This window comes from Streptomyces sp. XH2 (assembly GCF_049725035.1).
Taxonomy (GTDB): domain Bacteria; phylum Actinomycetota; class Actinomycetes; order Streptomycetales; family Streptomycetaceae; genus Streptomyces; species Streptomyces roseoverticillatus.
This window is the reverse complement of sequence record NZ_JBMMMZ010000002.1, coordinates 592,418-650,088: the sequence shown is the minus strand read 5'-3', so window position 1 is coordinate 650,088 and position 57,671 is coordinate 592,418. Positions and strand designations below refer to the sequence as shown.

Sequence of the window (57,671 nt, the reverse complement as noted above, 5' to 3'; positions counted from 1 at the left end):
CCCGCCGTCACGGTCGCCGGGCTGGCGGCGGCGTTCTTCGCCGTCGCCTACGCCCTCGCCGGCCGTGAGCGCGGCTACGGCCCGATCGCCGCGCTGCTCATCCCGCTGGAGCTGACGGCGGACACCGTCTTCACCACGGGCCAGCACGCGTGCTACGGCAAGGCCGGCGGGCCCGTCGCGGGCCCGCTGCACTCCCTGGGCCTCGACTTCGCCTGCCGCGGCGAGCTCGGCACCCCGCTGGCCCGCATGGCCGCCGACAGCACCTCGCCGCCGGCCGGCGGGCCCGCGCTGCCCTGGCTGCTGCTCGCCTGCCACGTCGCGGTGGGCCTGCTGGCCGCCGGCTGGCTGCGCCGCGGCGAGGCCGCCCTGGCCGGGCTGCTGCGCACGGCCGCGGCCCTCGCCCTCGGCCCGCTGCTGCTGGCCTTCGCGGCCCTGACGGTGCCCGCCGGCCCGGCCGCGCGCCCGCGCCCCGCCCGCCGCACCCTCCGCGCGCGCGGGCTCCCGCTCCTCGTCCACTCCGTCGTACGGCGCGGACCGCCCCTCGCTCCGGCTCCCGCCTGAGCAAGCGGTCCACCCCCACTCGTACACCAACCGGAGAAGACGCCATGAGCAACCGCAACAACCAGCAGAACAAGCAGGCCGCCCGCGAACGGCTGCGCGCCGAGCGCGAGCGCCAGGCCAAGCGGGACAAGACGCGCCGTCAGCTCTTCGTCGCCGGCGCCATCGTCGCCGTCCTCGCGATAGCCGGCGGCGTCGGCTACGCGGTGACCAACATGAACGACGACAAGGGCGGCGGCGGCTGGGCGGGCGACAAGGCGCTGGTCAAGCCCGCCAACACCACGGGCGAGAACGGCGACGAGATCGTCATCGGCGACGCGAAGGCCAAGGAGACCCTCACGGTCTACGAGGACCCGCGCTGCCCGTCCTGCGCCGCCTTCGAGAACGAGTCCGGCGGCCAGCTGCGCCAGGACGTCAAGGACGGCCGCTACAAGGTCCGGTTCGTCATGGTGAACTTCATCGACGACCTGTCCCAGGGCACCGGTTCGAAGAACGCCGTCAGCGCCCTCGGCGCCGCCCTCAACGTCAGTCCGGACGCCTTCGTCGCGTACAAGGAAGCGCTCTACTCGCCCAAGAACCACCCCGACGAGCGCGACGACGCCTTCGCCAAGGACGCGCGGCTGATCGAGATCGCGCAGCAGGTCCCGGCCCTGAAGGGCAACAAGGACTTCGAGAAGGCCGTCAACGAGGGCACCTACGACAAGTGGGCCGTCGAGATGGGGAAGCTGTTCGAGAAGAACAAGATCGGCGGTACGCCGTCGCTGCTCCACGGCGACAAGAAGCTGACGGGCCCCGACGGCAAGAACCCGCCGATGGCCAAGCCGAGCTTCATCGCCGCGATCGACAAGGAGTTCGGCCCCAAGAAGTAGCCGGGGAAAAGTGAAGGCCAGGTGAGGGGCGGACAAACTGTCAGAGTTCGTCCGCCCCTCCTGCTTACTGGGAAGTAAGGTGATGGCCCGTGACCTCTGAATCCTCCATAGCGCACATATCGCGCCGAACCGCCGTCGCGGCAGCCGCCGGCGCCGCGACCGTCGCCCTCCTCCCCCTCGCCGGGGCCGCCCCGGCGTACGCGGCGGACCCGCCCGCCTTCCTGCACGGCGTCGCCTCGGGCGACCCGCTGCCCGACGGCATCCTGCTGTGGACGCGCGTGACGCCCTCGCCCGACGCGGTCCCCGGCTCGGGGCGCGGAGCGGCCGTCGACGTCGACTGGGAGGTCGCCGAGGACGAGGCGTTCGGGAAGGTCGTCGCCAAGGGCACGGTCACCGCGACGGCCGCCGCCGACCACACCGTCAAGGCCGACGTCCGCGGCCTGCGCCCGGCCACCGCCTACTGGTACCGCTTCACGGCCGGCGGCGCGCACTCCCCCGCCGCCCGCACCCGTACGGCACCGGCCGCCGGTGCGGCCGTCCCCGGCATCCGCTTCGGCGTCGTCTCCTGCGCCAACTGGGAGTCCGGTCACTTCGCGGCCTACCGCCACCTCGCGGACCGCCGCGACCTCGACGCCGTGCTGCACCTCGGCGACTACATCTACGAGTACGGGACCGGCGTCTACCCGCCGGCGAAGCAGGTCGTCCGCCCGCACTCCCCCGCCCACGAGATCGTCACCCTCGCCGACTACCGCACCCGCCACGGCCGTTACAAGACCGACCCCGATCTGCAGAACCTGCACCGGGCCCACCCCTTCGTCGCCATCTGGGACGACCACGAGTTCGCCAACGACGCCTGGACGGGCGGCGCCGAGAACCACACGCCGGGCGCCGAGGGCGAGTGGACCGCGCGCATGGCCGCGGCCAAGCAGGCCTACTTCGAGTGGATGCCGGTGCGGCCCTCGACCGCCGGCACCACCTACCGCCGGCTGCGCTTCGGCAACCTCGCCGACCTGCACCTGCTCGACCTCAGATCCTTCAGATCGCAGCAGGTCGGCCCCGGCAGCGGCAAGGTCGACGACCCCGAGCGCACGATCACCGGGCGCGCCCAGCTCGACTGGCTGAAGGCCGGGCTCGCCTCCTCCGACACCACCTGGCGCCTCGTCGGCAACCCCGTGATGATCTCCCCCTTCGCCTTCGGCGCCCTCCCCGCCCACCTGCTGGAGCCGCTCGCCAAGCTGCTGGGCCTGCCCGCCGGCGGCATCGCCGCCAACACCGACCAGTGGGACGGCTACACCGACGACCGGCGCGAGCTGCTCGGCCACCTCGACGAGCGCGGGATCCGCAACACCGTCTTCCTGACCGGCGACATCCACATGGCCTGGGCCAACGACGTGCCCAAGAAGGCCGCCACGTACCCGCTGTCGCCGTCCCTCGCCACCGAGTTCGTCGTCACGTCGGTGAGCTCCGACAACCTGGACGACCTCCTGGGCGTGGCCCCGCACACCGTCTCGCTCGCCGCGGTCGCCGCGATCAAGGCCGCCAACCGGCACGCGAAGTGGGTGGACATGGACTCCCACGGCTACGGCGTCCTCGACGTCACCCCCGAGCAGGCGCAGATGGACTACTACGTCCTCTCCGACAAGCGGGACCCGAAGGCGACGACGGAGTGGGCCCGCTCGTACCGGACGCGTTCGGGCACGCAGCGGGTGGAGCGGGCCGACTCGCCGGTGAGGTGACACCGGCTCAGTGCCCGCCCGGCACGCCCGGTCCGTGGCCACGTGGCCGCCCGCCGTCGCGGCGGACGGCCCTTCGCCGGACCGGCGGACCGGCGCTAGCCGGCGATCTCGTCCAGGAAGGACAGGGCCACGCGCCACGTCGTCTCCGCGGCCTCCGCGTCGTAGTCCGCGAGCTCCGGGTCCGTGAACAGGTGCCCCGCACCGGGGTACCTGTGGACCTCCACGTCCGCCCCGGCCCGGCCCATCCGCAGGTACCACGCGTTGAGCCAGTCGTGCGGCTCGAACGGGTCCGGGTCGGCGACGTGCAGCTGCACGGGCAGCTCGTCCACGGACGCGTCCTCGGCCAGGTCCGACGTGCCGTGCAGGAGCAGCAGGCCGCGCGCCTTCTCGTCGCCCAGCGCCAGGTTCTGCGCGATCGCCGCGCCGAGCGAGAAGCCGGCGTAGACCAGGCCGCGGTCCGACAGCGGGGCGACCGCGGTGACCGCGCGGCGCAGCAGCTCCTCGTGGCCGATCTCGTCCTTGACGACCATGCCGTCCTCGACCGTCTCCGCCGTCCGGCCCTCGTAGAGGTCCGGCACGTGCACCTCGTGCCCGGCGGCGCGCAGGCGCTCGGCGGCGGCGTGCACGGCCGGCCTCAGGCCGTAGGCCGAATGAAAAAGGACAATCGTGGTAGAGGACGCCACTGGAGTCACTTCCTAACAGGTGGATCGCGTGCTCCCCATCGTGCCAGTTACGGTCGAAGGGAGCGCCACCCGGTGAGCAGCGGCCGGCCGGAAGGAGCTGAGGTGTCCATGGAGGGCGTACTGCGTCCCCTGTCCGTCGTCGGCGGAGCGTTGATCGTCACCCTGGTCGTGGGGTGGCTCGCCGACCACGTGCTGCGCAGAGTCGACGCTCGGCACCCCGAGACACCGCTGTGGGACCTGCTCCACCGCTGCCGCCTGCCGCTCCAGGTCGTGCTGTGCACGGCCCTGCTGCGCGGCGGCTTCCGCTCGGCCGGCGCCTGGGCGACGGAGCACGAGGACGCGATCGGCCAGGTGCTGACGCTCGTGCTGATCGGCGCCTGCGCCTGGCTGCTGGTACGGGTCGCCGTCGCCATAGTCGAGGCCTCCTACGCGCGCTACGCCGCCCGCGCCGCGGACCCCGCCAGGGTACGGCGCGTACGGACCCAGGTGACGCTGATCCAGCGGGTCGTCACGGCGGCCGTCTGCGTGGTGGCCGTGGCGTCGATGCTGCTGACGTTCCCGGCCATGCGGACCGCCGGGGTGTCCGTGCTGGCCTCCGCCGGTCTCATCGGCATCGTCGCCGGTGTCGCGGCCCAGTCCACCCTCGCGAACCTCTTCGCCGGGCTGCAGATCGCCTTCGGCGACATCGTCCGGATCGGGGACACCGTCGTCGTCGACGGCGAGTGGGGGCGCGTGGAGGAGATCACGCTCACCTACCTGGTCGTCACCACGTGGGACGAGCGGCGCATCACGATGCCGGTCTCGTACTTCACCAGCCGGCCGTTCGAGAACTGGTCCCGCAGCAACCCGCGGATGACCGGGACGGTCTTCCTCCACCTGGACCACTCGACGCCGATAGACCTCATGCGGGAGCGGCTCCACGAGATCCTCCAAAGCCTGCCCGAGTGGGACGGCCGCTCCTGGAGCCTGGTGATCACCGATACGACGCCGTCGACGATCCAGGTGCGGGCGCTGGTGACGGCCAAGGACGCGGACGACATCTGGGCGCTGCGGTGCGTGGTGCGGGAGCGGCTGATCGAGTGGCTGCGGCGGGAGCATCCGTACGCGCTCCCGCGCATCAACACGGCGCCGGCGCCGGGCCTGGAGCAGGCGCCCGACCGGCGCCAGGCGCCGCCGACGTCGGAGGACATCGGGCCGGGCCCCGGCACGACGTAGGCTCCGCCCGGGTTCCTTCACGGTGCGGGGTGCGGCCGGTCCGGCACCGCCGGGCTGCGCCGCGTCGGTTGCTCGCCGTTGCGGCGGGTCTTTCTCGCCTGGCGGCAAGGGGACTCCGCCACGGCGGCAAGGCGCCTCCTGCCCGCCATCGGCCTTCTTGCCGCAGGCAAGTCGATTCCGCCGCAACGGCGCTCAGCCGACGCGGCGCAGCCCGGCGGTGCCGAACCGTGCGCATCCCGTACGGACAACCGGGCGAACCCCGTAGGGACAACCGCGTCAGCCGCGCAGGCTGCGGACGTCCAAGTGGCGCAGGACCCGGTCCACGACCTCCGGGTCCGAGCCCGGCTCGCTGCGTGCCGCCAGCACCTCGCGCCGCGCCGCCGACATCAGCTCCCCCTGCACCCGCTGGATCGTCCGCAGCCGGTCGATGCGTTGCGCGTGCGCCTCGCGGCGCTCCTCGTCGACCATCTCGGGGCTGATGCGGGCGCCCATGTCGAAGGCGCGCCGGCCCAGCATCTCCATCACGTCCTCGGGGAGGTCCTCCTCCTCCACGATCTCCCAGAGGCGGTGCCGGGCCGCCTTCGCCGCGCGGACGGCCAGCTGCCGCTCCAGTTCCCGGCCGGCCTCGGAGTCGGCGCGCACCCCGAGCCACCTGACCAGCCGGGGCAGGGTCAGGCCCTGGACGACGAGGGTGGAGACGATGACGGCGAAGGCGATGAAGAGGATCTCGTCCCGGGCGGGGAAGCGGTGCTTGTCGTCCGTGGTGAGGGGGATGGCCAGGGCGAGGGCCACGGACGCCACGCCGCGCATCCCGGCCCACCACATCACGACGGTCTCGCGCCAGCTCATCGGGACGTCCTCGTGGACGTCACGGCCCTTGTGCAGCTTCTTGGCCAGCCAGGCGGCGGGCAGCAGCCACAGCAGCCGGACGCCCACGACGACCGCGACGACGACGGCGCCGATGCCCAGCATCTCGCCCCAGCGGCCGGCCGCGGTGGCGAGGGCGTTGTGGAGCTCCAGGCCGACGAGGCCGAAGGCGACGCCGGTGACGAGCGTGTCGATGATCTCCCAGAAGGTGTGCCCGGCCAGCCGTCCGAGGACGTCGTCGGCGTCGGTCGCGTACTCGGCCAGGAAGAGCGCGGTGGTCAGCACCGCGAGCACGCCCGAGCCCTTGAACTCCTCGGCGAGGACGTAGGCGACGAACGGCACCAGCAGGGTGAGCCCGATCTGGAGCGTGGCGTCGCCGAGGACGTCCATCAGCCGCTTGGCGGCCCAGCCGAGGGCCAGGCCGACCGCGACGGCCACCACGGCGGACAGCACCAGCTCGCCGGCCGCCTTCGGCAGCGAGAAGCCGCCGCTGACGGCGGCCGCGACGGCCACGTGGTAGAGCACGATGGCGGTGACGTCGTTGAAGAGGCCCTCGCCCTCCAGGATGGAGACCAGGCGGCGCGGCAGCCCCAGGGAACCCGCGACGGCGGTCGCGGCGACCGGATCGGGCGGGGCGACGAGCGCGCCGAGGGCGACGGCCGCGGCGAGGGAGATGCCGGGCACGATCGCGTTCGCGACGGCGGCCACGGCCGCGGTGGTGACGAAGACCAGGGCCACCGCCAGCAGGAAGATCGGCCGCCGGTTGGCCGCGAACTGCCGCCACGAGGTGCGCTGGGCGGAGGCGTAGAGCAGGGGCGGCAGCACCAGCGGGAGGATGAACTCCGGCGGGACGGCCACGTTGGGCACGAACGGCAGCAGGGCGAGGACGATCCCGCCGAGCGTCATCAGCACCGGGGGCGGCAGCCCCAGCCGGTCCCCCACCGGGACCGTCACCAGCGCGCCGAACAACAGGACGAACAGCAGCGCGAGCTGGTCCACGGAGGCCCTCCGGGCGGGTCGGTGCGGTCGAGCAGGCCTCCAGCCTGCCTCACTCGCTCCCGGCCCGCCTCACGGGCCCCGGCCGGCCTACGCGCTCTCGGCGCGCACCGTGTCCAGCGCGCGCTGCAGGTCCTCGGGGTAGTCGCTGGCGAACTCGACCCAGCGGCCGTCCTCGGGGTGCTCGAAGCCGAGCCGCACCGCGTGCAGCCACTGGCGGGTGAGCTTGAGGCGCTTGGCGAGGGTCGGGTCGGCGCCGTAGGTGAGGTCGCCGACGCAGGGGTGGCGGTGGGCGGCCATGTGCACGCGGATCTGGTGCGTGCGGCCGGTCTCCAGCTTCACGTCCAGCAGGCTGGCGGCGCGGAAGGCCTCGATCAGGTCGTAGTGGGTGACCGAGGGCTTGCCGTCGGCGGTGACGGCCCACTTGTAGTCGTGGTTGGGGTGGCGGCCGATGGGGGCGTCGATGGTGCCGCTCATCGGATCCGGGTGGCCCTGGACCAGCGTGTGGTAGCGCTTGTCGACCGTGCGCTCGCGGAACTGCTGCTTGAGCAGGGTGTAGGCGCGCTCGGACTTGGCGACGACCATCAGGCCCGACGTGCCGACGTCCAGGCGGTGGACGATGCCCTGGCGCTCGGCGGCGCCGGAGGTGGAGATGCGGTAGCCCGCGGCGGCCAGGCCGCCGATGACGGTCGGGCCCGTCCAGCCGGGGCTGGGGTGCGCGGCCACGCCGACCGGCTTGACGATCACGACGATGTCGTCGTCGTCGTGGACGATCTCCATGCCCTCGACGGGCTCGGCGACGATCTGCACCGGCGCGGGCGCGGCGGGCATCTCGACCTCCAGCCAGGCCCCGCCGGTCACCCGGTCGGACTTCCCGGCCTCCGCACCGTCGAGCTGGACCTTGCCCGCGGCCGCCAGCTCGGCCGCCTTGGTGCGGGAAAAGCCGAACATACGGGCGATTGCGGCGTCGACGCGCTCGCCCTCCAGGCCGTCGGGTACGGGCAGGGCGCGGATCTCGGGAATGGTGCTCACCCGTCGAGTATGACGGACGGGTGCGACACCCCCGCCCCGGGCTCAGTCCTGGTGGACCGTGCCGTCCGGGTCCAGACCGCGGAAGGACAGGATCACGATCAGGAAACCGCCGCACACGATCGCGGAGTCGGCGAGGTTGAAGACCGCGAAGCCGGACGGCGCGATGAAGTCGACCACACCGCCCTGGAAACCGCCCGGCGAGCGGAACAGGCGGTCGGTGAGGTTGCCCAGCGCGCCGCCGAGCAGCAGGCCCAGCGCGATCGCCCACGGCAGGCTGTAGAGCTTCCGGGCGATCCGGGCGATCACCACGATCACGGCGGAGGCGATCACCGTGAAGACGATCGTCATCGCCTCGCCGATGCCGAAGGCGGCGCCGCGGTTGCGGATGACCTCCAGCTGCAGCCACGTGCCGATCACCTCGATCGGGTCGTGGTGCTCCAGCTTGGCGACCACGAGCAGCTTGCTGCCCAGGTCCAGGAGGTACGCGAAGGCGGCCACGGCCAGGAGCACCCCGATGCGCCGCCTGCCTTTGGCCGTGGCGTCCGCCGCGGCCGCCGGTGTGCCGGTGGTGGTCTGTTCCGCCTCTGTCACGTGAGTCCTTCGACGTCGTCCCGGTGGGCCAGGGCCTGCCTGACTGAGGACGAGGGTACGGCACACGCGCACGGGCGGGTCAGCGGCGTTCCTGGCGCTGTTTGCACTCCACGCACAGCGTGGCCCGCGGGAAGGCCTGCATGCGGGCCTTCCCGATGGGCTTCCCGCAGTTCTCGCAGAGCCCGTAGGTGCCCGCGTCCAGGCGCTCCAGCGCGCGCTCGGTCTGGTCCAGCATCTCGCGGGCGTTCGCCGCCAGCGCCAGCTCGTGCTCCCGGGTGATGTTCTTGGTGCCGGTGTCGGCCTGGTCGTCGCCCGCGCCGTCGCCCGAATCGCGCATCAGGCCGCTGATCGCCTCCTGGGAGTGGGCGATCTCCGCGCGCAGCCGCAGCACCTCGCTCTGCAGCTCCGTACGGGCCTCGGCCACCTCCGCGGGAGACCAGGGCTCCTCCCCCGGCCGCACGGCCAGCTCACCGGGCTCCGCGGGCCCCGTCCGGGCTCCCGGCACCTTCCGGGCGGCCTGTGTCCCGTCCATGGTCTTCTTCGCAGCCACCGTCCTGGCTCCCGTCTTCTCAGGGGGCACCGCCTTCTGGGCAGGTGCGGCTTCTTGTGCGGGGTCGGCCTTGTTGCCGGAAGCCGGCCCCTTGGCAGGACCTGCGTTGCCGCGGGGCGCGGCCTTCTCGGTGGCCCTCTTGACAGAGGACCCTGCCTCGGGCCCGGTCGCCCGGACAGCGCTCTTCTTGGCGGCGGCCGCCTTTTTGGTGGCGGCCTTCTTCCCGGAGGGCGCGGCCGCGGCCTTCTTCGACGCCGCGGAACCCGCCCCGGACGCCCGGGCAGCGCTCTCCTTGGCAGATGCCGCCTTCTTAGCGACGGCCTTCTTCGCGGAAGGCGCGGACGCCGCCTTCTTGGACGAGGCCGCGACCGCCCCGGAGGCCCGGGCAGCGGCCTCCTCGGCGGGCGCCGCCGCCTTCTCAGCGGCGGCCCTCTTCCCAGACGGTGCGGGCGCAGTCTTCTTCCCCGCGGCCTTCTTGGACGAGGCCGTGCCCGTCCCCGATGCCACGGCAGCGCTCTCCTTGGCGGGTGCCGCCTTCTTGGTGACGGCCTTCTTCGCGGAGGGCGCGGCCGCCGCCTTCTTGGCAGCGGCCTTCTTGGCGGGCGCCGCCGCCTTCTCAGCGGCGGCCCTCTTCGCGGAAGGCGCGGCCGCCGCCTTCTTCCCCGCGGCCTTCTTCGGCGGGGCGGACCCCGCCCCGGATGCCCGGGCGGCCGCCTTCGCGGCGGGTGCCGCCTTCTTTCCGGCGGCAGTCTTCTTCGCGGGGACAGCCTTCTTCGCCGGGGCCGCCTTCTTCGCGGCGGACACCTTCTTGGCCGCGGCAGCCTTCTCCGCAGCCTTCCCCCCGCCCCCGGCGGCCTTCGGCGTTCCCTTCTTGGCCGCCCCGGCCGCACCCCCGGCGGGGGCCTTCTTCGCCGGCGCGGCGGCCTTCGCTGTCTTCCCGCCGCCCCGGGCGGCCTTCGCGGAAGCGGCGTCCGCGGCGGACGCCGCCTCCGCTGCCGCTCTCTTCGCCACCATGACCGCGGCCCCTTCACATTTTATGATCTTGCGCGCGAATCGTGCCGGAACGATAAAACTCCACCGGGCACGCGGCAACGGGGCACGCCGGTCTCATCGGTTGTGCCCCGCCCCCGGCCCTGTAATCGGACTGCGCCGGTCCCCCGCCCGGCCCCGGCCGAAACCGGTGGGCCGCGTCCGGTCCCGCCCCGTACACTGGGCGCAGCGAAAGGCGTGGATGGGACGAGTAGCGCCGCACGCAGCCATGAGCGATCCGGGGACGGTGCGAGCCCGGAGGTGTGCGCGGGGTGAAGATCAGCCCGGAGCCGCCGGAAGAACGCCCCCGGGGTCGCCCCAGGGGTCAGTAGAGCCGGCGTCGCGACCCTAATGAGGGGGCCGGGGGCCATCGGGCCGGCGGCCAAGGAGGGTGGTACCGCGGGAGCGCGCAGGCGCGTCTCGTCCCTCCGACGGACAGCGCACCAAACGTCCCGCCGGAGGAAGCCGATGACGCAGTACCGCCAGGTACCCGCTCAGGTCGACCTGCCCGCCCTGGAGCACGCCGTGCTCGAGTTCTGGCGCGAGCAGAAGATCTTCGCCCGTACGCTCGAACAGTCCGAGGGCCGCCCCGAGTGGGTGTTCTACGAGGGCCCGCCCACCGCCAACGGCATGCCGGGCGCGCACCACATCGAGGCCCGCGTCTTCAAGGACGTCTTCCCCCGCTTCCGCACGATGCAGGGCTACCACGTCGGCCGGAAGGCCGGCTGGGACTGCCACGGCCTGCCGGTCGAGCTCGCGGTGGAGAAGGAGCTGGGCTTCTCGGGCAAGCAGGACATCGAGGCGTACGGCATCGCGGCCTTCAACGACAAGTGCCGCGAGTCCGTCACCCGCCACACGGACGCCTTCGCCGAGCTCACCACCCGCATGGGCTACTGGGTCGACCTGGACGACGCGTACCGCACGATGGACCCGGAGTACGTCCAGTCCGTGTGGTGGTCGCTCAAGGAGATCTTCAACAAGGGCCTCCTCGTCCAGGACCACCGCGTCGCCCCCTGGTGCCCCCGCTGCGGCACCGGCCTGTCCGACCACGAGCTGGCCCAGGGCTACGAGACGGTCGTCGACCCGTCCGTCTTCGTCCGTTTCCCGCTGACGTCCGGCCCGCTCGCGGGCGAGGCCTCGCTGCTGGTGTGGACGACCACCCCCTGGACGCTGGTCTCCAACACCGCCGCCGCCGCGCACCCCGACGTCACCTACGTCGTCGCCACCGACGGCAACGAGAAGCTCGTCGTCGCCGAGCCGCTGCTGGAGAAGGCCCTGGGCGAGGGCTGGACGGCCACCGGGCAGTCCTTCACCGGCCGCGAGATGGAGCGCTGGGCCTACCGCCGCCCGTTCGACCTGGTCGAGCTGGAGGGCGCCAACTTCGTCGTCAACGCCGAGTACGTGACGACCGAGGACGGCACGGGTCTGGTCCACCAGGCGCCCGCCTTCGGCGAGGACGACCTCAGGACCTGCCGTGCCTACGGCCTGCCGGTCGTCAACCCGGTCCGCCCGGACGGCACCTTCGAGGAGGGCCTCGGCCTCGTCGGCGGCCAGTTCTTCAAGAAGGCCGACGAGAAGCTCGTCGCGGACCTCTCCGAGCGCGGCCTGCTCTTCAAGCACATCGCCTACGAGCACAGCTACCCGCACTGCTGGCGCTGCCACACCGCGCTCCTCTACTACGCGCAGCCGTCCTGGTACATCCGCACCACCGCGATCAAGGACCGGCTGCTCGAGGAGAACGAGAAGACCAACTGGTTCCCCGAGTCGGTCAAGCACGGCCGCTTCGGCGACTGGCTGAACAACAACATCGACTGGGCGCTCTCCCGCAACCGCTACTGGGGCACCCCGCTGCCCATCTGGCGCTGCGAGGAGAACCACCTCACCTGCGTCGGCTCGCTGGCGGAGCTCTCCGAGCTCACCGGCGCCGACCAGAGCGGCCTGGACCCGCACCGCCCCCACATCGACGACGTCACCTTCACCTGCACCGCCGAGGGCTGCGCCCACACGGCCGTGCGCGTGCCGGAGGTCATCGACGCCTGGTACGACTCGGGCTCGATGCCGTTCGCGCAGTGGGGCTACCCGTACAAGAACAAGGAGCTCTTCGAGCAGCGCTACCCGGCGCAGTTCATCTCGGAGGCCATCGACCAGACCCGCGGCTGGTTCTACACGCTGATGGCCGTCGGCACCCTCGTCTTCGACAAGTCGTCGTACGAGAACGTCGTCTGCCTGGGCCACATCCTCGCCGAGGACGGCCGGAAGATGTCCAAGCACCTGGGCAACATCCTCCAGCCGATCCCGCTCATGGACCAGCACGGCGCCGACGCCGTCCGCTGGTTCATGGCCGCCGGCGGCTCCCCGTGGGCCGCGCGCCGCGTGGGCCACGGCACCATCCAGGAGGTCGTCCGCAAGACGCTCCTCACCTACTGGAACACGGTCGCCTTCCAGGCCCTCTACGCCCGCACGTCCGGCTGGGCGCCCAGCGCCGCGGACCCGGCCCCGGCCGACCGCCCGCTGCTGGACCGCTGGCTGCTCGGCGAGCTCAACGCCCTCGTCGGCCAGGTCACCGAGGCCATGGAGGCCTACGACACCCAGCGCGCCGGCAAGCTGCTGTCCGCCTTCGTCGACGACCTGTCCAACTGGTACGTGCGCCGCTCGCGCCGCCGGTTCTGGCAGGGCGACGCGGCCGCGCTGCGCACCCTCCACGAGGTCGTCGAGACCGTGACGCGGCTGATGGCCCCGCTGGTGCCGTTCATCACCGAGCGCGTCTGGCAGGACCTGGTCGTCCCCGTCGACCCGCAGGCCCCGGAGTCGGTCCACCTGGCCGGCTGGCCGGTGGCGGACGCCGCCCTCGTCGACCCGAAGCTGTCGCAGCAGATGCTGCTCGTCCGCCGCCTGGTGGAGCTGGGCCGCGCCACGCGCGCCGAGTCCGGCGTCAAGACCCGCCAGCCGCTCTCCCGCGCGCTGGTGGCCTCGGCCGGCTTCGAGGAGCTGGGCGCCGAGCTGCGCGCGCAGATCACCGAGGAGCTCAACGTCTCCTCCCTCGCCTCCCTCTCCGAGGTGGGCGGTTCCCTGGTCGACACCACCGCCAAGGCCAACTTCCGTGCCCTGGGCAAGCGGTTCGGCAAGGGCGTCCAGGCGGTCGCCAAGGCCGTCGCCGCGGCCGACGCCGCGGCGCTGTCGCTGGCGCTGCGCGAGGGCACGGCCTCGGTCGAGGTCGACGGCGAGCAGGTCGCCCTCTCCCCCGACGAGGTCATCATCACCGAAACCCCGCGCGAGGGCTGGTCGGTGGCCTCGGACTCGGGTGCGACGGTGGCGCTCGACCTGGAGATCACCCCGGAGCTGCGCATCGCGGGTCTGGCCCGCGACGCGGTCCGGCTCATCCAGGAGGCCCGCAAGAACAGCGGCCTCGACGTCGCCGACCGGATCGCCTTGCGCTGGCAGTCGGCGGACGAGGAAGTCCGTACGGCCCTTTCGGACCACGCGGCGCTCATTGCCGACGAGGTCCTGGCGACGGACTTCGCCGAGGGCGAGGCCGACGGCTCCTACGGTGAGGCCTTCACCGACGAAGCCCTTTCCCTGACGTTCCGCCTCCGTAAGAACAACGAGACCAAGGCCTGATAAAACCGACAATTGCCGGGCGAGGGTTTCCCTCGCCCGGCAATTGTCATATGTCGTATTGCCCGACATCCCATGGCCGGGCAGCCGAAAGAAGCGCACAAAAGGGCCGGGCCCCTGGGATTTCCCAGGGGCCCGGCCCTTTATGACTGCCGACCGACCGACTGCCGACTAGCGGCCGGAGGCGGCCGTCAGTTGTCGTCCTCGTCGATGAGGAAGCCCCGCATCGGGGACGGCGCCTGCTGCATCGGCTGCTGGCCCTGCGGCCGTACCGGTGCCATCGGCTGGGTCATCGCCGGGGACATCTGCTGCTGACCGCCGTAGGACGGGCCGCCCATGGAGGTGTTGCCGCCCATCGAGGTGTTGCCACCCATGGACGGGTTTCCGCCCATGCTGTGGCCGCCCATGCCCGCACCTGCCGGAGCCATCGACCCGCTCATCGAGGGGGCCGCGGGCAGCGACGGGGTGTTGGGGTTGCGGGGCGGGGCCAGCGAGTCGTCCGCCTGGTTCTCCAGCTGGCGCAGCTGGCTCTCCAGGTAGGACTTCAGACGCGTGCGGTACTCGCGCTCGAAGCCGCGCAGGTCCTCGACCTTGCGCTCCAGCGTGGCGCGGGCGGACTCCAGGGAGCCCATCGCGACGCGGTGCTTCTCCTGCGCGTCCCGCTCCAGGGCGTCGGCCTTGGCGCGGGCGTCCCGCTCCAGGCCCTCGGCGCGGCTGCGCGCCTCGCCGACGATCTTGTTGGCCTCGGAACGGGCCTCCGCGATCGCCTGGTCAGCGGTCTGCTGGGCGAGCGAGAGCACGCGGGCAGCGCTGTCGCCGCCCGGGCCCTGACCCGGCTGCGGCAGCTGCGGGCCGCCCATGGGACCGTTCTGGCCCATGGGGTTCTGACCCATAGGACCGTTCTGCCCCATTCCGTTCTGACCCATCGGACCGTTCTGACCCATGGGACCGCCCATCGGGCCGCCCATCGGACCGTTCTGACCCATCGGGCCGGGACCGTTCTGACCCATCGGACCGGGACCGTTCTGCCCCATCGGGCCGGGACCGTGCGGACCCTGGGGACCGTGGCCGTGACCGCTCGGGCCGGCCGGAAGCTGCGGGGCACCGCCCGGCAGCTGCGGCGGGCCGCCCATCGGCTGCTGCTGCGGCGGCACCGGCTGCGGTCCCGATATGGCGGCGGGCACCGGAGCCCCGCCGGGTCGCTGGTCCTGCGGCTCGGGCTTGCGCATGCCCTGCTGCTGATTCTGCGCGGCGGCACGCGTGGCGGCGGCCAGCTTGGCGCGAAGGTCCTCGTTCTCGCGGAGCAGACGGGTCAGTTCGGCCTCGACCTCGTCCAGGAAGGCATCGACCTCGTCCTCGTCATAGCCTTCTCGGAGACGGACGGTCGTGAACTGCTTGTTCCGCACGTCCTCGGGGGTCAACGGCATCTCTTCTTCACCTCAACGTAGTCGTCGGCAATCGGCAAGACCGTATCGTTCACACCTGCTCCACGACGCGGATCAGGATGAAGACGATAATCATCAATACGAAGAAGGACAGGTCGAGCGCCACGCCCCCGAGACGCAGCGGCGGAATGAACCGCCGCAGAAGCTTGAGTGGCGGATCGGTGACAGTGTAGGTGGCCTCAAGGATGACCACCATCGCCTTACCGGGTTGCCATGAGCGAGCGAACTGGAAGACGTAATCCATCACCAGTCGGAAGATCAGTACAAACAGGAAGCAATACAGCGCGATGTAGATCACCTGTAGTGCGATGCTCATCTCGCGCTTCCCTCTCCCCTTGCTCGTACCCGGCCTGTTCGGCCGTCATTCTCCCGGTGTCGCCAGGTATTGCGTCTCAGCTCTGATTGAAGAACCCACCCTCTGCGATGCGGGCCTTGTCCTCCGCCGTGACATCGACGTTAGCAGGAGACAGCAGGAACACCTTCTGCGTCACCCGCTCGATGCTGCCGTGGAGACCGAAGACGAGGCCGGCGGCGAAGTCGACAAGTCGCTTCGCGTCCGTGTCGTCCATCTCCGTCAGATTCATGATCACCGGGGTGCCCTCGCGGAAGTGTTCCCCGATGGTACGGGCTTCGTTGTAGGTCCGGGGGTGCAATGTCGTGATGCGGTACGGCTCCCGCTCGGACACAACCTTGGGCATGATCACCGGTGCGTTCTTCTCCAGAGAGTGGCGTTCGGGTGTGATGGACGCCACGGGGGCGATTCGGGCGGGTCGTCCCGTTTCCGCTGTGAGCGGAGCGGGTTCGCGCTGTGCAGGCGGCTGGGCGACTCGAACCGGTTCGTCCGATTGCGTCTGTTGTGCGAGGTGTTGCTGCTGATGCTGCTGCCTGCGTCGGTCGGGCTCCGGCTCGGGTTCGAACTCGTCGTCGGGGTCGAACCCCGGGCCGTCGTACCCATCGTCCTCCACGAGGCCGAGGTAGACCGCCATCTTGCGCATCGCGCCGGCCATTCTCTGCGTCCTCCGCTCTGTGGTGGATCGGCTCCGTCAACGGCGCCTTGGATCCACGCGGTCTGCCCGCCTTCTGACGGGAATGACCATATTTTTTGCTGTGGTCCGACTTCTTGGCGACGTTACCCGAGCCTGGGTCGGACTCCGAGTACCGCCGATCCGACACGTACATGTGTCGCTCCGGCGGCCACGGCGTCATCCAGATCCGCGCTCATCCCTGCTGACACCATGTTCGCAGCAGGATGGGCCGCGCGCAGGCCCGTTGAGATTTCCATGAGCCGCTCGAAGGCGGCCCGCGGTCGCCCGGCATATGTTCCGACGAGCGGAGCCACCGTCATCAGGCCCGCGGGGCGCACCCCTTCGGCCGCGGCGAGGACGTCGGCGAGTTCCGTCACACCGTCAGGAGCGACCCCTCCCCTTTCGCCCCTTTCACCCGACTCTGCGTCAAGTGCCACCTGAATCAGGCAGTCCAGGGTCCGGCCGGCCTTCACGGCCGCGGCCGAGAGTGCGGTGACGAGCCGGGCCCGGTCGACCGAATGCACAAAGTCGGCATAACTCGCCACCGAACGAACCTTGTTCGTCTGCAATTGTCCGACGAAGTGCCAGGTGAGTGGCAGGTCCGCGCACTCGGCCGCCTTCGGCGCGGCCTCCTGGTCCCGGTTCTCCGCGACGTGCCGCACCCCGAGCCCGGCGAGCAGCCGCACGTCGGAGGCGGGGTAGGTCTTGGTGACCACGATCAGGGTCACCTCCTCGCGCGGGCGGCCCGCCTTGGCGCAGGCCATGGAGATACGTTCCTCCACGCGGGCCAGGTTGTCAGCGAGTTCCGTTCTGCGGTCCGTCACAGCCCTCAGTCCAACCAGACATAGCTAGCAAGTCGCCCCGTCGTGCGCTCGCGCCGGTACGAGAAGTGATCAGCCGACTCCAGCGTGCAGATGTGAGATTGTCCGCTCATCATCACGCCGAGCCGGGCGAGTTGGGCCCGGACTCCCGCGGTCACGTCCACAGCGGGGGTTCCCTGCCGGGTGGTGGCCCAGGCCTCGGGCACGACCGCGGCGACCTCGGCCCGCATCTCCTCCGGCACCTCGTAGCACCGGCCGCAGACCGCGGGGCCGGTGCGGGCGACGATCCGGGCGGGGTCCGCGCCGAGAGTGATCATCTTCTCGACGGTCGCGGGAACCACCCCGGCGACCAGGCCCGGGCGGCCGGCGTGGGCCGCGCCCACGACTCCGGCGACCGGGTCGGCCAGGAGCACCGGGGTGCAGTCGGCGGTCAGGACCGCGAGGGCCAGACCCCGGCGGGCCGTCACCACTCCGTCGACCGCGGGGACCTCACCGCTTTGCCACGGACCGTCGACCACGGCCACGTCCCGGCCGTGCACCTGGTTCATCCAGACGACGTCCGCCGGGTCGAGGCCGAGCGAGACCGCCGCGCGCTCCCGGTTGGCCCGGACGGCGGCGGGGTCGTCGCCGACCGCGCCGCCGAGGTTGAGCTCGTCAAACGGAGCGGCGCTCACCCCGCCCCACCTGTCGGTGAAGGCGAAGTGCGCGCCGCTCGCGTGCTTTTCAGCCGGCACAGCTTCCGGTGTCACTGCGTGCTGTTGTCCTATGCCGCTCACTCGCTCGTGGTCCTACTTGAGGAAGTCCGGAACGTCCAGTTCCTCGGCGGTCGAGTCCTGGTACGGGCGGGCCGGCGGGACCTGCGGGGAGGAGACCGGCGGCGGGGGGAGCTCGTTGACCGGCACCGGGTCGGAGGCGGGCTCCTCGGTGCGCGGGGTGACGTTGCCGAGGCCGCCGAAGGACGGGCGGACCGGCTCGGCCGGGCCGGCCGGGCGGGGTGCCGCCGCGGCCGGCGTGCTCTCCTCGCGACCGGAGCCGTAGGAGGAGCCGAGCACCTTGTCGCGGCTGCCCTTGGCCGGCGGCTGGCCGCCGTCGAAGCCGGCGGCGATGACGGTGACCCGGACCTCGTCGCCCAGGGCGTCGTCGATGACGGCGCCGAAGATGATGTTGGCCTCGGGGTGCGCGGCCTCGCTGACCAGCTGGGCGGCCTCGTTGATCTCGAAGAGACCGAGGTCGGAGCCGCCGGAGATGGAGAGCAGGACGCCGCGGGCGCCGTCGATGGACGCCTCCAGCAGCGGCGAGGAGATCGCCATCTCGGCCGCGGCCACCGCGCGGTCGTCGCCGCGCGCCGAGCCGATGCCCATGAGCGCCGAGCCCGCCTCGGACATCACGGACTTGACGTCCGCGAAGTCGAGGTTGATCAGGCCCGGGGTGGTGATCAGGTCGGTGATGCCCTGGACGCCCGACAGCAGCACCTGGTCCGCGGACTTGAACGCGTCGAGCACGCTCACCTGGCGGTCCGAGATGGACAGCAGCCGGTCGTTCGGGATCACGATGAGGGTGTCGACCTCGTCGCGCAGACCCGCGATGCCGTCCTCCGCCTGGTTCGCGCGGCGGCGGCCCTCGAAGGTGAACGGGCGGGTGACCACACCGATCGTCAGGGCACCCAGCGAACGGGCGATGTTGGCGACGACCGGGGCGCCGCCCGTGCCGGTGCCGCCGCCCTCGCCCGCGGTCACGAAGACCATGTCGGCCCCCTTGAGGACCTCCTCGATCTCCTCGCGGTGGTCCTCGGCGGCCTTGCGGCCGACGTCGGGGTTGGCGCCGGCGCCGAGGCCGCGGGTGAGCTCACGGCCGACATCGAGTTTCACATCGGCGTCGCTCATCAGCAGGGCCTGTGCATCGGTGTTGATCGCGATGAACTCGACGCCCTTGAGACCGACCTCGATCATCCGGTTGATGGCGTTCACGCCACCGCCGCCGATGCCGACGACCTTGATGACTGCGAGGTAGTTCTGCGGTGCTGCCACGTCGAAGGCCTCTCGCCTCGAGTTACGTATGCCTGGGGGACGGTTCAGTGCCGACCCGAACCCTCAACGTGAAGTTTAGGGTTACCGGTGCCGCTGTTCGCTGGGGTTCTCCGAACAGGACAGTAAGTCGACAAGCCGCGCGCGTTCAACGAACACGCCGAACCTCCCGTTTTTCTTTTCACCCTATGTGATCACCCATAGCCGTAGCCAGTCAGGGTGCTGCCCGGCCACCCCGGCCGTCAACTCCCGGACGCCGCGGGAGCGCTGGGGGCGCTCACGTCGAAGTGGTCCGCCCCCCGCGCGGCCTTCAGCAGAGCGGTCAGCGCGCGCGCCTTCGCCTCACCCCGTTCGCCGCTCCCCCACACGACCGTCCGGTCGCCCGTCAGCTCCAGGGTGATGGAGTCGTACGAGCGTACGCGGATGGCCCGGGTGTCCGCCCTGACCTCCGCCGGCAGGGCCTCGGCGACCCGGACGCCCTCGCGCTCCAGCCGCTCCGGGCCGAACCGGCGCAGGCTGGCCTCGGCGGTCGCCGAGGGCTCCACGGTCAGCCTGGGGACGCCCCGCGGAGCTTGATCGACTGTGGCGAACCGCACGCCCGCGCCGTCGATTTCGATGAACTTCCCGCGCTTCGCGGAGTCCGAAGTGTCCTGGACGATCGCTTTCGGCTGCCGCTCGACCACTTTCAGGCCGACCGCATGCGGCCAGGAGCGCTCGACATTGACCGATTCGATCCGCGGCAGGGCGGCGAGCAGCCGCTCCTCGATGGCGTCGGTGTCCACGGAGACCAGCGGGCCGCCGAGCTTCACGTCGGCGGCGGCCCGCACCTCATCGGGCGTCAGCACCCGGGTGCCGGAGACCTCCACCCGGGTGGCGCGCAGCCAGGTGGAGCCGTAGAGGGCCCATCCGGCGGCACCGCCGGCGAGCACGGCGGCCACCGCCCAGAGGATCAGCCGGCGGCCGCGCGGCAGTCCGGAGCGGAGGCCGGGGCGGTGCGGACCGCGCCCCGGCGGCCTCCCGGCCGGCTTCCCCGCCGGCCGGGAAGGGGCCGCCCTGCCACCGGATCCGGGCCGCACCGACTTCTTGCTCTTCGCGCCACCGCGCCGGGCGGTCGTCGGTCCGGCCACTGTCCAGCCTCCTGCTCCGGGGGCTCAGCCCCTTCTCTTGGCGGCGATCGCCTCGTACACCATGCCGACGAGCAGGTCGTCGGCGTCCCGGCGGCCGAACTCGGAGGCGGCGCGGGACATCTCGTACAGCCGGTGCTGGTCGGCGAGGACCGGGAGCACGTGCTGCTGCACCCATTCGGGCGTCAGCTCGGCGTCGTCCACCAGCAGTCCGCCGCCGGCCTTGACCACCGGCTGGGCGTTCAGCCGCTGCTCGCCGTTGCCGATGGGCAGCGGGACGTAGGCGGCGGGCAGCCCGACGGCGGACAGCTCGGCGACGGTCATCGCGCCCGCGCGGCAGAGCATCATGTCGGCCGCGGCGTACGCGAGGTCCATCCGGTCCACGTACGGTACCGGGATGTAGGGCGGCATTCCGGGCATGTTGTCCACATGCGGCAGGTCGTTCTTCGGGCCGACCGCGTGCAGGATCTGGATGCCGGCGCGCTGCAGGAACGGGACGACGGCCTGGATGACCTCGTTGAGCCGGCGGGCGCCCTGCGAGCCGCCGGAGACCAGCAGCGTGGGCAGGTTCTGGTCGAGCCCGAAGTACGCCCGCGCCTCGGGCCGGGCGGCGGCCCGGTCCAGCGTGGCGATGGTGCGGCGCAGCGGGATGCCCACGTAGCGGGCGTTGCGCAGCTTGCTGTCCGGGGTGGAGACCGCGACCCCGGCGGCGTAGCGCGAGCCGATCTTGTTGGCGAGGCCGGGCCGGGCGTTGGCCTCGTGCACGATGATCGGCACGCCGAGCCGCTTGGCGGCCAGGTAGCCGGGCAGGGCAACGTAGCCGCCGAAGCCGACCACGCAGTCCGCCTTGGTGCGCTCCAGGATCTGCTCGGCCGCCTTGATCGTGCCGCGCAGGCGCCCGGGGACGGTGATCAGCTCGGGCGTGGGCTTGCGGGGCAGCGGTACGGCGGGGATGAGACCCAGCTCATAGCCCCGCTCGGGCACGAGCCGGGTCTCCAGGCCCCGCTCCGTGCCGAGCGCCGTGATCCCCACGGTCGGGTCCTGCCTGCGCAGGGCGTCCGCGAGGGCGAGCGCGGGCTCGATGTGGCCGGCGGTCCCCCCACCGGCGAGTACGACATGCACCGAAATTCACCGCTCTCCGGACGGTCGCTTCTTGACGCGCCGTCTCATCGTCTTCCATCTCACCCCAGGCTGCCGCATGGCCAGCGCCGCCCGCGCACCGGGTTCGTCGCGCGCGAAGGCGATCAGCAGCCCGATGGCGAACATGGTCGGCAGCAGGGCGGACCCTCCGTAGGAGAACAGCGGGAGCGGGACACCGGCGATCGGCAGCAGGCCGAGCACCGCACCGATGTTGACCACGGCCTGGGCCGTGATCCAGGTGGTCACACCTCCCGCGGCGTACCTCACGAAGGGGTCCTCCGTGCGTCCGGCCACGCGGATACCCGCATAGCCTAGAGCCGCGAACAGGGCGAGCACCGACAGCGTCCCCGCCAGACCCAGCTCCTCGCCGGTGATGGCGAAGATGAAGTCCGTGTGAGGTTCGGGGAGTTCGCCCCATTTCTCCACACTCGCTCCGAGCCCGGCCCCGAACCAGCCGCCGTTGGCCAGGGCGTAGATTCCGTGCACGGCCTGCCAGCACTGGTCGTGGTCGCCGGGGTCGGTGGCCCCGATGCAGGCCAGCCGGGACATCCGGTTGGCGCTGGTCTTGATGAACAGGACGGCCAGCACGGCGGTGACGCCGAAGACCCCGGCGAACAGCCGGGTGGGCGCCCCTGCCACCCACAGCAGCCCGAGCAGCACCGTGGTGAGCACCACGGTGGTCCCCATGTCGCCGCCCAGCATGATCAGGCCGAGCAGCACGAAGGTGACGGGCACCAGCGGCACGAGCAGGTGCTTCCACTGGGTGAGCAGCTTCTTGGACTGTTTACGGGCCAGCAGGTCGGCGCCCCACAGCACCAGGGCGAGCTTGGCGAACTCGCTCGGCTGGAGCTGGAACGGGCCGCCGAGGGAGATCCAGTTGGTGTTGCCGTTGATGGTCTGCCCGATGCCGGGCACCTGCACCAGGCAGAGCAGGAAGAGCGACCCGGCGAGCGCGGGGTAGGCGAAGACCCGCAGCAGCCGTACGGGCATGCGCGCGGCCACCAGCAGCATCACGGTGCCGATCGCGGCCGCCAGGAGCTGCTTGCGGAAGAAGAAGGTGGGCGGCAGGCCGTTCTGCAGGGCCTTGATCTGCGAGGCGGAGTAGACCATGACCAGGCCGAGCACGGTGATCAGCAGGGAGCCGCCCATCACCAGGTAGTAGGCGGTCAGCGGGCGGTCCCAGGCCCGCTTGGCGCGCCTGTGGAGCTGTCTGAGGCCGCCCAGCAGGGTGCCGCGGGGCGGGCCGGGCCGCCGGGGCCCGCCGCGCCCCGCGCCGCCTCCACGGGCCGCTGAGGGCCGCGGGCGGCCCGCCCGGGCGGGCCCGGAGCGCGCGACGGGGCCGCGCAGGGCCGTCCAGGGGCCGGACGGCCGCCCCAGGGTGTCGTCCGCGTGCATCGGGGTGTCCCCTTCGGTCGTCTCCGGCGGCGTGCGGCCGCACCACCGGGACCGGCCCGGAGCTTCCCGGTCCGGGAGGCTCCGGGCTGCCGCTCGGGGCCGAGCCGTCAGGCGCCCGCGCCGCCGCCGGGCTCCTGGCCGGCCAGGTCCCGCACCGCCTCGGCGAAGGCCTCGCCGCGCTTGTTGTAGTCGGTGAACATGTCCATCGAGGCGCAGGCCGGGGCCATGAGCACGGTGTCCCCCGGCCCGGCGAGCCGCGCGGCTTCCCGCACGGCCGCGGCCATCGCCCCAGTGTCGGTCCGGTCGAGGTCGACGACCGGGACATCCGGGGCGTGTCGCGCCAGCGCTTCCGCGATCAGGGCGCGGTCGGCCCCGATGAGGACGACGCCGCGCAGCCGCTTGGCGGCCTTGGTGACGAGGGTGTCGAAGGTGGCGCCCTTGGCGAGGCCGCCGGCGATCCACACGATCGACTCGTAGGCCGCGAGGGACGCCTCGGCGGCGTGGGTGTTGGTGGCCTTGGAGTCGTCCACGTACGCGACGCCGGCGACGTCCGCGACGTGGGCGATGCGGTGGGCGTCCGGGCGGAAGGCGCGCAGGCCGTCCCGGACGGCCGCGGGCTCCACGCCGAAGGCGCGGGCCAGGGCCGCGGCCGCGAGGGCGTTGGCGACGTTGTGCGGGGCCGCGGGCTTCACGTCGGAGACCTCGGCGAGCTCCTGCGCGGTCGTCCGCCGGTCCTCGACGAAGGCGCGGTCCACGAGGATGCCCTCGACGACGCCGAGCATGGACGGGCCGGGGGCGCCGAGGGTGAAGCCGATGGCGCGGCAGCCCTCCTCGACGTCGGCCTGGCGTACCAGGTGCTCGGTGGCGGGGTCGGCGGCGTTGTAGACGCAGGCGACCTGGTTGCCCTCGTAGATCCGGCCCTTGTCGGCGGCGTAGGCCTTCATGGAGCCGTGCCAGTCGAGGTGGTCGGGGGCGAGGTTCAGGACGGCCGCGGAGTGGGCGCGGACGGACGGCGCCCAGTGCAGCTGGTAGCTGGAGAGCTCGACGGCGAGGACGTCGTACTCCTCGTCGCCCAGCACCACGTCGATGATCGGCGTGCCGATGTTGCCGACGGCGCGCGTGCGCAGGCCCGCGGCCTTCAGGATCGAGGCCAGCATCTGGACCGTGGTGGTCTTGCCGTTGGTGCCGGTGACCGCGAGCCAGGCGGCCGGCTCGCGGCCGTTCTCGCCGCGCAGGCGCCAGGCGATCTCGACGTCGCCCACGACGTCCACGCCGGCCTCGGCGGCGGCCGCGAACAGCGGGCTCGACGGCTTCCAGCCCGGGGAGGTGACGACGAGCTCCGTGCCCTCGGGCAGGCTCTCCGCGTCCCCGAGGCGGACGGTGATCCCCTCGGCTTCGAGGCCCGCGGCGCGCTCGCGCAGCCGCGGGCCGTCGCCGCCGTCGACGACCGTCACCCGGGCGCCGAGGCCGGCCAGGGCGCGGGCGGCGCTGATGCCGCTCACGCCGAGGCCGGCGACGGTGATGTTCTTGCCGCTCCAGAGAGAGGGGTTCACTTGATGGCCAGCCATCCCGCGTAGAAGATTCCGAGGCCGATGGCCACGCACAGGCCCTGGATGATCCAGAAGCGGACCACCACGAGGACCTCGCTCCACCCCTTGAGTTCGAAGTGGTGCTGCAGCGGAGCCATCCGGAAGACGCGCTTCCCGGTCATCCGGAACGAGCCGACCTGGATCACCACGGACATGGTGATCAGGACGAACAGACCGCCGAGGAGGGCGATCAGCAGCTCGGTGCGGGAGCAGATCGCCAGACCCGCCAGCGCGCCGCCGAGGGCGAGCGAGCCGGTGTCGCCCATGAAGATCTTGGCGGGCGAGGTGTTCCACCACAGGAAGCCGAAGCAGGAGCCCATCAGGGCCGAGGCGACGACGGCGAGGTCGAGCGGATCGCGCACCTCGTAGCAGGCGGCGCCGGCGGTCAGCGGGTTGCCGCAGGACTGGCCGTGCTGCCAGGTGCCGATGAAGACGTACGCGCCGAAGACCATCACGGAGGCGCCGGTGGCGAGGCCGTCGAGGCCGTCGGTGAGGTTCACGCCGTTCGACATCGCGAGGATCATGAACAGCGCCCACACCACGAAGATGACCGGGCCGACGGACCAGCCGAAGTCCTGGGTGAAGGAGAGCCGGGTGGAGGCCGGGGTCTGGCCGCGGGTGTCCGCGAACTGCAGCGCGAGCACGGCGAAGGCGATGCCGACGATCAGCTGGCCGGCCATCTTCGCCTTGGCCCGCAGGCCCAGGCTCCGCTGCTTGACGATCTTGATGTAGTCGTCGAGGAAGCCGACGAGGCCCATGCCCGCCGTCAGGAACAGCACCAGCAGGCCGGAGAAGGTCGGCTCGTGGCTGGTGATGACCTTCGTCAGGGCGTAGGCGATCAGGGTGGCCAGGATGAAGGCGATGCCACCCATGGTGGGCGTGCCCTTCTTCCCGGCGTGGCCGCGCGGACCGTCGTCGCGGATGAACTGGCCGTAGCCCTTGCGGGCGAGGAACTTGATCAGCAGCGGGGTGCCGATGAGGGTCAGGAAGAGACCGATGACGCCCGCGAAGAGGATCTGGTTCATCAGCCGGCGACCTCACCGTCGACGGCGAGCAGCTGCTCGGCCACCCACTCCAGCCCCACCGACCGGGACGCCTTCACCAGCACGACGTCACCCGGGCGCAACTCGCTGCGCAACAGGTCGACCGCCGCCTGCGCGTCGGACACGTGCACCGACTCCTCACCCCACGAACCCTCGTTATAGGCGCCCATCTGCAGCCAGGCCGCTTCCCTGCCCCCGACTGCCACGAGCTTGCCGACATTGAGCCGGACGGCGAGCCGTCCGACCGCGTCGTGCTCGGCGAGCGACTCCTCACCGAGCTCGGCCATCCGGCCGAGCACCGCCCACGTGCGCGCCCCCTTCGCCGCAGCGGCTGCGCCCATGGCGGCCAGCGCGCGCAGCGCGGCTCGCATGGATTCGGGGTTCGCGTTGTAGGCGTCGTTGACGATCGTCACGCCGTCCGCACGCTCGGTGACCTCCATGCGCCAGCGGGAGAGCTGGCCCGCCCCGGAGAGCGCGGAGGCGATCTCCTCTGCGGGCATGCCCAGCTCATGGGCGACGGCGGCCGCGGCGAGCGCGTTCGACACGTGGTGCTCACCGTACAGCCGCATGGTCACGTCGGCGCACCCGGTGGGTGTGTGAAGCGTGAAGGCGGGCTGCCCGGTGGCGGTCAGGTGGACGTCCTCGGCGCGCACGTCGGCGTCGGGGGCCTCGCCGAAGAGGAGGACGCGGGCCTTCGTGCGGGACGTCATGGCGCGCACGAGCGGGTCGTCGGCGTTGAGCACGGCGACGCCGCCGTCCGCGGCGGCGGGCAGCGCCTCGACGAGCTCGCCCTTGGCCACGGCGATCTGCTCGCGGCCGCCGAACTCTCCGACGTGGGCGGTGCCGACGTTGAGGACGACGCCGACGCGCGGCGGGGTGAGCTCGGCCAGGTAGCGGATGTGGCCGATGCCGCGGGCGCCCATCTCCAGGACCAGGTGCCGGGTCTCCTCGGTGGCGCGCAGCGCGGTGAGCGGCAGGCCGATCTCGTTGTTGAGCGAGCCGGGGGGCCAGACGGTGGCGCCCAGGTGCTCCAGCAGCTGGGCGATCAGGTCCTTGGTGCTGGTCTTGCCGGCGGAGCCGGTGATGCCGACGACGGTGGTGCCCAGCCGTTCGACGACGGCGCGGGCCAGGGTGCCGAGCGCCCGCTCGACGTCGGCGACCACGATCGCGGGGACGCCGACGGGGCGGGCGGCCAGCACGGCCGTCGCGCCCGCCTCGACGGCGCGCTCGGCGTAGTCGTGGCCGTCGACGTGCTCCCCGGCGAACGCGGCGAAGAGGCTGCCGGGCTCGACCGCCCGGGAGTCGATCACGACGGGACCGGTGATCCGGGCGTCCGGGTCCGGTATGTCGTGCTGCTGCCCGCCGACGATGGCGGCGATCTCGGCGAGGGACAGAGCGATCACTGAGATTTACCTCCGGCCGTTCGGGAGGGCTTCCGGGGGGAGGGTTGTGCGCGCATGGCGGTCTGTCATCCCTGGTCGTTCCGGTGCGTGGTCAACGAGCGCTGTTGCGCGGCTTCGACGGCCTCGCGCAGCACCTGGCGGTCGTCGAAGGGGCGGACGACGCCGTTGATGTCCTGGCCCTGCTCGTGGCCCTTGCCGAGGACGAGGACGATGTCGGAGGGCTCGGCCCGGGCGACCGCGGCGGCGATGGCGTCGGCCCGGTCCTCCAGCAGCAGGACGGTGCCGCGCTCGTGGACGGGCACCTCGGCGGCGCCCTGCAGCATCGTGGCGAGGATCGCGAGCGGGTCCTCGGAGCGGGGGTTGTCGGAGGTCAGCACCGCGGTGTCGGCGAGCCGGGCGAGGGCCGCGCCCATCGGGGCGCGCTTGGTGGTGTCGCGGTCGCCGCCGCAGCCGAGGACGGCGTGGATGCGGCCCTCGCAGACCTTGCGCAGCGCCCGGAGAACCGATTCGACGGCGTCCGTCTTGTGGGCGTAGTCGACCACCGCGAGGTAGGGCTGGCCGGCGTCGACGCGCTCCAGGCGGCCGGGCACGCCGGGGACGGCGGCGACGCCGTCGGCGGCGGTCTGCGGGTCGATTCCGGCGGCCACGAGGGCGACGACGGCCGCGAGGGCGTTGGCGACGTTGAACGGGCCGGCGAGGGGCGCCTTGGCCCGGATCCGCTCGCCGCGGGGGCCCAGGATCGTGAAGACGGAGTCGAACGGGCCGATCTCGACGTCGGCCGCGCGCCAGTCGGCGTCGGGGTGGCCCTCGGCGGAGAACGTGGTGACGGGCACCTCGGACTCGCCGGCGGCGAGCCGGCGGCCGTACGCGTCGTCGAGGTTGACGACGCCGGCGCGGCTGCGGGCCTTGGTGAAGAGCTCCGCCTTGGCCTGGAAGTAGTCCTCCATGCCGGAGTGGAACTCCATGTGCTCCGGGCTGAGGTTGTTGAAGACCGCGACGTCGAAGACGCAGCCGTCGACGCGGCCGAGCCGCAGGGCGTGGCTGGAGACCTCCATGGCGACCGAGGCGACGCCGCGCTCGCGCATGACGGCGAAGAGCGCCTGCAGGTCGGTGGCCTCGGGGGTGGTGCGCTCGGACTTGATCCGCTCGTCGCCGATCCGCGATTCGACGGTGCCGATCAGGCCCGTCTTCGCGCCGGCCGCCCGCAGTCCTCCCTCGATGAGGTAGGCCGTGGTGGTCTTGCCGGAGGTGCCGGTGATGCCGATCTGGAGCAGCTCCTCGCCCGGCCGGCCGTAGATGGTGGCGGCCAGCTCGCCCATGACGGCGCGCGGGTCGGCCACGGTCAGCACGGGCAGGCCCGTGGCGGCGGCGCGCTCGGCGCCCGCGGCGTCGGTCAGCACGGCGACGGCGCCGAGGCCCGCGGCCTGGGGGGCGAAGTCGGCACCGTGGAAGCGGGCTCCGGGCAGGGCGGCGTAGACGTCGCCCCGGCGCACGGCGCGCGAGTCGTGGGTGATGCCGGTGACGGCGGCCCCGGGGGCCTGCGGCGCGGGGATGCCCAGCTGACCGGCCAGCTCCGCGAGGGACGCGGGGCGGACGTGGGTGGGGCGGGGCGCACCCTGCGACGCGGCGGGGGCGCCCTGGGGGCTGGGGCGGGACTGATCAGCGTGTGGCACGGCGGTGAGCGTACCGGGCGCACCCGCCCCGTCGCGAAGCGAGGGGCGCCCCGCGCCGCGGTTCCCGGGATCGGGAGTGATGGTCGTCACGCCGGCCCCCGGCTCACTCGTCGTCGTAGCTCACCGGCAGCCGGGGCGGCTGGGTGCCGGACGGGGGTACCTGCAGGGTCTTCAGGGCGAACTCCATCACCTGCTTGTAGACGGGTCCGCAGATCTGGCCGCCGAAGTAACTGCCCTTGGTGGGGTTCTGGATGGCGCAGTAGACGGTGAGGCGCGGCTGGTCGGCGGGGGCGAAGCCGGCGAAGGAGGCGGTGTAGCCGTGGTAGCGGCCGGTCTGCGGGTCCACCCGGTTGGACGTGCCGGTCTTCCCCGCGACGCGGTAGCCGGGGATCTTGGCCTTGGTGCCGGTGCCCTCGCGGTCGTCGACGACGGACTCCAGCATCGTGGCGAGCTCCCGGGCGGTGCGGTCGCTGATGACCCGGGTGCGCTCGGGGACGGGCGCGGGGGTGAAGCGGCCGTCGGGTCCCTTGGTGCCGCGGACGAGGGTGGGCCGGATGCGCTCGCCGCCGTTGGCGATCGTGGAGTAGACGGAGGCCGCCTGGACGGCGTTGAGCGAGAGGCCCTGGCCGAAGGGGATGGTGTACTGCCGGGAGCCCTGCCACTTGGCCGGCGGGGCGAGGATGCCGGGCGTCTCGCCCGGGAAGCCCAGGCCGGTGGGCTCGCCGATGCCGAACTTCCGCAGGTACGAGTGGAGGACCTGGTTCGCCCGGCCCTGGTCCTTGCCGAGCTGCTCGGCGGCGAGGATCGTGCCGATGTTGCTGGACTTGGCGAGCACGCCGTTGAGCGTCAGGTGCCAGGTGGAGTGGTCGACGTCGTCGGCGAAGGAGCGGTCGGCGCGCGGCAGCCGGTTGGGCACCTCGACGTGGGTCGTGGGGGTGGCGGCGCCCTCCTCCAGGACCGCGGCCATGGTCATGACCTTGCTGACGCTGCCGGGCTCGTAGGCGTCCTGCAGGGCGGCGTTGCCGAGGGCGTCGCCGTCGGCGTGGGCGAGGTCGTTAGGGTCGTAGCCGGGGGCGTTGGCCATGGCGAGGATCTCGCCGGTGCGGTTGTCCTGGACGACGACGTAGCCGCGGTCGGCGGCGGACTCCTGCACCTGCCGGGCGATGGCGTTCTGGGCGGCCCACTGGATGTCCCGGTCGATGGTCAGCTCGATGTCGGAGCCGGGCACGGCGGGCTGTTCCTTGACGTCGCCGGTGGGCACCTGGCGGCCGCCGGACTGGGCGTAGACGAGCTTGCCGTCCCGGCCGGCCAGGACACCGTCGAACTGGGCCTCGATGCCGCCGCCCCCGCGGCCCTCCGCGTTCACGAAGCCCAGTATCCCGGCCGCGAGGCCGCCGTTGGGGTAGACGCGCTTGCTGTGCGGTTCTCTGTTGACCCCGGCGAGGACGTCGGCGCCCTCCTTGCGCTGCGCCCGGGCGGCGGCCGCCTTCTTGAGCTCCTTGATCTTGTTCCAGACCCTGGGGGGCTGCCGGCGGGCGAGGACGACGTACTTGGACTTGGGGTTGGCGGTGAGCTTCTGCTCCAGGACGGCGGGGCGCTCGCCGAGGACGGGCGCGAGCAGGGCCGCGGCCCGGCGCGCCGCGCCCTCGGTCTTGATGCGCTCGGGGGTCAGCAGGTCGGGCGCGGCGGTGATGTCGTAGGCGTCGACGGTGGTGGCGAGGTCGACCCCGGAGCGGTCGGTGATGGTGCCCCGCTCGGCGGCCAGGGTGACCGGAATGTACCGGTTGACGTTGGCGCGGGCCGCGTAGGCGCTCGCGTCGAAGGCCTGTACCTGCAGCAGCCGGACGGTGAAGACGAGCAGGACGAGCGTGAGGCCGAAACCGACCATGCGCAGCCGGGGCCGGGGGCTGCCGAGCCGCAGGGGCCGGTCGCCGGCGGCCTTCAGGCGGGCGGGGCGGGCCGGGGGGCGGGCGGGCTCGGGGACGCGGCGGCGGGCCGGCCCGGGCTGCCTGGGGGGCCGGCCCCCGGGGTTCTGCGGCACAGCGTCACCTGCCGGAGGTCGGGGTGGTCGGCACTGCCGTGGGAGGGGGCACGAGGGCCGGCGCGGGGGCCGGCGGCGGTACGGGGGCGGGCGCACCGGCAGCGGGCGGTGCGGAGGCGGCGGCCGGCCCCGGCAGGGGCACGAGTGCCGGGCGGGGCGCGGGCATGAGGGCGGGCCGCGGTCCGGGGCCGGCGGGTGCGGGAGCGCGGTAGGCCACCGTGCCGTCGCCGGCCGGGGACGGCTGGCCGCGGACCGTGCCGTCGGGGCTGAGGAAGGCGGGGTTGCCGCCGGGGACCATGCCGAGCTCGCGGGCGCGGCGCTCCAGGGCGTCGGGGGCGGCGAGCTGGTCGACCTCCTGCTGGAGGGCCTGCTGCTCGTCGGTGAGCTCGGTGGTCTTGCGCTGGAGGCGGGAGAGTTCGAAGGAGCCCTGGTTGAGGGCGGAGTTCAGCAGCAGGAGCGAGATCAGGCCGGAGCCGAGCAGCACCACCACGAGGAGGACGAAGGGAGTGCGCTTGGCCCCGACGGGACCCACCAGGCGGCCCAGCCGGGTGCCCCGGCGGGCGGCCGGGGTCACCGGATGTCCTCGCGGATGCGTTCGGCGCCGCGCAGCCGCGCGGGGGCGGCCCGCCGGTTCTCGGCGACCTCTTCCTCGGTGGGCAGTTCGGCGCCGCGGGTGAGGAGCTTCAGGCGGGGCTGGTAGCGCTCGGGGACGACGGGCAGGCCGGGCGGCGCGGTGCTGGTGGCACCGGCGGCGAACACCTGCTTGACGATGCGGTCCTCCAGGGACTGGTAGGACAGCACGGCGATGCGGCCGCCGACGGCGAGCGCGGCGACGGCGGCGGGGATGGCCGCCTCGACGCTCGCGAGCTCGGCGTTGACCTCGATGCGCAGGGCCTGGAACGTGCGCTTGGCGGGGTTGCCGCCGTGCCGCTTGGCGGCCTGGGGCAGCGCCTCGCGGATGACGTCCACGAGCCGGGCGCTGTTGCCGAACGGCTCCTTGGCGCGCTCGCGGACGATCGCCTCGACGATCCTGCGGGCCTGCTTCTCCTCGCCGTAGGCGCGCAGGATGCGCACGAGGTCGCCGGGGGCGTACGTGTTGAGGACCTCGGCCGCGCTGATGCCGGTCGTCTGGTCCATGCGCATGTCGAGCGGGGCGTCCTGCGCGTAGGCGAAGCCGCGGTCGGCCTCGTCCAGCTGCATGGAGGAGACGCCGAGGTCGAAGAGGACGCCCTGGACCTTGGGAATGCCGAGCCGCTCCAGGACCTCGGGCAGCTCGTGGTAGACGGCCCGGACGAGCGTGGCGCGCTCCCCGTAGGGCTTGAGCCGCGCTCCGGCGAGCTCCAGGGCGGTGGGGTCGCGGTCGAGGGCGACGAGCCGGGCCTCGGGGAAGGTCTTGAGCAGCGCCTCGCTGTGCCCGCCGGCGCCCAGGGTGCAGTCGACGACGACGGCGCCGGGCTCGGTGAGAGCGGGAGCGAGCATGTCCAGGCAGCGCTGGAGCATGACGGGGACGTGTCGCGCGTTGCTGCTCATGCGCCCTTCTGAGTTAGGGGTGCCCGGGGCGCGCGCGGGCGGTCCGTATCCCCGGGTCCCCGCCCGCTCCAAGGGGAAGCGGCCTGCCCGGCACCGGGGAAGGGGCGCCGGACGACCGGGGAGCGGGAGGAGGCCGAGGGGTGCGTCCGCGTCGCGCACGTGCGGGCTTTCGGTGTCCAGGGGGAGCGTCAGGCCTCCCACTTCGCGCCACTTTAGTCCACTCGTCCCGCCGGTCAATCAACTGGCCAGCGCGTCCCGGCCCGGGCGCGGCGCGGCCGCCCGGCGCCCGTGATGTTGGCGGGAACGGCACCGTTCACCCGGACGGCAGGGGGGCCGCCACCCGTGTGGCTTACCTCACAGACCAGGTTATGGGGAGGATTTTGTGGTCCCCGTAACGGGCCCGGGGCCGCAGCGCCGACTACCGTCGTTCATATGTCGATACCCGCGTCCCAGCCGGCGCCCCCGAGCCCCGACAGCACCCGGCAGCCGACGGTCACTGACCGTCTCGTTCAGGCCAATGCCGAGTACGCCTCCCACTTCACCGACCCGGGCATGGACGCGCGCCCCGTCCTCAAGGTCGCCGTCGTCGCCTGCATGGACGCCAGGCTCGACCTGCACGCCGCCCTGGGCCTGGAGCTCGGTGACTGCCACACCATCCGCAACGCGGGCGGCGTCGTCACCGACGACATCATCCGCTCGCTGACCATCAGCCAGCGCGCCCTCGGCACCCGCTCCGTCGTCCTCATCCACCACACGGGCTGCGGTCTGCTCACCCTGACCGAGGACTTCCGCCACGAGATCGAGGCCGAGGTCGGGCAGCGCCCGGCGTGGGCGGTGGAGGCCTTCAAGGACTTGGAGCAGGATGTCCGGCAGTCCATGCAGCGCGTCCGGACCTCGCCGTTCCTGCCCCACACCGACGACGTCCGGGGTTTCATCTTCGATGTGACGACCGGCCTGCTGCGCGAGATCGACCCGCAGCACTGATTGTCCACAGGCGGTGACGCGGCGCCGCGCGGGCGGCCAGAATGCGGAGAGGACGCCGCCCCTGTGTGACGCACGGGGCGCGGTGTCCGTATTCCGGGGGCGGGTGCCCGGTCCGTGACCGATGGACCGCAAGCCCGCAGGACGGGCCGAGGAGGGCCGGGTGACGACCTATGACGAGCGAGCCAGCCTGAGCAGTCTGACCGCCACCGCGGAGCGGGTGCGCGGGGCGGTCGAGGGCGTGATCGAGGGCAAGCCGGAGGTCGTACGGCTCTCGCTGACCGTGCTGCTGGCCGAGGGCCACCTGCTGATCGAGGACGTGCCGGGCGTGGGCAAGACGATGCTCGCCAAGGCCCTGGCCCGGTCGATCGACTGCTCGGTGCGGCGCATCCAGTTCACGCCCGACCTGCTCCCGTCGGACATCACGGGCGTGAGCGTCTTCGACCAGCAGCGGCGCGACTTCGAGTTCAAGCCGGGCGCGGTCTTCGCCCAGATCGTCATCGGCGACGAGATCAACCGCGCCTCGCCCAAGACCCAGTCGGCGCTGCTGGAGTCCATGGAGGAGCGGCAGGTCACCGTCGACGGGCACACCTACGAGCTGCCGAGCCCCTTCATGGTGGTGGCCACGCAGAACCCCGTCGAGATGGAGGGCACGTACCCGCTGCCCGAGGCCCAGCGCGACCGCTTCATGGCGCGGGTCTCCATGGGCTATCCCAGCCCCGAGGCCGAGCTGCGGATGCTGGACGCGCACGGCTGCTCCGAGCAGGCCTCCCCGCTGGACGACCTGCAGCCGGTCGCCCACGCCCACGAGATCGTCAAGCTCGTCGAGGCCGTCCGCACGGTCCACGTGGCCGACGCCGTGCGGCGCTACGCGGTCGACCTCGTCACCGCCACCCGCCACCACCCGGACCTCAGACTCGGCGCGTCCCCGCGGGCGACGCTGCACCTGGTGCGGGCCGCCCGGGCCGCGGCCGCCCTCGCGGGCCGCGAGTTCGTCCTGCCGGACGACGTCCAGGCGCTGGCGGTGTCCGTCCTCGCCCACCGGCTGCTGCCCACGGCCCAGGCCCAGCTGGGCCGGCGCAGCGCCGAGCACGCCGTGCTCGACATCCTCCAGCGCACTCCCGTGCCGGACCCGTCGGCGCAGGCGTGGCGGCAGGCGCGGCGGCTGTGACGGGCCCGGGGGACGACACGGGCCCCGGGCCCGGCCGGAGGGCCGGGGGCGGCAGCGGCCTGTGGGCGGCGCTGGGCGGGCTGACCACCCGCGGGCGCTCCTTCCTGGCGGCCGGCATCGCGGCCACCGTGTGCTCCTACGTGCTCGGGCAGGCCGACCTGCTGCGGGTCGGGCTGTTACTGGCCGTGCTGCCCCTGCTGTGCGTGGTGGCGCTGCACCGCACCCGCCACCACGTCACGGGCAGCCGCCGGCTCACGCCCGCGCGGATCCCCGTCACGGCCGACGCCCGGGTCCAGCTGCGGATCGACAACGTCTCCCGGCTCCCCACCGGCCTGCTGATGCTCCAGGACCGGGTGCCCTACGTGCTGGGCCCGCGCCCCCGCTTCGTGCTGGACCGGATCGAGCCCGGCGGCCGGCGCGAGGTCTCCTACCGCGTCCGCTCCGACCTGCGCGGCCGCTACCCCCTGGGCCCGCTGCAGCTGCGGCTGACGGACCCCTTCGGCATGTGCGAGCTGACCCGCGGCTTCAGCGCGTACGACACGCTGACGGTCGTGCCGCACACCGAGCCGCTGCCCCCCGTGCGCCCGGGCGGCGCGAGCCCGGGCCACGGCGACGGCCTGCGCCGCTCCCCCGCCCTGGCCGGCGAGGACGACGTCATCCCCCGCGGCTACCGCCACGGCGACGACCTGCGCCGGGTCCACTGGCGCTCCACCGCCCGCCACGGCGAGCTCATGGTGCGCCGGGAGGAACAGCCGCGCCGCGCCCGCTGCACCGTCCTGCTGGACACCCGCCGCGCCGCCTACGAGGGCGCGGGGCCGGGCGCGCCCTTCGAGTGGGCGGTCTCGGGGGCCGCCTCCGTCGCGGTGCACCTGCTGGAGCAGGGCTTCTCCGTGCGGCTGCTCACCGACGCCGGGAGCGCCGCCCCCGGCCCGGAGGGCCGTTCCGCCTCCCCGCACGACCCGGCGGAGGCGGCGGGCCTGGTGCTGGAGACCCTCGCGGAGGTGGAGCACTCGGAGGGCACGTGCCTCTCGCCCGCGCTCGCCGCCCTGCACGGCGGCGAGGGGCTGCTCGTGGCCTTCCTCGGCGGTCTGGACGAGGAGCAGACGGCCCTGGCCGCCCGGATGCGCGGGCGCGGCGGCGCGGCCGTCGCCTTCGTCCTGGACCCCGCCGCCTGGCGGGATGATCCCGCTCCCCGGGCGCGCGGCGCGGCCGAGCAGCGGCTGCAGGTGCTGCGCGAGGCGGGCTGGACGGCGCTGCCGGCCGGTCCGGGGGCCTCGCTGCCCGAGCTGTGGCAGCTGGCCGGCGGTCCGGGCCCCGCGGCGCCCGCGCCCTTCTCCGGCCCCTCCGGGGCGGGCACGGCGGGAGGCCGGCCGTGACGGGGCAGGCGCGCCTGACGGTGAGCGCCGCGGTGGCCACGCTCGCCGCGTCCTGCGCGATGCTTCCGCTGGTCGACAAGAGCACGTGGATCGTGCAGGCCGCCTTCCTGCTCACCCTCCAGAGCACGGCGGGTGCCCTCACCCGCCGCGTGCCGCTGGCCCGGCCGCTGACCGTGGCCGTGCAGGCGCTGACCGGGCTGCTCCTGCTCACCGTGGCCTTCGCCTACGAGCAGGCGGTCGCCGGAGTGCTGCCGGGGCCGGAGGCCTTCCACGAGTTCGGGCAGCTGGTCCAGGAGGGCGCCGAGGACGTCGGGCGGTACGCGATCCCCGCGCCGGCGACGGCCGGCATCCGCCTGTTGCTCGTCGGCGGCGTGCTGGTCGTCGGCCTGGCGGTCGACGCCGTGGCGGTGACGTACCGCAGCGCCGCGCCCGCCGGGCTGCCGCTCCTCGCGCTGTACTCCGTGGCCGCCGGGCTCGGCCAGGGCGCCCACGGCCGACTGTGGTTCGTGGCGGCGGCGAGCGGCTATCTGCTGCTGCTCCTGGCCGAGGGGCGGGAGCGGCTCGCCCGCTGGGGCCGCGTCCTCAGCGGGCGCCGGACGGCTCCCCCGGCCCCGGGACCCGCCACCGCGGCGGGCGGCGGCCGCCTCGCCCGGGTCCGTACGGGCCGGCGCATCGGGGCGCTGGCCCTCGGCATCGCCCTGGCCGTGCCGGCCGCGCTGCCCTCGATGCGGGGCGGGCTCTTCGAGCCCGGCGGTCCGGGCTCCGCCGCGGCCTCCGGCCCCGGCGGCACCACCTCCGTCAAGCCGCTCGTGGCCCTCCAGGACAGCCTCAACCAGCCGGAGAACCGCGAGCTGCTGCGCCTGCGCTCCTCCACCGAGAACACCCGCGACCTGTACCTGCGCATCGTCGCCCTCGACCGCTTCGAGGGCGCCGCGTGGCAGACCACCGAGCGCCCCCTGACGGAGCTGCCGGCGGTCCTGCCCGCCCCGCCGGGGCTCGCCGCCGGGGTCCGTACGTCGCGGGTCGACACCACCCTCACGGCCTCCGACGGCTACGCCCAGAACTACCTGCCGCTGCCCTACCCCGCCGAGGAGGTCCGCGCCGAGGGCCGCTGGCGCTACGAGCCGGAGGGGCGGGTCCTGGCGGGCGAGCGCGGCCAGACCACCCGGGGGGTCCGCTACCAGGTCTCCAGCCTGCAGGTGGAGCCCACCGCCGCCCAGCTCGCCGCGGCGCCCGCGCCCCCGGAGGAGATCCTGCGCGCCTACACCCGGGTGCCGTCGTCGCTGCCGCCGGTGGTGGCGCAGACGGCCCGCAAGGTGACGGCCGGCTCGGCCAACGCCTACCAGCAGGCGGTCATGCTGCAGGACTGGTTCTCCGTAGGCGGCGGCTTCCAGTACGACACGCAGGTGGCGTCCGGCACGGGTGCCGAGGCCGTCGCCCGGTTCCTCACGGCCAAGCGGGGCTTCTGCATCCACTTCTCGTTCTCGATGGCGGCCATGGCCCGGACGCTGGGCATCCCCGCGCGCGTGGCGGTCGGCTTCATGCCGGGCACCCCCATGGCGGACGGCTCGGTGTCGGTCGGCTCCAAGGACGCCCACGCCTGGCCCGAGCTGTACTTCGAGGGCATCGGCTGGACGCGCTTCGAGCCGACGCCCAGCCGCGGCACCACCCCCGAGTACACCGTCGCGGAGCCCTCGCCGGGCGCCGAGCCGGGCGGCGGCCCGGCCCCGCCCCCGGACCGGACGGCCGTGCCCCCGTCGGCGCCCAAGGGCACGGACGCCTGCCCGCCCGCGCAGAAGAGGCTCGGCGAGTGCCGGTCCCCGGCCGCGCCCGTCGAGGGCTCCGGACCGGCCTCGGGCGGTCCGTCGGCGGGCACGGTGGCGGGCGTCGCGGTGGCCGTGCTGGCCGCCCTGGGGCTGCCCCTGCTGCCCATGCTGTGGCGCAGGCGGGTGCGCGCCCGCAGGCTCGGCGGGCCCGGACCGCGGGCCCGGACCGCCCCTTCACCGACGCCCGGAGCGGCCGCTCCTGCGGACGCCGCGGCCGCCGGGCACACGCTGGCGGCCTGGCGCGAACTGACGGACTCCGCCTGGGACTACGGCATCCCGCCCGACGACTCCCGCTCCCCGCGCGGCGCCGCGGCCCGCATCGTCGCCGCCGGCGCCCTGCACGGGGCGGCCGCCGAGTCCGCGGGCAGAGTGGCCGCCGCGGTCGAGCAGGTGCTGTACGCGCCCCGGCCCCGGCCGCTGCCGGGGCTCGCGGAGGACGTTGAGTGCGTACGGGCCGGGCTGCACGCCGCCGCCGGCCGGGGTGCCCGGCTGCGCGCCGTCCTGCTGCCGCGCTCGTCCGCCCGGCTGCTGTGGAGCCTCGCGCGGCCGTGGAGCTTCTCGCGGCGCCGGTCGGCGGCCGCCTGAACGGCACCCGCGGGAGACGGATATGGCGTGGGGTCAGGAGACCTGCTCCCGACCCCACGCCATGAAGAGTCCGCGTTCACCCAAGGGTTCGCAGAAGGACTGTGCGGGCTCAGTGGCCCTGTTCGTCGCGGCGGCGCTGCCAGCGCTGCTCGATGCGGTCCATCATGCTGCGGCGCGGGCGCATCTGGCCACGGCCGCCGAGCTGCCCCGCCGGGCCCGTCCCCTGCTGCGCACCGGCCCGCGGCGCCTTGCGCCAGCCCGTGACGGCCAGGGCCGCGCAGCCGAGCATGACGAGGAAGCCGACCACGCTGATCCAGTACTGCCCCTGAATCATGACGCCGGTCATCAAGAGCGCGATACCCACCAGAAACCCGGCGACCGCCTGGTAGACCCGTCGCCGGGTGTACGTGCGCAGGCCGCTGCCCTCGAGCGCTGTCGCGAACTTGGGATCTTCGGCGTACAGCGCTCGCTCCATCTGCTCGAGCATGCGCTGCTCGTGCTCCGAGAGCGGCACGGAGTCCTCCTACTCGTCGGTCGCGGGGGGCGACCGGGTGCGACCCTTTCAGGATAGGCAGGGAATCGCCCCCGTGAAACCCGCCCCTCTGCGCCAATCCGCCCACCGGTGTCCGTGTGGCGACCGGTGGCGTCGGGACGTACATTCCCGGTTCGCCGATCGGCCATGCCGGACGGTGTCCCCCGATCATACGGGGCGAACCGGCTGATCGGGTGGCCTGTGACCTACAGCGCGCGATCAGCCACGCTCGGCCAGTACGTGCAGTTGGGTCGCCACGGAATGGAAGGCGGGCAGCGCGGCCGCGGCCGCCTCCAGCTCGGCGAGCGCCTCCCGCGCTCCGGGCTCCGCGTCGAGCAGCACGCCGGGCACCAGGTCGGCGAAGACCCGGACGCCGTGCACGGAGCCGACCTCCAGACCCGCTGCCTCGACGAGCTCCGAGAGCTGCCCGGCGGTGAAGCGGCGCGGCACCGGGTCGCCCGCGCCCCAGTGCCCGGCGGGGTCGGCGAGGGCCTGGCGGGCCTCGGTGAAGTGCCCGGCGAGCGCGCGGGCGAGGACCGCGCCGCCCTGGCCCGCGGCCAGCAGGCTCAGGGTGCCCGCGGGACGCAGCGCCTCGATCACGTTGCGCACGCCCTGGGCGGGGTCGTCCACGTACTCCAGGACGCCGTGGCAGAGCACGACGTCGTAGGAGCCGCGCTCGACCACGTCGAACAGGCCGGTGGCGTCGCCCTGGACGCCGCGGACCCGCTCGGCGACGCCGGCCTCGGCGGCCCGGCGCTCCAGCGCGAAGAGGGCGTTGGGGCTGGGGTCGACGACGGTGACGCGGTGGCCGAGCGCGGCCAGCGGCACCGCGAACTTGCCGGAGCCGCCGCCGGTGTCGAGCACGTCCAGCACGCCGCCGGCCGGGGCGGCGGCCTTCACCCGGCGGTCCAGGGCGTCGCGCAGGACCTCCCAGACCACGGCGGTACGCAGGGAGGCCCGGGGGCGCAGCGGGTCTGACACGGCGGATGGCTCCTCGGCGGTGGATCGGCGGACGAAGGTGTCCGCCCCAGCCTAATGCGCCCGGGCGGGACGGCGGCCGACGCAGTGGCCGAGCGCGCCGCGGCGCCTTCCCGGGGGCCCGGCCGGAAGGGTCCGGCCTGCACGAATGCCCGTGCGGCCACCCGGGGTTGACGCGGGGGCGGGGGCGGCGGGGCGGGCAGGGAGAATCACTCCATGGACAGCAGCAGCACGCGCCGTCAGAACACCCGGCGGAAGCTCTTCGCCGCCGCGGTGACCCTCATCGCCGAACAGGGCTTCTCCTCCACCACCGTGGACGAGATAGCGGAACGGGCCGGGGTGGCCAAGGGCACCGTCTACTACAACTTCGCGAGCAAGACCGACCTGTTCGAGGAGCTGCTGCGGCACGGGATGGAGCTGCTGACCGGCTCGCTGCGGGCGGCGGCCGAGGAGGCGGCCGAGTGCGGCGGCGGCCGGTCCGGCGCCCTGGACGCGATGATCCGCGCCGAGCTGGACTTCGTCGCCCGCCACCCGTCGCTGGCCCAGCTCTACGTCGCCGAGCTGTGGCGGACCAACCGGGCCTGGCAGCCGACGCTGGCGCGGGTGCGGCAGCAGGCCGTCGAGGTGATCGAGTCCGCGTTACGGGAGGCCGGCGCTGCCGGCGACCCGGTCTCGGACAGCGACATCCCGCTGACGGCGTCGGCGGTGTTCGGCATGGTGCTGGTGGCCGCGCTGGACTGGCGGTCGTTCCAGCCGGAGCGGTCCGTCGACGACGTGCACGCGGCGCTCTCGCGCCTGCTGCAGGGCCGCCTGAACGGGGCCGTCCGCTAGCGCCGGCGCGGCAGGGGAGGGGAAGCCACCGGAACCGGTGGGCGGAGCCCGCCGGCGCACGCGTGCGTCCCGGCACAGGCCGATCCCCCTCGGCCCATGCCGGGACGCCGTTCCCCCGTACTCCCCCCGAGTCCCCCGCAGGGACCCCCGTCCCCCCGGTCACGTCGGGGGTGCCGCGCCGTTCCGCAGCCCCGTGCCGGCGGTGCCGGCGCCGCGCCCCTTCCGTGTGCACCACTCTTCCGCGCGGCGGGCCGCGGCCCATCCGTGCACCTACTCATCTCCTCCTCTGAGTACGGGTACTCAGCCCCGGGTGTTCAGCCCCATCGCGAGCGGCCGGCGAACGCCGAGGAACGGTGCTGTCGGTGCCGCCGGATAAAGTCGTGCCCATGGCACGGATTGCGGTGATCGGCGCCGGGATGGGCGCGATGGCGGCCGCTGCCCGGCTGGCCGTCGCGGGCCACCGGGTGACGGTGTACGAGCGCGCGGCGACGCACGGCGGAGGCGTCGGGCGGATGACGCGGGACGGCTTCGCCTTCGACACGGGACCGGGGCTGCTGCACCTGCCGGCCGTCTACCGCGACCTGTTCGTGAAGACGGGCAAGGAGTCGCTGGAGCAGAGCCTGGGCCTGGTCCAGGTCGACCCGGCGAGCGCGCACGTCTTCGCCGACGGCACGTCCGTGGCGCTGCCCAACGCGTCCCGGGCCGGTGTGGTCCGGGCGCTGGACGAGGCCGTGGGCGCGGGTGCGGGCGAGCGCTGGAGCGAGCTGGTGAACCGGGCCCGCGCGGTGTGGGACGCCACGCGCCGGCCCCTGCTGGAGGAGCCGCTGCTCGCCGACCCGGAGTATCTGGAGGCCCTGGGCCACGATCCGTATCCGGGGCTGCGCAAGCGCGGCCTGTTCCGGCGGAGCACCCCGGCCGTGCTGGCCGCCGTCGCCGGGCGCGAGCTGAAGGACCCCCGCCTCGCGGCCCTGCTGGAGAGTCACGCCCTGGCGTACGGGCTGGATCCGCGCACCGCCCCCGCGAGCGCGGCGGTGCTGCCGTACATGGAGCAGACCTTCGGCAGCTGGTACGTGCGCGGCGGCATGCGCGGCCTGGCGGACGCCGTGTACGAGCGGTGCCGCAAGCGCCGGGTGGAGTTCGTCTTCGGCGCCGAGGTCGTGGCCGTCACCGAGAAGGACGGCCGCGCCGCCGGCGTGGAGCTGGCGGACGGCCGCGTGGACGAGGCGGACACGGTGGTCGCCGGCGTCTCGCCCGGGGTGCTGCGGCGGATCGCGCCGGCGGCCTGCGGGCCCGCCGTCCGGCCCGGGCCGCCGGTGCCGCCCGGCCGGTTCACGGTCTTCCTCGCGCTGCGCGGGGCGCGGGCCGCGGGCGCAGCCCACCGCACGGTGGTCCACGCCCCGGACCGCGGCGCGGAGTTGGCGGGCGTCTTCGGCGAGGGCACGCGCGGCCCGGCCGCGCTGCACTACCGGCCGACGGTGACGGTGCTGCGCCCGGACGATCCGGACGTCCGCCCGGACGAGGGCCACGAGGCCGTCACGCTGACCGCCACGGTCGCCCCGCACGGCCGGGTGGACTGGGCGGACGAGGCGACGGCCGCCGGTTTCGCGGAGCGGATGCTGGACGCGGCGGAGGGGCTGCTGCCGGGCCTGCGGGACCGGCTGCTGTGGCACGAGGTCCGCACGCCCGCGGACACCGAGCGGGCGACGGGCGCCGAGGGCGGGGGCGTTCCGGCGCCGGTGCTGGCCGGCGGCGGGGGCGCGTTCCTCCGCACGGCCAACGCGACGCCGCTGTCCGGTCTGTACCTCGCGGGCGGCTTCGCCCACCCCGGCGGGGGGCTGGCCCACGCCGGGATGTCCGGGACGATGGCCGCGGGCCTGATCGTCTCCGGGGCGGACTGGCGCGGCTCCCAGTAGGGCCGCGGCCCGGGGTGAGCCCCGGGCCGGGGCTCAGTAGCGGTGCTGCTCGTTGTACTGCTCGCCGTAGCCCTGGCCCTGGGCCGGGGGCTGCTGCGGGTACGCGTGCGGGTAGCCCTGCGGGGCGGGCGGCAGGTCATTGTCGCGCTGCTGCGGCACCCAGACCCCGCCGGGCGGGGTGTCCATGTCGTACTGCTGGGCCGGTGCGTAGGCGTCGGCGGGCTGACCGCCCATGCCGTACGGCTGGGCCGCCGTCTGCGGCTGCTGGTACTGCCCGTAGGAGTCGTACGGGTCGTAGCCCTGCTGCCGGTTGCCGATGTAGGGGTCGGAATACGCCGCGTACTGGCCCTGCCCGTAGTCGAATTGTTCGGGGGCCACCGGGGCGGCCTGGGGCTGTGCGCCGTACGCGTCGCCGTAGGGGGCGTAGCCGCCGTCCTGAGCCGGGGCGGTGGCGTAGCCGGTGTCGCCGTAGCCTCCGTAGCCCGCGCCGGGGGCGGGTGCGGTTTCGGCCAGGGGCGGCTGCTCGGCGGCGGGCGCGACGGGGTCGCCCGCGGGCTCCTGGAGCGGGGGGACGGCGGGCATGGCCGCGGTCTCGTCGAGCGGCGGGGCGGAGGAGACCAGAGGAGCGGGTGGGGCGGGCGGGGCATCCGTGCGCTCGCCCCTGCGGCGCCGGCCGGCCCGCGGCTCCTTCGCGCCGTGGTCCTCGGCGGCCGCTTTCCCGGCACGCTTACCGGACTTGACGCCCCTGCCGGACTTTCCGGCCTTGGCGGACTTACCGGGATTGCCGGATTCGCCGTTGCCGTCCGCCGCGTCGGCGGCGTCCCGGCCGTCCCGGCGGAGCGCCCAGCCGCGGGAGAAGCCCCGGCGGAAGGAGAGCGTCACATAGGTCTGCCCGACGGCGAACGCCACCGCGCCCACCGCGATGACCGCGACGGACGGGATGACGACCCCCGCGACGACGCCGAGGAACCCGGCGAAGGCGAGGAGGCGCCAGCGCAGTCGCGCCTTGTACTGCAGCAGCACCTCGCCGAGCAGCCAGAGCGCGACGACGCCGAACGCGATGTAGAGGACCGTCCAGCCCATTTACGCCCCTCTCGTGGCCGCAGCCCTTCGAGGGGCCGGCCGTCAGGACCGCTGGTGCAGTCCCAGATTCTCGTAGATTTCCAGCGTCGCCGTGGAGTGGTTCAGGGTAATGAAGTGCAGCCCGGGAATCTCCTCGGCCATCAACCGAGCGCACAGCTCCGTGGCGTACTCGATCCCGATCGAGCGTACAGCGGCCCGGTCGTCCTTGACCGCGAGGATCCTCTCGGCCAGCGCGGGCGGGAACGCGGCATTGCTGAGCTGCGCGAACCTCTCGATCTGGCGGACGTTGGTGACGGGCATGATCTCGGGGATGATCGGGGTGTCGCAGCCGGCGGCGGCGACCCGGTCGCGCAGCCGCAGATAGTCCTCGGGGTAGAAGAACATCTGGGTGATGGCGAAGTCCGCGCCCGCGCGGCACTTGTCCACGAAGTACCGGATGTCCGTGTCCCAGTCGGTGGAACGGGGATGCATCTCGGGGAAGGCCGCGACGCCGACGCAGAAGTCGCCGGACTCCTTGATGAGCCGGACGAGGTCGGCGGCGTAGTGCAGGCCTTCGGGGTGGCGCACCCACTCCCCCATGGGGTCGCCGGGCGGATCGCCGCGCAGGGCCAGCATGTTGCGGATGCCGACGTCGGCGTACTGGCCGATGATGTTGCGGAGCTCGGCCTTGGAGTGGTTGACGGCTGTCAGGTGGGCGACGGGCGTGAGCGTCGTGTCGGTCGCCATGCGCTCGGTCACCCGCACGGTGCCCTCACGGGAGGAGCCTCCCGCGCCGTAGGTGACGGAGACGAAGGTCGGGCCGACGGCCTCGATCCGGCGGATGGCGTCCCAGAGGGTGCGTTCCCCCTTCTCGGACCTCGGGGCGGCGAACTCGAAGGAGTACGAGCGCTCGCCTGAGGCGAGCAGCTCACGCACCGTGCGCGCGTGGTCTGTCCTGGTGGAGGCGGTACCAAGGGCCATACCCGAAGTTAACCAGCGGTTCCCGCGGCCCCCAATCCCACTTTTGCGATTTGCCCGATAGGCCGGTCTCCTGTCCGCATGCCGGACGGGTTCTTCATATTTTTTTGACACTCTCGCGGGCCGGCCCGCCGCGGACACGGCGGCGGGAGGGGCGCCGCGCCGGCCTCAGAGGCGCTCGCGGACCCGCTTGGCCAGCTGCGCCGCGGCCTCTCCCGGGTCGTCCGCCTCGGTGATCGCGCGGACCACGACGACCCGGCGGGCGCCCGCGTCGAGCACCTCGCCGAGATTGCCGGCGTCGATGCCGCCGATGGCGAACCAGGGGCGCGCGGTGCCCAGGGCCGCCGCGTGGCGGACCAGGGACAGGCCGGGGGCGTGGCGGCCCGGCTTGGTGGGGGTCGGCCAGCAGGGGCCGGTGCAGAAGTAGTCCACGCCGGGCTCGGCGGCCGCGGCGTCCACCTCGGCCTCGGCGTGCGTCGACCGGCCGATCAGCACCTCCTCGCCGAGGATCGCGCGGGCGGCGGGCACCGGCAGGTCGCCCTGGCCGAGGTGCAGGACGCCGGAACCGGCGGCATGGGCGACGTCCGCCCGGTCGTTGACCGCGAAGAGCTTGCCGTGCCGGCGGGCGGCCTCGGCGAAGACGGCGAGGTGCTCCAGCTCCTCGCCGGCCTCCGTGCCCTTGTCGCGGAGCTGGATGATGTCGACGCCGCCGGCGAGGACCGCGTCGAGGAACTCCGGCAGGTCGCCCTGACGCTTGCGGGCGTCGGTGCACAGGTAGAGCCGGGCGTCGGCGAGGAGCTCGCGGGCGGTGGCGGACATCGGGTGGTTCCCCCCGGGTCGGGGGGGGGGGGGGGGGGGGGGGGGGGCGGCCCCCGCCCGTGCACCGGACGGTTCTTACGGGCTCTGACGGGCGCGGTCACCCGCGCCCGGTACTGCGGCTGAGACTTCCTGTCGGCCTGTCGGCTCAGACGGCGAGCGCCTGGGCGCGCCGCTTCACCTCCGTGCCGCGGTTCTCCCGCAGCGCGTCGGCCGGGGTGCCCGGCAGGGTGTCGTCGGCGGTGAAGAGCCACTCCAGCATTTCCTCGTCGCTGAAGCCGTCGTCCCGCAGCAGCGTCAGGGTGCCTGCCAGGCCCTTGACGACCTTGCCCTCGCCGATGAAGGCGGCGGGCACCATGAGCACCCGGTTCTCGCCCCGGCGGACGGCGATCAGCTGGCCCTCCTTCACCAGCTGCCGCACGCGCGTCACCTCCACGCCGAGCTTCTCGGCGATGTCGGGGAGGTTGAGCCAGGCGGGAACAAGCGCGTCGATCTTTGCGTCAATCTCGGTCACAGGACAAGCCTGCCATCTGGCGCTGACAGCCGGTAGCCGGGTTGACCCGACCCGGGCGCGTCACGGTGCCGCGGGCGGCGTGACGCGCCCGTCAGAGCACGGCGGACTTCAGCGGCACGGACGCGTCGGCGGCCTTCGCCCGGTCGAGGACGGCGCCCTTCTCGATGAGCTTGCGGCCCTGGGCCAGGTCCCGGGGCCGGCCGACGGCCAGCAGGGCCACCAGGGCCCCGTCGCGCAGCCAGCACACGCTCCAGGCGGCGCTCGACGGGTCGCCGCGCCACAGCAGTTCGTCGGCACCGGCGTGGTGGCCCGCGTACTGCACGAACCGCCCGAACTGCTCGGACCAGAAGTACGGCACCGGGTCGTAGACCGGCCCCTCGGCCGGGCCGAGCGCGATGTTCGCGGCGACGGTCCGCGGACCCTGCATGGCGTTGTCCCAGTGGTGCACGAGCAGCCGCTCGCCGTAGCGGGCGGACGGGAACGACGCGCAGTCACCGACCGCGTAGACGCCGGGGAGCGAGGCGCGCAGCCGCTCGTCGGCGACGACGGCCCGGTCCTCGCCGAGCTCGATGCCGGAGCCCTCCAGCCAGCCGGTCGCGGGCCGCGCGCCGATGCCGACGACCACGGCGCCGGCCGGCAGCCGGGTGCCGTCGGCGAGCACGACCGCGCCGGGCTCGACGGTGCTCACGCGCGCGCCGAGCATCAGCCGGGCGCCGCTCTCGGCGTACCAGGGGGCCATGCGGTCGGCGACCTCGGCGGGCATGGCGCCGGCGAGCACGCGGTCCGCGGCCTCGACCACGGTCACCTCGCAGCCCGCCTCCCGGGCGGCCGTCGCGACCTCGGCGCCGATCCAGCCCGCGCCGACGGCGACGACGTCGTGCTGGGCGGCCAGCACCGGCCGCAGCCGCACGGCGTCGTCCAGGGTGCGCAGCAGGTGGACGTCGGACAGTCCCTCGCAGCCGGGCAGCCGGACCGGCTCGGCGCCGGTGGCGATGACCAGGACGTCGTACGGGACGGGCCCGGCCGCGGTGTCCAGCAGGCGCTCGGCGGCGCGCAGGCCGGTGGCCTCGCGCCCGAGCTGCAGGTCTATCCCGAGCGAGGCGAAGTCCACCTCGAACGCGGAACCCTCGGCCTTGCCGAGCAGGACGGCCTTGGAGAGCGGCGGCCTGTCGTACGGCGGGTGCGGCTCGGCGCCCAGCACGGTCACGGTGCCGGTCCAGCCGTACTCGCGCAGGGCGACGGCGGTCTGCACGCCCGCCATCCCGGCACCCACGATGACGACGCTCCGCTCACTGGCGGCAAGTGCTTCTTCCCGGTGCTCGCTCACCCGATCACTGTAGGGCGGGGGCGGCGGGGACCGGCGCGCGGGCACCGCCGCGTCGCCGGCCGACAGGCCCTCGCCCGGGCATCGCGGGGCGTACTAGGGTGACCGGTACAACGCACTCGCGGGAGCCCGGACGACCGGGCTGAGAGGGAGGCTGACCGGCCTCCGACCGTACGAACCTGATCCGGGTCATGCCGGCGAAGGGAGGGGCTGGACGCCTCATGGACGCGTCTACCACCACATCGGACACATCGGGCCGCGCTCCGGCCGTGCCCGCCTGCGACGTCCTCGTCGTGGGCGGCGGCCTGATCGGCCTCGTCACCGCCTGGCGCGCGGCACAGCGCGGGCTGCGCACCGCCGTCGCCGACCCCGCGCCGGGCGGCGGCGCCGCACAGGTCGCCGCGGGCATGCTGGCCGCGGTGACCGAACTGCACTACGGAGAAGAGGCGCTGCTCGCCCTCAACCTGGCCTCCGCGCAGCGCTATCCGGGCTTCACGGCCGAGCTGGAGGAGGCGAGCGGCGTCGCCACCGGCTACCGCGCGTGCGGCACGCTGGCCGTCGCCCTCGACGCCGACGACCGGGAGCACCTGCGCGAACTGCACGCCCTGCAGCAGCGCTGCGGCCTGGACGCGCAGTGGCTCACGGGCCGCGAGTGCCGCCGTCTGGAGCCGATGCTCGCGCCCGGCGTACGCGGGGGGCTGCGCGTCGACGGGGACCACCAGACCGATCCCCGCAGGCTCGCGCGTGCGCTGCTCACGGCCTGCGAGCGGGCCGGGGTGGCCTTCCACCGCGCCGGGGCCGTACGGCTGCTGCTCGCCGGGGACCGGGCCGCGGGCGCGGAGCTCGCCGACGGGCGCCGCGTCCCCGCCGGACAGGTCGTGCTCGCCGCGGGCAGCCGCAGCGGCACGCTCGCGGGCGTCCCCGCCGACGTCCTGCCGCCCGTGCGGCCCGTCAAGGGCCAGGTGCTGCGGCTGCGCGTCCCGGACGCGTACGCGCCCTTCCTCTCCCGCACCGTGCGGGCGGTCGTCCGCGGCGGCCCGGTGTACCTCGTGCCGCGCGAGAACGGCGAGCTGGTCCTGGGCGCGACCACCGAGGAGCTCGGCTGGGACACCACGGTCACCGCCGGCGGCGTCTACGAACTGCTGCGCGACGCCCACGAGCTGGTGCCCGGCATCACCGAACTGCCCCTGGTGGAGACCTCCGCCGGGCTGCGCCCCGGCTCCCCCGACAACGCCCCCCTGCTCGGCCCGACCGCCCTGCCCGGCCTGCACGCCGCCACCGGACACCACCGCAACGGCGTCCTGCTCGCCCCGCTGACCGGCGACGTCATGGCCGAGGTGCTGACCACGGGGCGCCTCCCCGAGGAGGCCCGCCCCTTCTCCCCCCGACGCTTCTCGAACCCGCTCCAGGAGCTGCCCGCATGAACCCCACCGACCCCACCGACACGCCCGCGGCCCACATGGGCATCAGCGTCAACGGCGAGCACCGCGAGGTGCCCCACGGCCTGACCCTCGGCAGTCTGGTGGCGAGCATGACCACCGCGCCCGGCGGGGTGGCCGCCGCGGTCAACGAGACCGTCGTGCCGCGTGGCCAGTGGCCCGCCACGCGGCTCGGCGCCGGCGACCGCGTCGAGGTCCTCACCGCAGTGCAGGGAGGCTGATCAGCCCTGATGGCCGACGACCTGCTCACCATCGCCGACACCTCCTTCAGCTCCCGGCTGATCATGGGCACCGGCGGCGCGCCCAGCCTCGACGTCATGGAGCGCGCGCTCCTCGCCTCCGGCACCGAGCTGACCACCGTGGCGATGCGCCGCCTCGACGCGAGCGTCCGCGGCTCCGTGCTCTCCGTCCTGCAGAAGCACTCCATCCGGGTGCTGCCGAACACGGCCGGCTGCTACACGGCCGGCGAGGCCGTCCTCACGGCCCGGCTGGCCCGCGAGGCGCTCGGCACGGACTGGGTCAAGCTGGAGGTGATCGCCGACGAGCGCACGCTGCTGCCCGACCCGATCGAGCTGCTCGACGCCGCGGAGATACTCGTCGACGACGGCTTCACCGTGCTGCCGTACACCAACGACGACCCGGTCCTCGCCCGCAAGCTGGAGGACGTCGGCTGCGCCGCGATCATGCCGCTGGGCTCGCCCATCGGCTCCGGCCTCGGCATCCGCAACCCGCACAACTTCCAGCTGATCACCGAGCGGGCCGGGGTGCCCGTGATCCTCGACGCGGGCGCCGGCACGGCCTCCGACGCGGCGCTGGCCATGGAGCTGGGCTGCGCCGCGGTCATGCTCGCCTCGGCGGTGACCCGCGCCCAGGAGCCCGTGCTGATGGCGGAGGCGATGCGGCACGCCGTGGAGGCGGGGCGGCTGGCGCACCGGGCGGGGCGGATACCGCGGCGGCACTTCGCCGAGGCGTCTTCTCCTGCGGAGGGCTTGGCGCGACTGGATCCGGAGCGTCCGGCGTTCGGCGCGTAGCAGGGCCCTGCTCTCACCCTTTTAGACTCGTCGCGTGGATACGACGCTAGGGGACCCGCTGGTCGGGCACACGCTCGACGGCCGCTACCGGGTGGAGGCCCGCATCGCCGTGGGCGGCATGGCCACGGTCTACCGTGCCCTCGACACCCGGCTCGACCGGGTGCTCGCGGTCAAGGTGATGCACCCCGCCCTCGCCTCGGACACGGCCTTCGTGGAGCGCTTCATCCGCGAGGCCAAATCCGTCGCGCGCCTGGACCACCCCAATGTGGTGGGCGTCTACGACCAGGGCACCGACGGCCCGTACGTCTATCTGGCGATGGAGTACGTGCCCGGGTGCACGCTGCGCGACGTGCTGCGCGAGCGCGGGGCCCTGCAGCCCCGCGCCGCCCTCGACATCCTGGAGCCGGTGCTGGCCGCGCTCGGCGCGGCCCACCTCGCGGGGCTGGTGCACCGCGACATGAAGCCCGAGAACGTCCTCATCGGGGACGACGGCCGTGTGAAGGTCGCCGACTTCGGGCTCGTACGGGCCGTGGACACCGACACCACCGCCTCCACCGGCTCCGTCCTGGGCACGGTGTCCTACCTCGCCCCCGAGCAGCTGGAGCACGGCACCGCGGATCCGCGCGTGGACGTCTACGCGTGCGGCGTCGTCCTCTACGAGATGCTGACGGGCGCCAAGCCGCACACCGGCGGCACCCCGGCCCAGGTCCTCTACCAGCACCTGCACGCGGACGTCCCGGCGCCGTCGGCGGCCGTGCCGGGGCTGGCCGCCGGGCTGGACGGGCTCGTCGCCGGGGCGGCGTCCCGCGATCCGCAGCTGCGCCCGGCCGACGCGGTCGCCCTGCTCGGCCTGGCCCGCACGGTGCGCGAGGGGCTGAGCGACGAGGAGCTGGACGCGCTGCCGCCGCAGGCGCTCACCGACGCCGCCACCGGCCGCCGCACGGCGGGCCCCGAGGACCGGACGAGCGTGCTGCCCCGGCCCGCGGCCCGGCCGCTGCCCGCGGAGGACGGCGAGCAGCAGCTGAACCGGACGACGCGCCTTCCGCAGCCGCCCGCGCCCCCGGCGCCGCCGGCTCCTCCGGCGGGCCCGGGCGGCCGGTTCCGGCAGGTGCCGCGGCGCGGGGTCATCGCCGTGGTGGCGGCCCTGCTGGCCGTGCTGATCGGCACCGGCGTCTGGTACATCAACTCGGGCCAGTTCACGACCGTCCCCGCCATCCTGGACATGACCCGGGAGAAGGCGGAGAAGACGCTGGACGACGCGGGGCTCGGGGTGCGCACGAAGGAGGACTTCAGCGACACCGTCGAGCGCGGCCACGTCATCGCGGCCGACCCCGAGCCCGGCAAGCGCATCCGCAACACCGGCAAGGTGACGATCACCCTGTCGCGCGGGCCCGCACGGGCCGAGGTGCCCAACGTCGCCGGCATGCCCTTCGACGAGGCGAAGAAGAAGATCGAGGACGCGGGGCTGACCGTGGGCGAGGTCGGCAAGCAGTTCAGCACCGAGACCCCGCAGGGCTCCGTGCTGGCCACCGACCCGAAGCCGGGCGAGCAGCGCCGGCCGGAGGCGCCGGTCGCGCTGACCGTCAGCAAGGGCGCCCCCCTGGACGTGCCGGACGTACGGGGCATGTCCGTCGACGCCGCGACGGCCGCCCTGCGCGACAAGGGCTTCGACGCCAAGGTGTCGGACACCCAGGTGTTCTCCGACCGCGCCAAGGGCGCCGTGGCCGAGCAGTCCCCCGGCACGGGCGACAAGGCCGCCAAGGGCGACACCGTGACCCTCACCGTCTCCAAGGGCAAGGAGATGGTGCCGGTCCCGGACGTCACCGGCAGGAGCGAGGCCGACGCCAAGCGGCTGCTGACCGACGCGGGCTTCAAGGTGAAGGTCGACAAGCCGTTCTTCTTCCCGCAGGACTCCGTGGACAGCCAGTCGGTCAAGGGCGGCGAGCAGGCCGCCAAGGGCGACACGATCACCATCAAGCTCAAGGGCGGTCTGTAGCGGTGGCGGCGGTGGAGGAGCCGACCGCGGGGCGGCTGCGCAACCCCGTGGGCGGCCACGTGCCGGTGGCGGGCGGGCTGGCCAAGGTGGGCCTCGCCTACGCGCGCGAGATGGGCGCGGAGACCCTGCAGGTCTTCGTCGCCAACCCGCGCGGCTGGGCGACCCCGGAGGGCAATCCGCGCCAGGACGAGGAGTTCCGCGCCGCGTGCGCGGAGGAGTCCCTGCCGGTGTGGGTGCACGCCCCCTATCTGATCAACTTCGGCTCGCACACCGGGGCGACGGTCGAGCTGTCCGCGGAGTCGATGCGGCACTCGCTGCGCCGCGGGCGGGCCATCGGCGCGCGGGGCGTGGTCGTGCACACGGGCTCGGCGACGGGCGGGCGGCCGCGCCGCGCGGCCCTGGAGCAGGTCCACGAGCGGTTGCTGCCGCTGCTGGACGAGCTGACCCACGACGACGACCCCTGGCTGCTGCTGGAGCCCACGGCGGGCCAGGGCTCCTCGCTGTGCTCGCTCGTGGAAGACCTCGGCCCGTACTTCGAGGCGCTGGAGCACCACCCGAAGCTGGGCGTGTGCCTGGACACCTGCCACGTCTTCGCGGCCGGCCACGACCTCGCCGAGCCGGGCGGCATGAAGCGCACGCTCGACGAGCTGGTCTCCGTGACCGGCGAGGGGCGGCTGAAGCTGATCCACGCCAACGACTCGAAGGCCGCCGTGGGCGCGCACCTGGACCGGCACGAGAACATCGGGGCCGGCCGCATCGGCGCCGACCCGTTCGGGGAGCTCTTCCGCCACCCGGCGACGGCCGGCGTGCCGCTGACGATCGAGACGCCGGGCGGCCCCACGGGCCACGCCGCGGACGTGGCCCGCCTGAAGGAACTGCGCGACGGCGTGCTCTAGCGGGCCGCGGGGCCTACAGCTCGGGGCCCTCGCCGGGCTGTTCCTGGTAGGAGTAGCGCTGTTCGCGCCAGGGGTCACCGATGTTGTGGTAGCCCCGCTCCTCCCAGAAGCCGCGCCGGTCGGCGGTCATGTACTCCACGCCGCGCACCCATTTGGGCCCCTTCCACGCGTACAGGTGCGGCACGACGAGGCGGACGGGGAAGCCGTGCTCGGCGGTGAGCTGCTCACCGTCCTTGTGCGTGGCGAACATCGTCTGCGCGGCGGCGAAGTCGGCCAGCCGCAGGTTCGAGCTGAAGCCGTACTCGGCCCACACCATCACATGGGTGACCCCGGGCGCGGGCGGCGCGAGTTCGAGCACCGTACGGGCCGAGACGCCGCCCCATTCGGCGCCGAGCACGCTGTACTTCGTGACGCAGTGCAGGTCGGCCACCACCGTCGTGTACGGCAGGGCGGTGAACTCGTCGTGCGTCCAGCAGTGCTTGTCGCCGTCGGCGGTCGAGCCGAAGACCCGGAACTCCCAGCGTTCCGGCCTGAACCTCGGCACCGGGCCGTAGTGCGTCACCGGCCAGCCGCGCTGAAGTCGCTGCCCCGGCGGCAGCTGGGGGAGCTCCCCTTTGCGGCTTTCGGTGTTTTTCGAGGGCCCCATGCCCCCATGGTGTCAGACCTTTCGGAGCGCCGTTGACCAGGGGTTCCTCTATACGGACAACTCCCACTAAGTGTGCACTTACTGGACGGTCCCCAAGGGCGGTGCGAGGATGCGCGCAACCTGCCAGTCACCCCTGCTTGGAAGGAGCCTCTGCGATGCAGGGCGACCCCGAGGTCATCGAGTTCCTGAATGAACAGCTGACTGCCGAGCTGACCGCGATCAATCAGTACTTCCTGCACGCGAAGCTGCAGGAGCACCACGGCTGGACGAAGATCGCGGCACATACGCGCGCCGAGTCGTTCGACGAGATGCGGCACGCGGAGACCCTCACCGACCGGATCATCTTCCTGGAGGGCCTGCCCAACTACCAGCGGCTCTTCCACGTCCGGATCGGCCAGACGATCACCGAGATGTTCCAGGCCGACCGGCAGGTGGAGGTCGAGGCCATCGACCGCCTGCGGCGGGGGGTGGAGGTCATGCGGGCCAAGGGCGACATCACCTCGGCCAACATCTTCGAGGCGATCCTCGCGGACGAGGAGGACCACATCGACTACCTGGACACCCAGCTGGAGCTGATCGAGAAGCTGGGCGAGCCGCTGTACATCGCGCAGTTCATCGAGCAGGAGAACGGCGGGGCGGACTGAGCCCCGCGGGAGCCGCTAGGCCGCCTGGGGCTGCGGCAGTGCGGTTATGTCGGCGCTGAGCACGCCGGGCTCCCCCTGGTCGGCCAGCTCGCGGCGCGGGCACGCGCCGCGGCCGAGCAGTGCCTGGATGCGGCGCACGCAGCTGCCGCACTCGGTGCCCGCCTTGCAGGCGGAGGCTATCTGCCGGGGCGTGCACGCGCCCTTGCCCGCGTGCTCACGCACCTGCTGCTCCGTGATGCCGAAGCACGAGCAGACGTACACGCGGTTCACCGCCCAGCCGGATTGATCAATAAGGTAACCCTAACCTTACCCGGCGCGGTGGCGGAAAAACAACGCAATGGGGCGCGGATCACTCGATCCGCGCCCCATTGACCGTTCCGTCTCACCGGCTCCTACTGGTCGCGGTACATCTCCGCGACGAGGAAGGCCAGGTCCAGCGACTGGCTGCGGTTCAGGCGGGGGTCGCACGCCGTCTCGTAGCGCTGGTGCAGGTCGTCGACGAAGATCTCGTCGCCGCCGCCCACGCACTCGGTGACGTCGTCACCGGTGAGCTCGACGTGGATGCCGCCCGGGTGGGTGCCGAGGCTCTTGTGGACCTCGAAGAAGCCCTTGACCTCGTCCAGCACGTCGTCGAAGCGGCGGGTCTTGTGGCCCGAGGCCGCCTCGAAGGTGTTGCCGTGCATCGGGTCGCAGATCCACGCCACCTGGGCGCCGGAGGCGGTGACCTTCTCCACCAGCTCGGGGAGGTGGTCACGGATCTTGCCCGCGCCCATGCGGGTGATGAACGTGAGCCGGCCCGGCTCGCGCTCCGGGTCGAGCCGCTCGATCAGGGTGAGGGCGTCCTCGGCCGTCGTGGTCGGGCCGAGCTTCACCCCGATGGGGTTGCGGATCCGGGAGGCGAACTCGATGTGCGCGCCGTCCAGCTGGCGGGTGCGCTCACCGATCCAGACCATGTGGCCGGAGACGTCGTACAGGTTCCCGGTGCGGGAGTCGGTACGGGTCAGGGCCGACTCGTAGTCGAGGATCAAGGCCTCGTGCGAGGAGTAGAACTCGACCGTCTTGAACTCCTCCGGGTCCGTCCCGCAGGCGTTCATGAAGTTCAGCGCGCGGTCGATCTCGCGGGCCAGGGCCTCGTAGCGCTGCCCGGACGGGGAGGACTTCACGAAGTCCTGGTTCCAGGCGTGCACCTGCCGCAGGTCGGCGTAGCCACCGGTGGTGAAGGCGCGCACCAGGTTCAGCGTGGCCGAGGAGGCGTGGTACATCCGCTTCAGCCGCTGCGGGTCCGGCGTGCGGGCCTCGGCGGTGAAGGCGAAGCCGTTGACGGAGTCGCCGCGGTAGGTCGGCAGGGTCACGCCGTCGCGGGTCTCGGTCGGCTTCGAGCGCGGCTTGCTGTACTGGCCGGCGATCCGGCCGACCTTGACGACGGGCACCTGGCCCGCGTAGGTCAGCACGGCGCCCATCTGGAGCAGCGTCTTGAGCTTGTTGCGGATCTGGTCGGCGCCGACGGCGTCGAAGGCCTCGGCGCAGTCGCCGCCCTGGAGCAGGAACGCCTCTCCACGGGCGACCGCTCCCAGGCGCTGGCGCAGCTGGTCGCACTCGCCCGCGAAGACGAGGGGCGGATAGGACTCGAGCTCGGCGATCACATCGCGCAGAGCCTCTTGGTCCGGCCATTCGGGCTGCTGCGCCGCGGGAAGGGAGCGCCAGGTGTTGCCACCGGCGTGGATTTCAGCGTTCACGGTCACGCTCCAACCCTACGGGGTCGCGGCTGCTGTCCCGGCCGCCGGACCGCACTTTGAGACACGCGCCGAGACGAGGGGTGCGGCACGACCAGGGCGCCACGCGCCCGCCGCATGCCCCGGAAGCTCCTGTTCCGACAGGCTGACGCCGTCCGCTACCCGCCGGTAGCGCCGGTGGGTCGGGTAGGGTGCCCAGCATGTTCGCGCAGCAGACCCGTAACTGGTGGTGGACCGCTCAACCGGCGGCCCACTGATCGCGCGTACACGGAACGCATCGCGAAGGCCGCCCGAGGGGCGGCCTTCCGCGTTTCCCGGGCCGTTCCTCCCTCACCGGAAGGAACCCCCATGACCAGCGTCACCGCACCGGCCGCCGGCACCGCCGCCCTGCTCGCCCGGCTGACCGGCCCCGGCTGCCCGCCCTTCGCCCTCCTCCACCGCCGCACGCCAGGCCTCCCTCGCGGCGCCGGGGACGGGCCGGGCGTCCCCGGCGGCACCGTCGAGCTGCTCCTCGGCCCCGTCGGGGAAGCCGGCCGCCTCGCCGACATCCCCCTGCCCGCCGGCCGGCCCGGCGGGGGCCGCCCCGTCCACGACGCCCTCGCCCTCGTGCCCTTCCGGCAGATCCGCGAGCGCGGCTTCGACGTCCGCGACGACGGCACGCCCCTGCTCGTCCTGCGCCCGCAGGAGACCCACGAGCTGCCCCTCGACGAGGTGACCGCCGCGCTGCCGTCCCACGCCGTACGGGTCGAGGGCGGCGCGTTCGACGTGAGCGACGACGCCTACGCGGACATCGTGCGGCGCGTCATCGAGGACGAGATCGGCACCGGCGAGGGAGCCAACTTCGTCATCCGGCGGACCTTCGAGGGCGAGATCCACGGCTTCACGCCCGCCGACGCCCTGGCCCTCTTCCGGCGGCTGCTGGCCGGCGAGCGCGGCGCCTACTGGACGTACGTCGTGCACACCGGCGAGCGCACCCTCGTCGGCGCCAGCCCGGAGGTGCACGTGCGCATGTCCGGCGGGACCGTCGTCATGAACCCCATCAGCGGCACCTACCGCTACCCCGCCTCCGGCCCCGCCAAGGACGGCCTGCTGGCCTTCCTCCACGACCGCAAGGAGGTCGAGGAGCTGTCCATGGTGGTGGACGAGGAGCTGAAGATGATGTGCACCGTCGGCGACATGGGCGGCGTCGTCGTCGGCCCGCGGCTCAAGGAGATGGCCCACCTCGCCCACACCGAGTACGAGCTGCGCGGGCGCTCCTCCCTGGACGTGCGCGACGTGCTCCGCGAGACCATGTTCGCCGCCACCGTCACCGGCTCCCCCGTGCAGAACGCCTGCCGCGTCATCGAGCGCCACGAGCCCGGCGGGCGCGGCTACTACTCGGGCGCCCTCGCCCTCATCGGCCGTGACGCCGGCGGCGCCCGGACCCTGGACTCGCCCATCCTCATCCGCACCGCCGACATCGACCGCCGCGGCCGGCTGCGCGTCGGGGTCGGCGCCACGCTCGTGCGCCGCTCCGACCCGCACGCCGAGGTCGCCGAGACCCACGCCAAGGCGGCGGGCGTCCTCGCCGCCCTCGGCGTCAGCGCCCCGCGGGCTCCCCGGCCCGCGGGGCCGCCCGCCCGGCTCGCCGACGACCCGCAGGTGCGCGCCGCGCTCGACGCCCGCCGCGCCGGCCTCGCCCCCTTCTGGCTGCGCATGCGGTCCGCGGACACCGTCCCGGCCGCCGGGCTGACCGGCCATGCCCTCGTGATCGACGGCGAGGACACCTTCACGGCCATGCTGGCCCACCTGCTGCGCACGTCCGGCCTGCGGGTGACCGTGCGGCGCTACGACGAGCCCGGCCTCCGCGAAGCCGCCCTGACCCACGAGGGACCCGTCGTCCTGGGCCCCGGCCCCGGCAACCCCGCGGACGCGTCCGACCCCAAGATGCGGCTGCTCCGCGGCCTGGCGGCGGAGCTCCTGCGCGGCCACCGGCACGGCCTGCTCGGCGTGTGCCTGGGGCACGAGCTGCTCGCGGCAGAGCTGGGACTGGAGATCGTCCGCAAGGACGTGCCGTTCCAGGGCGCGCAGGAGCGGATCGACTTCTTCGGGCGGCCCGAGACGGTGGGGTTCTACAACACGTTCACGGCGCGGTGCACCGCGTCCGCAGAGGCGGAGCCGGCGATGCACCGGGTGGAGCTGAGCCGGGATCCCGTGAGCGGGGACGTGCACGCCCTGCGGGGGCCCGGATTCGCCGGCGTCCAATTCCACCCGGAGTCGGTCCTGACCCTGGACGGGGCCACGATCGTGGCGGAGCTGCTGGCGAGCGTGCTGGTGTGACGCAAGGCGCCGGGACGCGGAGGGGGGGGGTGGGGGGGGGGGGCGGGACGGCCCCCCCCCCCCCCCCGCCCGCCGGGGGGGCCCCC

General features: G+C 73.5%; 50 protein-coding genes and 1 riboswitch (1 of these 51 cut by a window edge). Of the genes, 19 read left to right on the top strand and 31 right to left on the bottom strand.

The features are described 5' to 3' along the window. From ACOTKD_RS06555 to ACOTKD_RS06545, 3 genes are all read left to right on the top strand, one after another. Positions 1–561: the 3' portion of a hypothetical protein gene (locus ACOTKD_RS06555; RefSeq protein ID WP_424887988.1), read on the top strand. Its footprint begins 108 nt before the window's first position; the window shows 561 of its 669 coding nt (coding positions 109–669); the start codon falls outside the window, past its left edge; its stop codon occupies positions 559–561. Positions 562–605: 44 nt separating this feature from the next. Then, positions 606–1,427, top strand: coding sequence for a thioredoxin domain-containing protein (locus ACOTKD_RS06550; RefSeq protein WP_424887892.1), 822 nt, complete (start codon positions 606–608; stop codon positions 1,425–1,427). Between the two features lie 89 nt (positions 1,428–1,516). Next, positions 1,517–3,163, top strand: a complete 1,647-nt coding sequence (locus ACOTKD_RS06545) for an alkaline phosphatase D family protein (protein WP_424887891.1) — start codon at positions 1,517–1,519, stop codon at positions 3,161–3,163. A gap of 95 nt (positions 3,164–3,258) precedes the next feature. On the opposite strand, the gene ACOTKD_RS06540 is transcribed toward ACOTKD_RS06545, so the two are convergent. Next, positions 3,259–3,846: a dienelactone hydrolase family protein gene (locus ACOTKD_RS06540; RefSeq protein WP_424887890.1), complete on the bottom strand. Its 588-nt coding sequence runs from the start codon at positions 3,844–3,846 to the stop codon at positions 3,259–3,261. Positions 3,847–3,954: 108 nt separating this feature from the next. Between ACOTKD_RS06540 and ACOTKD_RS06535 the strand changes: the two genes are divergently transcribed. Next, complete coding sequence (locus tag ACOTKD_RS06535) at positions 3,955–5,061, top strand: mechanosensitive ion channel family protein (RefSeq protein WP_424887889.1); 1,107 nt, start codon at positions 3,955–3,957, stop codon at positions 5,059–5,061. A 276-nt stretch (positions 5,062–5,337) separates the two neighbouring features. Here the strand turns inward: ACOTKD_RS06535 and ACOTKD_RS06530 are convergent, their stop codons facing one another. From ACOTKD_RS06530 to ACOTKD_RS06515, 4 genes are all read right to left on the bottom strand, one after another. Further along, entirely contained in the window at positions 5,338–6,927 is a 1,590-nt protein-coding gene (locus tag ACOTKD_RS06530; RefSeq protein WP_424887888.1) for a Na+/H+ antiporter, read from the bottom strand. 87 nt (positions 6,928–7,014) lie between these two features. Continuing rightward, positions 7,015–7,956, bottom strand: coding sequence for an RluA family pseudouridine synthase (locus tag ACOTKD_RS06525; protein ID WP_424887887.1), 942 nt, complete (start codon positions 7,954–7,956; stop codon positions 7,015–7,017). Positions 7,957–7,998: 42 nt separating this feature from the next. Then, positions 7,999–8,547 (bottom strand): signal peptidase II, encoded by a 549-nt coding sequence (gene lspA, locus ACOTKD_RS06520; RefSeq protein WP_194960945.1) that lies wholly within the window; start codon positions 8,545–8,547, stop codon positions 7,999–8,001. A gap of 79 nt (positions 8,548–8,626) precedes the next feature. Continuing rightward, complete coding sequence (locus tag ACOTKD_RS06515) at positions 8,627–10,111, bottom strand: TraR/DksA C4-type zinc finger protein (protein WP_424887886.1); 1,485 nt, start codon at positions 10,109–10,111, stop codon at positions 8,627–8,629. 483 nt (positions 10,112–10,594) lie between these two features. Here ACOTKD_RS06515 and ileS point away from each other — a divergent pair, with 483 nt between their 5' ends. Then, positions 10,595–13,744, top strand: coding sequence for an isoleucine--tRNA ligase (gene ileS / locus ACOTKD_RS06510; RefSeq protein WP_424887885.1), 3,150 nt, complete (start codon positions 10,595–10,597; stop codon positions 13,742–13,744). 188 nt (positions 13,745–13,932) lie between these two features. Here ileS and ACOTKD_RS06505 read toward each other — a convergent pair whose 3' ends face one another. From ACOTKD_RS06505 to rsmH, 16 genes are all read right to left on the bottom strand, one after another. After that, positions 13,933–15,168 (bottom strand): DivIVA domain-containing protein, encoded by a 1,236-nt coding sequence (locus ACOTKD_RS06505; protein WP_424887884.1) that lies wholly within the window; start codon positions 15,166–15,168, stop codon positions 13,933–13,935. Positions 15,169–15,217: 49 nt separating this feature from the next. Continuing rightward, positions 15,218–15,502 carry a YggT family protein gene (locus ACOTKD_RS06500; RefSeq protein ID WP_030364712.1) on the bottom strand — a complete coding sequence of 95 codons (285 nt, stop codon included), beginning with the start codon at positions 15,500–15,502 and terminating at the stop codon, positions 15,218–15,220. Between the two features lie 76 nt (positions 15,503–15,578). Beyond that, on the bottom strand, positions 15,579–16,193 hold the full coding sequence (locus ACOTKD_RS06495; protein WP_030364711.1) for a cell division protein SepF: 615 nt from the start codon (positions 16,191–16,193) through the stop codon (positions 15,579–15,581). A gap of 122 nt (positions 16,194–16,315) precedes the next feature. Continuing rightward, positions 16,316–17,035, bottom strand: a complete 720-nt coding sequence (locus ACOTKD_RS06490; protein WP_424887883.1) for a YggS family pyridoxal phosphate-dependent enzyme — start codon at positions 17,033–17,035, stop codon at positions 16,316–16,318. A 5-nt stretch (positions 17,036–17,040) separates the two neighbouring features. Beyond that, positions 17,041–17,766: a peptidoglycan editing factor PgeF gene (gene pgeF, locus ACOTKD_RS06485; RefSeq protein WP_424887882.1), complete on the bottom strand. Its 726-nt coding sequence runs from the start codon at positions 17,764–17,766 to the stop codon at positions 17,041–17,043. A gap of 54 nt (positions 17,767–17,820) precedes the next feature. Then, the gene (gene ftsZ / locus ACOTKD_RS06480) at positions 17,821–19,059 is read right to left on the bottom strand and encodes a cell division protein FtsZ (RefSeq protein ID WP_424887881.1); all 1,239 of its coding nucleotides are present in this window, start codon (positions 19,057–19,059) and stop codon (positions 17,821–17,823) included. 239 nt (positions 19,060–19,298) lie between these two features. After that, positions 19,299–20,183 carry a cell division protein FtsQ/DivIB gene (locus tag ACOTKD_RS06475; protein ID WP_424887880.1) on the bottom strand — a complete coding sequence of 295 codons (885 nt, stop codon included), beginning with the start codon at positions 20,181–20,183 and terminating at the stop codon, positions 19,299–19,301. Positions 20,184–20,207: 24 nt separating this feature from the next. Then, the gene (gene murG, locus ACOTKD_RS06470) at positions 20,208–21,302 is read right to left on the bottom strand and encodes an undecaprenyldiphospho-muramoylpentapeptide beta-N-acetylglucosaminyltransferase (protein WP_424887879.1); all 1,095 of its coding nucleotides are present in this window, start codon (positions 21,300–21,302) and stop codon (positions 20,208–20,210) included. A 6-nt stretch (positions 21,303–21,308) separates the two neighbouring features. Then, entirely contained in the window at positions 21,309–22,715 is a 1,407-nt protein-coding gene (gene ftsW / locus ACOTKD_RS06465) for a putative lipid II flippase FtsW (protein WP_424887878.1), read from the bottom strand. Between the two features lie 107 nt (positions 22,716–22,822). Next, positions 22,823–24,283, bottom strand: a complete 1,461-nt coding sequence (gene murD, locus ACOTKD_RS06460; protein WP_424887877.1) for a UDP-N-acetylmuramoyl-L-alanine--D-glutamate ligase — start codon at positions 24,281–24,283, stop codon at positions 22,823–22,825. Then, complete coding sequence (gene mraY / locus ACOTKD_RS06455) at positions 24,265–25,329, bottom strand: phospho-N-acetylmuramoyl-pentapeptide-transferase (RefSeq protein WP_030364703.1); 1,065 nt, start codon at positions 25,327–25,329, stop codon at positions 24,265–24,267. The genes murD and mraY overlap by 19 nt, the downstream gene beginning before the upstream one ends. Further along, entirely contained in the window at positions 25,329–26,750 is a 1,422-nt protein-coding gene (locus ACOTKD_RS06450; protein ID WP_424887876.1) for a UDP-N-acetylmuramoyl-tripeptide--D-alanyl-D-alanine ligase, read from the bottom strand. The genes mraY and ACOTKD_RS06450 overlap by 1 nt, the downstream gene beginning before the upstream one ends. 65 nt (positions 26,751–26,815) lie before the next feature. Next, a complete protein-coding gene (locus ACOTKD_RS06445; protein ID WP_424887875.1) occupies positions 26,816–28,513 on the bottom strand; it encodes a UDP-N-acetylmuramoyl-L-alanyl-D-glutamate--2,6-diaminopimelate ligase in 1,698 nt (565 codons plus the stop codon). 13 nt (positions 28,514–28,526) lie between these two features. Beyond that, entirely contained in the window at positions 28,527–30,464 is a 1,938-nt protein-coding gene (locus tag ACOTKD_RS06440; protein WP_424887874.1) for a peptidoglycan D,D-transpeptidase FtsI family protein, read from the bottom strand. A 4-nt stretch (positions 30,465–30,468) separates the two neighbouring features. Beyond that, positions 30,469–31,038: a septum formation initiator family protein gene (locus tag ACOTKD_RS06435; protein WP_424887873.1), complete on the bottom strand. Its 570-nt coding sequence runs from the start codon at positions 31,036–31,038 to the stop codon at positions 30,469–30,471. Further along, entirely contained in the window at positions 31,035–31,994 is a 960-nt protein-coding gene (gene rsmH, locus ACOTKD_RS06430; protein ID WP_424887872.1) for a 16S rRNA (cytosine(1402)-N(4))-methyltransferase RsmH, read from the bottom strand. Before rsmH ends, ACOTKD_RS06435 begins: the two co-directional genes overlap by 4 nt. 432 nt (positions 31,995–32,426) lie before the next feature. Here rsmH and ACOTKD_RS06425 point away from each other — a divergent pair, with 432 nt between their 5' ends. From ACOTKD_RS06425 to ACOTKD_RS06410, 4 genes are all read left to right on the top strand, one after another. Continuing rightward, the gene (locus ACOTKD_RS06425; protein ID WP_424887871.1) at positions 32,427–32,978 is read left to right on the top strand and encodes a beta-class carbonic anhydrase; all 552 of its coding nucleotides are present in this window, start codon (positions 32,427–32,429) and stop codon (positions 32,976–32,978) included. A 160-nt stretch (positions 32,979–33,138) separates the two neighbouring features. Further along, positions 33,139–34,146: an AAA family ATPase gene (locus ACOTKD_RS06420; protein WP_424887870.1), complete on the top strand. Its 1,008-nt coding sequence runs from the start codon at positions 33,139–33,141 to the stop codon at positions 34,144–34,146. Continuing rightward, entirely contained in the window at positions 34,143–35,522 is a 1,380-nt protein-coding gene (locus ACOTKD_RS06415) for a DUF58 domain-containing protein (protein ID WP_424887869.1), read from the top strand. Before ACOTKD_RS06420 ends, ACOTKD_RS06415 begins: the two co-directional genes overlap by 4 nt. Further along, a complete protein-coding gene (locus ACOTKD_RS06410) occupies positions 35,519–37,933 on the top strand; it encodes a transglutaminaseTgpA domain-containing protein (RefSeq protein ID WP_424887868.1) in 2,415 nt (804 codons plus the stop codon). Before ACOTKD_RS06415 ends, ACOTKD_RS06410 begins: the two co-directional genes overlap by 4 nt. A 109-nt stretch (positions 37,934–38,042) precedes the next feature. Here the strand turns inward: ACOTKD_RS06410 and ACOTKD_RS06405 are convergent, their stop codons facing one another. Together ACOTKD_RS06405 and ACOTKD_RS06400 are read right to left on the bottom strand one after the other, a co-directional pair. Further along, on the bottom strand, positions 38,043–38,447 hold the full coding sequence (locus ACOTKD_RS06405) for a DUF3040 domain-containing protein (RefSeq protein WP_235485611.1): 405 nt from the start codon (positions 38,445–38,447) through the stop codon (positions 38,043–38,045). A gap of 237 nt (positions 38,448–38,684) precedes the next feature. After that, the gene (locus tag ACOTKD_RS06400; protein WP_424887867.1) at positions 38,685–39,446 is read right to left on the bottom strand and encodes a methyltransferase; all 762 of its coding nucleotides are present in this window, start codon (positions 39,444–39,446) and stop codon (positions 38,685–38,687) included. A 213-nt stretch (positions 39,447–39,659) separates the two neighbouring features. On the opposite strand from ACOTKD_RS06400, the gene ACOTKD_RS06395 reads away from it, so the two are divergent. Further along, a complete protein-coding gene (locus tag ACOTKD_RS06395) occupies positions 39,660–40,274 on the top strand; it encodes a TetR/AcrR family transcriptional regulator (RefSeq protein WP_424887866.1) in 615 nt (204 codons plus the stop codon). A 386-nt stretch (positions 40,275–40,660) separates the two neighbouring features. Further along, a complete protein-coding gene (locus ACOTKD_RS06390; RefSeq protein ID WP_424887865.1) occupies positions 40,661–42,187 on the top strand; it encodes a phytoene desaturase family protein in 1,527 nt (508 codons plus the stop codon). 33 nt (positions 42,188–42,220) lie between these two features. On the opposite strand, the gene ACOTKD_RS06385 is transcribed toward ACOTKD_RS06390, so the two are convergent. The 5 genes from ACOTKD_RS06385 to ACOTKD_RS06365 form a co-directional block, all read right to left on the bottom strand. After that, positions 42,221–43,270, bottom strand: a complete 1,050-nt coding sequence (locus ACOTKD_RS06385; RefSeq protein ID WP_424887864.1) for a hypothetical protein — start codon at positions 43,268–43,270, stop codon at positions 42,221–42,223. A 42-nt stretch (positions 43,271–43,312) separates the two neighbouring features. Next, positions 43,313–44,230: a methylenetetrahydrofolate reductase [NAD(P)H] gene (gene metF, locus ACOTKD_RS06380; RefSeq protein ID WP_424887863.1), complete on the bottom strand. Its 918-nt coding sequence runs from the start codon at positions 44,228–44,230 to the stop codon at positions 43,313–43,315. 165 nt (positions 44,231–44,395) lie between these two features. Next, complete coding sequence (gene thiE / locus ACOTKD_RS06375; RefSeq protein ID WP_424887862.1) at positions 44,396–45,046, bottom strand: thiamine phosphate synthase; 651 nt, start codon at positions 45,044–45,046, stop codon at positions 44,396–44,398. Between the two features lie 145 nt (positions 45,047–45,191). Continuing rightward, entirely contained in the window at positions 45,192–45,557 is a 366-nt protein-coding gene (locus tag ACOTKD_RS06370; protein ID WP_120754242.1) for an Rv2175c family DNA-binding protein, read from the bottom strand. 91 nt (positions 45,558–45,648) lie between these two features. Next, complete coding sequence (locus ACOTKD_RS06365) at positions 45,649–46,818, bottom strand: NAD(P)/FAD-dependent oxidoreductase (RefSeq protein ID WP_424887987.1); 1,170 nt, start codon at positions 46,816–46,818, stop codon at positions 45,649–45,651. Positions 46,819–46,992: 174 nt separating this feature from the next. After that, positions 46,993–47,104: riboswitch (TPP riboswitch) on the top strand. On the opposite strand from ACOTKD_RS06365, the gene thiO reads away from it, so the two are divergent. The 5 genes from thiO (at position 47,103) to ACOTKD_RS06340 (ending at position 52,243) form a co-directional block, all read left to right on the top strand. Further along, on the top strand, positions 47,103–48,305 hold the full coding sequence (gene thiO / locus ACOTKD_RS06360; RefSeq protein WP_424887861.1) for a glycine oxidase ThiO: 1,203 nt from the start codon (positions 47,103–47,105) through the stop codon (positions 48,303–48,305). Its footprint overlaps the riboswitch before it by 2 nt. A 35-nt stretch (positions 48,306–48,340) precedes the next feature. Then, the gene (gene thiS / locus ACOTKD_RS06355; RefSeq protein ID WP_424887986.1) at positions 48,341–48,541 is read left to right on the top strand and encodes a sulfur carrier protein ThiS; all 201 of its coding nucleotides are present in this window, start codon (positions 48,341–48,343) and stop codon (positions 48,539–48,541) included. A gap of 9 nt (positions 48,542–48,550) precedes the next feature. Then, positions 48,551–49,351 carry a thiazole synthase gene (locus ACOTKD_RS06350; RefSeq protein ID WP_424887860.1) on the top strand — a complete coding sequence of 267 codons (801 nt, stop codon included), beginning with the start codon at positions 48,551–48,553 and terminating at the stop codon, positions 49,349–49,351. Positions 49,352–49,385: 34 nt separating this feature from the next. Continuing rightward, the gene (gene pknB, locus ACOTKD_RS06345; RefSeq protein ID WP_424887859.1) at positions 49,386–51,347 is read left to right on the top strand and encodes a Stk1 family PASTA domain-containing Ser/Thr kinase; all 1,962 of its coding nucleotides are present in this window, start codon (positions 49,386–49,388) and stop codon (positions 51,345–51,347) included. An 11-nt stretch (positions 51,348–51,358) separates the two neighbouring features. Continuing rightward, on the top strand, positions 51,359–52,243 hold the full coding sequence (locus ACOTKD_RS06340; protein ID WP_424887858.1) for a deoxyribonuclease IV: 885 nt from the start codon (positions 51,359–51,361) through the stop codon (positions 52,241–52,243). A 13-nt stretch (positions 52,244–52,256) separates the two neighbouring features. On the opposite strand, the gene ACOTKD_RS06335 is transcribed toward ACOTKD_RS06340, so the two are convergent. After that, positions 52,257–52,889, bottom strand: a complete 633-nt coding sequence (locus ACOTKD_RS06335) for a sulfite oxidase-like oxidoreductase (protein WP_424887857.1) — start codon at positions 52,887–52,889, stop codon at positions 52,257–52,259. Between the two features lie 155 nt (positions 52,890–53,044). Between ACOTKD_RS06335 and bfr the strand changes: the two genes are divergently transcribed. Beyond that, positions 53,045–53,533: a bacterioferritin gene (gene bfr, locus ACOTKD_RS06330; protein ID WP_424887856.1), complete on the top strand. Its 489-nt coding sequence runs from the start codon at positions 53,045–53,047 to the stop codon at positions 53,531–53,533. A gap of 15 nt (positions 53,534–53,548) precedes the next feature. Here bfr and ACOTKD_RS06325 read toward each other — a convergent pair whose 3' ends face one another. Together ACOTKD_RS06325 and ACOTKD_RS06320 are read right to left on the bottom strand one after the other, a co-directional pair. Further along, a complete protein-coding gene (locus ACOTKD_RS06325; RefSeq protein ID WP_424887855.1) occupies positions 53,549–53,803 on the bottom strand; it encodes a (2Fe-2S)-binding protein in 255 nt (84 codons plus the stop codon). Between the two features lie 122 nt (positions 53,804–53,925). Continuing rightward, the gene (locus ACOTKD_RS06320; protein WP_030364676.1) at positions 53,926–55,275 is read right to left on the bottom strand and encodes a class II 3-deoxy-7-phosphoheptulonate synthase; all 1,350 of its coding nucleotides are present in this window, start codon (positions 55,273–55,275) and stop codon (positions 53,926–53,928) included. A 191-nt stretch (positions 55,276–55,466) separates the two neighbouring features. On the opposite strand from ACOTKD_RS06320, the gene ACOTKD_RS06315 reads away from it, so the two are divergent. Together ACOTKD_RS06315 and ACOTKD_RS06310 are read left to right on the top strand one after the other, a co-directional pair. Next, positions 55,467–55,523, top strand: a complete 57-nt coding sequence (locus tag ACOTKD_RS06315; RefSeq protein WP_359097210.1) for a trp operon leader peptide — start codon at positions 55,467–55,469, stop codon at positions 55,521–55,523. Between the two features lie 91 nt (positions 55,524–55,614). After that, complete coding sequence (locus ACOTKD_RS06310; protein ID WP_424887854.1) at positions 55,615–57,585, top strand: anthranilate synthase family protein; 1,971 nt, start codon at positions 55,615–55,617, stop codon at positions 57,583–57,585. The last annotated feature ends 86 nt before the right edge of the window (positions 57,586–57,671 follow it).

Excerpts from the sequence above, each read along its gene's own strand:
- ACOTKD_RS06550 (WP_424887892.1), top strand. The coding sequence starts at position 606 with ATGAGCAACCGCAACAACCAGCAGAACAAGCAGGCCGCCCGCGAACGG.
- ACOTKD_RS06535 (WP_424887889.1), top strand. The coding sequence starts at position 3,955 with ATGGAGGGCGTACTGCGTCCCCTGTCCGTCGTCGGCGGAGCGTTGATC.
- ACOTKD_RS06515 (WP_424887886.1), bottom strand. The coding sequence starts at position 10,111 with ATGGTGGCGAAGAGAGCGGCAGCGGAGGCGGCGTCCGCCGCGGACGCC.
- ileS (WP_424887885.1), top strand. The coding sequence starts at position 10,595 with ATGACGCAGTACCGCCAGGTACCCGCTCAGGTCGACCTGCCCGCCCTG.
- ACOTKD_RS06505 (WP_424887884.1), bottom strand. The coding sequence starts at position 15,168 with ATGCCGTTGACCCCCGAGGACGTGCGGAACAAGCAGTTCACGACCGTC.
- ACOTKD_RS06500 (WP_030364712.1), bottom strand. The coding sequence starts at position 15,502 with ATGAGCATCGCACTACAGGTGATCTACATCGCGCTGTATTGCTTCCTG.
- ACOTKD_RS06495 (WP_030364711.1), bottom strand. The coding sequence starts at position 16,193 with ATGGCCGGCGCGATGCGCAAGATGGCGGTCTACCTCGGCCTCGTGGAG.
- ftsW (WP_424887878.1), bottom strand. The coding sequence starts at position 22,715 with ATGCACGCGGACGACACCCTGGGGCGGCCGTCCGGCCCCTGGACGGCC.
- murD (WP_424887877.1), bottom strand. The coding sequence starts at position 24,283 with ATGGCTGGCCATCAAGTGAACCCCTCTCTCTGGAGCGGCAAGAACATC.
- mraY (WP_030364703.1), bottom strand. The coding sequence starts at position 25,329 with ATGAACCAGATCCTCTTCGCGGGCGTCATCGGTCTCTTCCTGACCCTC.
- rsmH (WP_424887872.1), bottom strand. The coding sequence starts at position 31,994 with ATGAGCAGCAACGCGCGACACGTCCCCGTCATGCTCCAGCGCTGCCTG.
- ACOTKD_RS06425 (WP_424887871.1), top strand. The coding sequence starts at position 32,427 with ATGTCGATACCCGCGTCCCAGCCGGCGCCCCCGAGCCCCGACAGCACC.
- ACOTKD_RS06395 (WP_424887866.1), top strand. The coding sequence starts at position 39,660 with ATGGACAGCAGCAGCACGCGCCGTCAGAACACCCGGCGGAAGCTCTTC.
- ACOTKD_RS06390 (WP_424887865.1), top strand. The coding sequence starts at position 40,661 with ATGGCACGGATTGCGGTGATCGGCGCCGGGATGGGCGCGATGGCGGCC.
- ACOTKD_RS06385 (WP_424887864.1), bottom strand. The coding sequence starts at position 43,270 with ATGGGCTGGACGGTCCTCTACATCGCGTTCGGCGTCGTCGCGCTCTGG.
- metF (WP_424887863.1), bottom strand. The coding sequence starts at position 44,230 with ATGGCCCTTGGTACCGCCTCCACCAGGACAGACCACGCGCGCACGGTG.
- thiE (WP_424887862.1), bottom strand. The coding sequence starts at position 45,046 with ATGTCCGCCACCGCCCGCGAGCTCCTCGCCGACGCCCGGCTCTACCTG.
- ACOTKD_RS06365 (WP_424887987.1), bottom strand. The coding sequence starts at position 46,818 with ATGGCGGGCGTGCAGACCGCCGTCGCCCTGCGCGAGTACGGCTGGACC.
- thiO (WP_424887861.1), top strand. The coding sequence starts at position 47,103 with ATGGACGCGTCTACCACCACATCGGACACATCGGGCCGCGCTCCGGCC.
- thiS (WP_424887986.1), top strand. The coding sequence starts at position 48,341 with ATGGGCATCAGCGTCAACGGCGAGCACCGCGAGGTGCCCCACGGCCTG.
- ACOTKD_RS06350 (WP_424887860.1), top strand. The coding sequence starts at position 48,551 with ATGGCCGACGACCTGCTCACCATCGCCGACACCTCCTTCAGCTCCCGG.
- ACOTKD_RS06335 (WP_424887857.1), bottom strand. The coding sequence starts at position 52,889 with ATGGGGCCCTCGAAAAACACCGAAAGCCGCAAAGGGGAGCTCCCCCAG.
- bfr (WP_424887856.1), top strand. The coding sequence starts at position 53,045 with ATGCAGGGCGACCCCGAGGTCATCGAGTTCCTGAATGAACAGCTGACT.
- ACOTKD_RS06310 (WP_424887854.1), top strand. The coding sequence starts at position 55,615 with ATGACCAGCGTCACCGCACCGGCCGCCGGCACCGCCGCCCTGCTCGCC.